Source organism: Ferrimonas balearica (genome assembly GCF_019802085.1).
Lineage (GTDB): Bacteria > Pseudomonadota > Gammaproteobacteria > Enterobacterales > Shewanellaceae > Ferrimonas > Ferrimonas balearica_B.
Genome location: NZ_JAHVHV010000003.1, coordinates 1 through 56,713, shown reverse-complemented (window position 1 = coordinate 56,713; position 56,713 = coordinate 1). Strand labels below are relative to the sequence as shown.

Genomic DNA, 56,713 nt, shown 5'->3' with positions numbered 1-56,713 from the left:
TTTCAGCATCACGCCGCTGTCGAAATCGTCCCGGGGACTGATGGTGGTGAAATCGTTGTCCTCGTAGTTGGTGTTCAGGTGGCGGTGGTAGGCCAACCGAATCGCCCAGCAGCAGGATTCGTACTGGAACCCAGCATAAGATTCCACCGAGCGGTTAAGGTTCATGTCGTAGTAGTAGTTGCCGACGAAAGAGAGCTCGTCGGTCAGCGGCCAGGCGGTCCGGATCCCGGCCTGGCTGATGTCGATGGGGTTGCCGTCCACGTCGGTGCCCAGATCCGGCACGTAGCGGTGGGAGAGCTGGATCAGCTTGTCAGCGTCCACCCGGTAATCCACCAGCAGCTCGCTTTTGTTGGTGTCACCGGATTGGGTATCGAACTGCAAACTGCCGCTCAAGAACCAGCGCTGGGAGGCCTGCAGTTCCACCTCGGCGGCCAGGGCGGAGTTGGAGCGGCGGATCTGACTGTCGTCGTCCCCCAGGCCCACTTCCGAGTCGTCGAAGTAGAGGATCTGGCCCAGGGAGATCTGGGCCCGCTCGGCGTGGCCGTCGTCGAAGAAGCGGGTGGAGACCCCCAGGGTCATCTGGTTGGCGTCGGCGATGCGATCCAATCCGGAGAAGCGGCGATCCCGGAACAGGCCGTAGTAATCCTCCTGCAGCAGTGCCGTGTCGTACAGGCCGATGTCGGACTGATCGGTCTTGGGCACGTAGAGGTACTGGATCTGCGGTTCCAGGGTCTGGGTGTAGCGGTTGCCGAACACCTGGGTGTCCCGCTCGAAGTTGATCTGGCCGTGCACCCGGAACTGGGGCAGGGTCCGGCTGACGAAATCCTCCAGCTGCTCATCCGGGTCCCGCTGCTCGTAGAAGGTCTGCATCAGCTTGAGCTCGGTGGTCAAGCTGCCGGCGGGCACCTGGTAGGGCAGGGTCAGGGTCGGCTCCATGTGCCAGCGGGTGGCGGTGAGGTGGTTGTCCTCTTTGTGGGCGAAGTGGGTCAGCTCGGTGCTGAAGGTGAAATCCACCGGCCCGGCCAGCCCGGGATTGCGGTAATCGAAGCTCAGCGACGGCATCACCTGGAACGGCTTGCTAGCGTCTCCCAGCACCTCGATGTCCTGCACCCGGACGGCGAAATCCCAGTTATCGGTGAAGTAGGCGGCTTCCCCTTCCCGGCTGATCTGGTTGTCGGTGGAGGCGCGCACCGAGGAGTCGAAATCGTTGAAGTAGTTGTCGTCGCTGATGCTGGTGTAGTTACCGTACAGGCGCCAGTTGTTCTCCAGCTTGCCGGCGTGCTCGAAATGCAGCAGGTAGCGGTCCGGCCGATCGCTCAGCAGGCGATCGTCACTGATGTACTCCAGGTTGATCTGGCCGGCACCGTAGGGCTGCAGGTAGCGCCCTTCGCCCTTGAGGAACAGGCCCCGGCTGGTCATGTACTGGGTGGTCAGGGTGGCGTCGAAATTGGGGGCGATGTTCCAGTAGTAGGGGATCGCCACATCCACGCCGTTTTTGGTGCTGGTGGTGATCTCCGGGAACAGGAAGCCGCTCTTGCGCTTGTTGGACACCGGCACCGTCATGTAGGGCACATAGAACACCGGCACGTCGAACAGCTTCACCTTGGCGTGCCAGATCTCCCCCCACTCCTCGTCGGCGTCGATCTTGATCTCCTTGGCCTCCAGCAGCCAGTCCGGATCGTCCTGGGGGCAGGTGCTGAAGGTGGCGCCGTTGAGGATGAGGTTGTTGTCGCCCTGGATCTTGAGCTGTTCCGCCTGGCCGTGGACCTGCTGGCCCCGCAGCCAGTAGTTGGCCTGGTTCAGCTCGGCGTTGTAGTCGTCCATGTCGGCGGACAGGGAGTCGGCGGTGATGGCGACGTTGACGTCCTGGTAGACCAGGCCGCCCTCGGCGCTGAAGCTGCCCTCCTGCTGGCTGACCCGGGCTTTCTCCGCGGTGATCTGGCGCATCCCCTGGCGCAGCTTGACGTTGCCGCTGAATTGGGCGGCGTCGCCGGCCACCGCCTGGCTGCGGTCGGCCTGCACTTCGATGGGCAGTTGGCTGGGATCGATGGGGCTTTGCTCGCCCTGGGGCTCCTCGGGCAGGAGGGCCATCGGCGGCCGGACGATGCAGCGCTCCACCGACAGGGATTCGGCCCAGGCGTTCAGCGGCAGGCTGCAACAGACAATGACAAGGGGAAAGCGCATCGTGTCCCTAAAGCAATGAATTTGGGTGAGGTGGCCGGACGTGATCTGGGCCCGATCTTTTTCTCTTCGACCGAGACTCCGCAGGCTGGTTCCTGCCCAGGGCCAAAACCTTGGTATGATAAAGCAAATTTACCCTCTCGACCATTGGATGACGGATGGAAACCGACAACCGCCAACGGGCCCTGGCTCGCTGGCTTGACACCATCTGGGCTGGAACGGCCTCGGCGCCGGAACTGATCTTCGGCGACGCCAGTTTTCGTCGCTACTTTCGCTACCGGCGCGAGGGCCGCAGCGAGATCGCCATGGACGCCCCCCCGCAACTGGAAGACTGCCGCCCTTTTCTGGCCCTGACTCAAGCATATCAGGCCGTTGGCCTACCGGTACCCCAACTGTTGGCTCAGGATCTGGACCAGGGCTTTCTCTGCCTGACGGATCTGGGGGATCAGCACCTGGCCGGCGCACTCAAGGGCGATCAGGCCGAACACTGGTACCAACAGGCTCTGGGGCTGCTGCCCACCATCGCCCGGGTGCGGGAGAGTGTGCTGGGCCCCTTGCCCCTCTATGACCGTGCCCTGCTGGAGCGGGAGCTGGCGATCTTCCCCGAGTGGCTGCTGGAGGCGCACCTGGGCTTGACCCTCAGCGAATCCGAGTGGGCGCTGTGGCGGCAGACCTGCGAGTGCCTGGTGCACAACGCCCTGAGTCAGCCCCAGGTGGGGATCCACCGGGACTTCCACAGCCGCAACCTGATGGTGGTGGGCGACTCTTTGGCCCTTATCGATTACCAGGGCGCGCTGCTGGGGCCGGTTAGCTACGACCCGGTCTCCCTGCTGCGCGACTGCTACTGGACGCTGCCGGAATCCCAGGTCGAGGCCCATGCCCAAGCCTACCTGGCGACCCTGCAGGCCGAGGGGCTCTTGGCCCCCGAGGTCGACTGGCCCACCTTCCAGCGCTGGATGGACTTGATGGGGATGCAGCGCCACCTCAAGGCCGCTGGGATCTTCGCCCGCCTGCATCGCCGGGACGGCAAGTCCGGCTACTTGGCGGACATCCCCCGGGTGCTGGGATACCTAATCGACATCGGCGAGCGCTACGACGACACCCGCCCTCTGGCCCAGTGGCTGGCCATGCGGGTGCAACCGGCCTGGGAGCAGCAATGAAAGCGATGATCTTGGCGGCCGGCCGCGGCGAGCGGATGCGGCCTTTGACCGACACCACTCCTAAGCCCTTGCTGCCGGTGGCGGGCAAGCCGCTGCTCACCTACCACCTGGAGCGGCTGGCCCGGGCCGGGATCACCGAGGTGGTGATCAACCACGCCTGGCTGGGGGCGCAGATCCCCGCGGCCCTGGGCAACGGCGAACGCTGGGGCCTGAGCCTGCGCTACAGCGACGAAGGAGACCAGGCCCTGGAGACCGGCGGCGGGATCCACAAGGCGCTGCCCCTGCTGGGGGACGCCCCCTTCCTGCTGCTCAACGGCGACATATTCTGCCAACTGGAGTGGCCGACGCTGCCCAGCCTGGCCGACGGGGACCTGGCGCACCTCTACCTGGTGCCGAACCCGGCCCACAACCCCGAGGGTGACTTTGCCCTGGCCGAGGGGCGGGTCGGCGTGGATGGGCCCCAGCGGCTGACCTACGGCGGCATCGCGCTGTTCCATCCGGCGCTGTTCGCCGCCTGCCAGTCCGGCCATTTCTCCCTGGTGCCCCTGCTCAAAGACGCGATGGCCCAGGGGCGGGTCTCCGGCAGTCGTTACGACGGCCTGTGGTGCGACGTGGGCACCCCCCAGCGACTGCAGCAACTGGAGCGGCAACTCGATGGCGTTTAAGGGCAAGCTCATTGGTGCCCTGGTGGGCTTTCTGTTTGGTCGGATCGCCGGCCTGTTGCTGGGCGCTTACCTGGGGCACGTGCTTTGGGATCGACGCAAGACTGGCTATAACCCCTTCTTTCATACTACATTTTCCGTGATGGGCCACATCGCCAAGAGCGGTGGCCGGGTCACCGAAGCGGACATTGCCCTGGCCAGCGCCCTGATGGATCGCATCGGCTTGCGCGGCGCCGCCCGACGGGCAGCCCAGGAGGCCTACCGGGAGGGCAAGGCGGCGGATTTCCCGCTGGCGGCCCGACTCAAGGCCCTGCAGGGGGCGTTCAAGTGGCGACGCGACTTGGCCCGGGTGTTCCTGGAGATCCAGATCCAGGCGGCGCTGGCGGACGGCGAGCTGAGCGGTCAGGAGGAGCGGATCCTGGCTCAGATCGCCGAGGCCCTGGGCTTCAGCCCCCAGGAGCTGGCCCAGTTGGTGGCCATGTGGCAAGGGGAGCGGCGCGGCCAGCATCAGGGCTTCTCCGAGGAGGCGGCCCGGCAGGTGCTGGGGGTGGGCCCTGGGGACGATCAGCGGGCCATCAAGCGGGCCTATCGAAAGCTGATGGCCCAGCACCACCCGGACAAGCTGGCCAGTCAGGGGCTGCCGCCGGAGATGGCGGCCCTGGCCCGGCAGAAGAGCCAAGACATCCAAGCGGCGTGGGAGGTCCTGCGTCAGGCCGGCAACGGCGAACCAAAACGGGAGAGATCATGAAAGCGTTATTGGCCCCCGTGGGCTTAATCCTCAGCCTGGCGGCCAGCCCCGCCCTGGCGGAACGGACCTACTTTGTGGCCCCCCTGTACGGCTACACCGCCGGCGGCACCCTGGACGTCACCGAGAAGGTCACCGACGAGGATGGCAACACCTCCCGGGAGGACGTGGGCAAGCTGAAGTTCGACGACAACGCCCACTATGGCCTGATGATCGGCGTGGAAACCCCGGATCCGGGCAACATCTACCTGTTCTACAGCAAGCAGGAGAGCGAGTTTAAGGAGGGCAGCTTCGCCCCCACCTCCGGCATCAAGGTGGACATGGAGTACTACCACGTCGGTGGTTCGCTTTACTTCCCCCGGGGCGACTTCCGTCCCTACGTCACCGCCAGTCTGGGGGCCACCAACATCAAGCCTCGCAGCACCTACTCCAGCGAGCTGTTCTTCTCTTTGGGCCTGGGAGGCGGGGTCGAGTACCTGCTGATGAACAACCTGGCGATCTTCGCCGATTACCGGGCGATGATCACCGCGGTGGACAACAGCAGCACCCTGGTGTGCACCGGCAGCTGCGTGTTGCGGGTGGAGGCGGACACCATGATCCAGTCCCAGGCCAACATCGGCCTGCGGGTGCGCTTCTAAGCGCAACCTGAGCGACAACCAGGGGCGGCCTAGGGCCGCCCTTTTTGCATCGCCAGCCAGCCCAGGCCCTGGCCCAGGCGGCGCTCCTTGAGCAGCTGCCAGCCTCGCTGGCGCCAGGCATCGATAAACTCGTCCTGGTCGAAACGGTCTTGCTGCGGGTGGGTCAGCACCCGCTTCCACACCGGGTGACAGATGAGGCTGCGGTACACCTCCATGGCGTACAGTCGGGCCCCGGGGCGGGCCACCCGGTCCAACTCGTCCAGGGCCGAGCGCCAGTTGGGCACATGGTGCACCACGCCGAAATCGAACAGGGCATCGACGCTGCCGTCCGCCAGGGGCAGGGCGGTGCAATCCCCCTGCAGGCAGAGAATGTCCTCTAGGCCCGCCAGGCGGCGCCGGGCCCGCTGCACCATGGCCAGATCGAGATCCAGGCTGATCACCCGGGCGGCGCCGAAGCGTTCCCGGATGATCTGGGCCCCTTCGCCCTGACCGCCGCCGATCTCCAGCGCCACGGCATCGGGGCAGGGGCCCCCCAGGGCCATCAATCGCGGGGCTTCGAAATGACGTTGGGCCCAGGCCCGCACCGGATTGTTGACCAGTGCACGTTCCACAATGTTGAGCTTCACCACAGTTTCCTTCTGGTCGTCTGTACTGAGTTTCATCCCTCTCTACAATGCCAAACCCAATTTGGTTCAATTCATTGGGGTTCGCCCCGGTGCCTTTTAAGGGCCACGGCCCTTTGCTGTATTGGAGATCCTATGACACGCCTGCTCGCCCTGCTTCCCCTCTGTGCCCTGCTGTTTGCCCTGCCCGCCCGGGCCGAGGTGGGGGTCGGTTACCAGTTCGGCAGCGAGGAGGCGGTAACCATCGGCGTCAACCGCTGGGACATCGCCGTGGGCACGGAGCGCTTCGTGGTCAATGTCGACCGCCGCTTCCACACCCAGGAGTTCCCCAACCTCTACTTCGGCCTCGGGGGCCAGGTCTCCGACAACAGCAAGGCCCCGGTGGGGCTGCGCACCAAGCTGGGGCTCAGTGCCCGGGCCGGTCTGGTTGAATTGTTTGGGGAAGTGGTGCCCAATGTCACCTTTGGCGAGTCCGGCGATTTCGACGTCGACTACGCCATGGGCCTGCGCGTCTGGTTTTAAGGAGCGACGATGAAACTGGTGGTACTGGATGGGGCGAGCCTGAACCCCGGCGATCTGGACTGGTCCCCCCTGGCGACGCTGGGGCAGTGGCACTGCCATGAGCACACCACGCCCGAACAGGTGGTGGAGAGGGCCCAGGGAGCCGAGGTGCTGTTCACCAACAAGGTGGTGCTGGACAGGGCGACCCTGGCCGCGCTGCCGAGCCTGAAGTACATCGGCGTGCTGGCCACCGGGGTCAACGTGGTGGACCTGGCTGCCGCCGCCGAGCGGGGGATCCTGGTGACCAACGCCCCGGCCTATGGGCCGGAGTCCGTGGCCCAGATGGCCATCGCCCACCTGCTGCACCACAGCAGCGCGGTGGCGGAGCATCACCAGGCGGTGGCCGAGGGCCAGTGGTGCCGCGCCACCCAGTTCTGCTTCTGGAACCGCCCCCTGATGGCCCTGGCGGGCAAGCGCTTCGGCGTGATGGGCTTCGGTGCCATCGGCCAGGCCGCTGCGCGCATGGCCCGGGGGTTCAATATGGAGGTGCTGGTGCACACCCGCACCCCCATCGCCGAGCTGCCCCAAGGGTACCGCTGGGTGGATCAGGCCACCCTGTTCTCCGAGGCCGACGTGGTGAGCCTGCACTGCCCCCAGACCGAGGCCAACACCGGCTTCGTCGACGCCGCCCTGCTGGCCACCATGAAGCCCTCGGCGCTGCTGATCAACACCGCCCGCGGCGGCCTGGTGAATGAAGCCGATCTGGCGGACGCGCTGAATCGTGGGGTGATTGCCGGGGCGGGACTGGACGTGCTCTCCACCGAGCCCCCCAGCCCGGACAACCCGCTTCTGAGTGCCAAGCACTGCGTGATCACCCCCCACAACGCCTGGGCCACCCGGGAGGCGCGACAGAACCTGCTGGACATCGTGGTGGCCAACCTGCACGCCTACCTGGCGGGTGACCCGGTCAACCGGGTCAACTGAGCCCCTTTCGTCGGGGCCGCCCGCCGGCGGCCCCATGGTATCCCCCTTCCTGCCCGACCCCTTTGGCTCCGGTTGCCGCCGGGAGCCGGCAAAGATCAACCGCTTGACGTGATGCCCAGGGTCGACCCCGGGTTCGGGGCCGGCCACACCCGGTTATCGGCGACGGCGACGGCATTGGCCAGGGTCGTCGATTCCCGTACAATTGCCGTTTTTCTGGTCGCGGCCCCTGGGCGGCGGCCGACCTTACTCCAATCAAGAGACTCCGGATGTTTCAAGACAATCCCCTGCTGCAACAGCTCAAGGCGCAGATCCGCGAATCCCTGCCCACGGTGGAGGGCACCGTCAAAGGGACCGACAAGGGCTTTGGCTTTATCGAGACCGAGAAGGGCGAAAGCCACTTCGTGCCGCCGCCGTACATGAAGAAGGTGATGCACGGGGACAAGGTGACCGCCGTGCTGCGCACCGAAGGCGAGAAGACCAGCGCCGAGCCGGAGACCCTGATTGAGCCCTTCCTGACCCGCTTCGTCGGCCGCGTGAAGCGGATCAAGGGCCGGGTCAACGTGGTGCCGGATCACCCGCTGATCAAGGACGCCATCCGCGCCCGGGTGAAGAAAACCGTCGACGAGGAGGCCCTCAAAGACGGCGATTACGTGGTGGCCCACCTCAAGCGCCACCCCCTGCGCCCCGACGACAACACCTTCCTGGCGGAGGTGTCCGAGCTGGTGGCCAAGACCGACGATCCCCATGTCCCCTGGTGGGTGATCCTGGCCAAGCACGACCTGGCCAAGGTGGAGCCGGCGGATCCGGCCCAGTGGCAGCTGGCGGACGCCGCCGAGCGGGAAGATCTCACCGCGCTGCCCTTCGTCACCATCGACGCCGAGTCCACCAAGGACATGGACGATGCCCTCTATGTGGAAGCCAAGGCCGAGGGCGGCTGGCAATTGACCGTCGCCATCGCCGATCCCACCGCCTACGTGGCCATGGGGGACGAGGTGGACCAGGAGGCCAAGAAGCGCGCCTTCACCCAGTACCTGCCGGGCTTCAACGTGCCCATGCTGCCCCGCCAGCTGGCGGACGAGCTCTGCTCCCTGGTGGAGGGCGAGGACCGTCCCGCCGTGGCCGCCCGCATCCAGGTGGCCGCCGACGGCGCCCTGGAAGGGGAAGCGGAGTTCTTCCTCGCCACCATCCGCTCCCAGGGCAAGCTGGCCTACGACAAGGTCTCCGATCTGCTGGAGGGGGTGGAGAACGCCTGGCAGCCCGAGAGCGACGCCATCGCCGAGCAGGTCCAGGGCCTGCACGCCCTGGCCAACGCCCGCACCGCCTGGCGCCATGAGCACGCCCTGGTGTTCCCGGATCGCCCCGACTACCGCTTCGAGGTGGACGACGCCGGTAACGTGCTGGCGATCCACGCCGACTACCGCCGCACCGCCAACCGCATCGTCGAGGAATCGATGATCCTGGCCAACACCGCCTGTGGCGCCCTGTTGGGAGCCAAGCTGGGTCGCGGGATCTTCAACAGCCATGCCGGCCTGGACGCGGAGAAGATCCCGGCGGCCATCGAGCTGCTGTCCGAGCACGGCCTGAGCCACTGCGCCGAGAAGGTCACCACCCTCGAGGGTTACTGCCAGCTGCGCCGCGATCTCGATGCCCAGCCCACCGGCTACCTGGACGCGCGGATCCGCCGCATGCAGGCCTACGCCGAGATGGCGGCCGAGCCCAAGCCGCACTTCGGCATGGGGCTCAGCGGCTACGCCACCTGGACCTCACCGATCCGCAAGTACGGCGACATGATCAACCACCGTCTGCTCAAGGCGATCATCGGCCAGCCCGGCGCCCTGAACGAGCTGGACGAGGCGCTGCTGGAGCATCTGTCCGAGAAGCGTCGACTGCACCGCATGTGTGAGCGGGACGTGGGCGACTGGCTCTACGCCCGTTACCTCAAGGCCGAGGAGGGCAGCGATCGCCCGTTCGAAGCCGAGGTGATCGACATCAACCGCGGCGGTGTGCGGGTGCGCTTCAAGGAGAACGGGGCCGTGGCCTTTGTGCCCGCTCCCTTCCTGAGCCAGGACAAGAAGCGCCTGGAGTGCAGCGGCGACACCGGCATCGCCAAGTTCGACGGCGAACCGGTGCTGAAGGTGGCCGACGACCTGACGGTGCAGATCGCCGAGGTGCGGGTGGATCAGCGCAGCGTGGTGGCCAAACCGGTCAAGCGCTTCGACCAGTAAACGCCTGCGCACCAAGAGGCCGCCCCACGGGGCGGCCTTTTTTTGTGCCCCCTGAACCGGCCCTGAATGGCCATTGGACGATGCCCTAACCCGCTTGTTTTTTCGCCGCCTTTTGCGCAACTTAGGTTGGAAGAGGCAACACGCTGTCAACATGGAGGATGACGATGAACCGATGGACACCCCTGGCCCTGGTGGCCCTGGTGGCCCTGCTGGGCGCCGGCTGCGCCTACAACCAGCAACCCGTGGTGGAGATGAGCGGCGTGGACCCGGCGCAGTACCAGCGGGACCTGGCCTACTGCGAAGGCTACGCCCGCAGTGTCGATAAAGGGGAAGCGGCCCGGGTCGGCGCGGTGAACAGCGCCGCGGTGGGCGGCGCCGGCGGTGCCGTGGTGGGTGCCGTGGATGACGGCTGGGAGGGCGCGGTGGCCGGTGCCCTGGCCGGGGCCCTGGTGGGGGCCACCTTTGGCGCTGCCGAAGGGGGCATATCCGCCACTGACACCCAGGCGCTGGTGCTGCGTCGCTGCTTGCAGAACCAGGGCTACACCCTCTACGACATCGATTAAGCGGATGCATCATCACCATGCGTGGCGAGCATGAAAACGCAGGTAGCGCGTCTGCATCAGCCGTGATCCTTCGGTAAATCCCTGAGGGGCATGGCGTAAAAAGCGCCGCTAATCGTCGGATTTCTGTACGAGATGAACGCCGGGCCTGTTAGGGTGTCGGCGTTTTTTATCCTTGTCTGCCGGAGTGAACGATGCGCCTTCCCATCCTGATGTCCCTGGCCCTGCTCAGCACGGGCTGCGCCTACAACCAGAAACCCGTGGTCGATCTCGACGGGGTGGATCCGGTCCAGTACGAGCAGGACTACGCCGCCTGTGAACGCTATGCCGAGTCGGTGGACAAGGGCGAGGCCGCCCGGGTGGGGGCCACCAATGCCGGGGCCGCCGGCGCTGCCGGGGGCGCCGTGGTCGGGGCCATCGAAGACGGCGCCAGTGGCGCGCTGATTGGCGCTGTGGCCGGCGGGATCGGGGGCGCCGCCATGGGCGCCAGTGCCGGTGCCGGGGAAGCCACCCGCACCCAGGCGCTGGTGCTGCGCCGCTGCCTTAGCGAGCGGGGCTACGTGGTGTACGATCTGGAGCGCTGAGCCGCGTCATCCCGCCGGAGAAAAAGGGTCGCCCAAGGGCGGCCCTTTTTGTTTGCCTACACTCAACAAAACGTCGGCGGGAGAGGTGACATGATCCAATGGCGATGGGCCCTGGTGCTGCTGCTCTGGGGCTGCAGCAGCGACTGGGCCGCCCTGGAAGCGCGGGGGTACAGCCGGGACTACGCCCGGGGCTATGACGAGGGCTGCCCCGTGGCCGATCCGGAGGCGGTGCCCACCCGGGGCACGCCGGATTACCGGCTCGGCTGGGAGGATGGTGCCCGGGCCTGCGAAGCCGAGCAGACTCATGAGCGGCGCGAACGCCAGGGCCCCTGAGCGGGGCTACTCCAGCGGGCTGGGGCCGGTGTAGAACTTGTCCACCTCGGTGGTGAACCAGCCCTGGCCGGTGTGCACCTGGGCGATGCGCAGCCGCCACTGGGGCTGGCTTTGGTGGATCACCCGTGTGTCTCCCTGTTGGGGAGGCCAGGGCCCCAGCTTCGGGCTGTCCGTCGGAGGGGCACAGCGGCGCTGCCGATAATGGAGCTGGAAAGGCTGGGCCGAGTCGAACGGCGCCTCGGATATCGCATCGAGGCCCTCGGCGGCCGAGGCGGCCACCGGGCCCTCGAACTGGGCACAGGGGAGGGCGTCGTTGGCCAGGGCGTTCAGGCCGCTGGCCCACAGCAGCAGGCCGAGAACGGGGGTGAGAGCTTTCATCGTGCGCTCCTTGCTCGATAGGGCCTCCAGCATAAAGCTGCAGGCCCAAAGGGTGAAGGAGGCGGAGCGAAGGGGGTTCATCCGGGGCCGCGCTGCACGGCCCCGGAAGCGGGTCAGACCGCCAGGTCGAGGATCAGGCTGGCGAAGCCCAGGTAGATCAGCACCCCGGTGGCGTCGACGATGGTGGTCACCAGGGGGCCGGAGGCGGTGGCCGGATCCATGTTCACCCGGGAGAGGATAAAGGGCAGGCTGAGGCCAATCAGGGAGCCGGCCAGCACCACGCAGACCATGGCGGCGGCCACCACCACGGCGATCTCCATGCCACCGCGGAACATCCCCAGGCCGAACACCGCGGCGGCCATGGTCAGACCCAGGGCGCCGGCCACGAAGATCTCCCGGCCCAGTACCTTGGCCCAGTCCTTGAGATCCACCTCACCGGTGGCCAGGGCCCGCACCATCAGGGCCGCGGACTGGGAGCCGGCGTTACCGCCACTGCCCACCAGCAGGGGCAGGAAGAACACCAGGGCCACGTTGGACTCGATGATCTCCTCGTAGTAGGCGATGCCGGCACCGGAGAGCAGGGCACCGAACACCAAGAGCACCAGCCAGCCGATCCGCTTGCGGTAGAGCTCCCAGGAGGAGACCTGGTTCATGGGCGCTTCGAGGGCCGCTACCGACGCGATCTTCTGGGCATCCTCGGTGGCTTCCTCCACCACGGCATCCATGGCGTCATCGTAGGTCACGATCCCCACCAGGCGGTCGGAGCCGTCCAGCACCGGCAGAGCCAGCAGGTCGTAGTGGCGGATCTTCTCGGAGACGTCCTCCTGGTCCTCGTCCACCTTCACCGCCACCACTTCGGTGAGCATGATGTCGGCGATCAGCGCCTCGGGGTTAGAGAGGATCAGCTCCCGCAGGGAGATGGTGCCCACCAGGTGACGGTCACCGTCGATGACGTAGGTCTGGTAGATGGTTTCCTTGTCCGGGGCCTCCAGACGCAGCCGCTGCAACGCCTTGCGCACCGTCCAGTGACTGCGCAGGGTGGCGTAATCGGAGCTCATCATCGCCCCGGCGGTCTTCTCCGGGTAGCTGGCCAGCCGGCGTACGTCCTCCCGCTCCGCCTGGGCCAGGCCCGGCAACAGCGCCAGCTGCTGCTCTTCGCTCAGCCGGTTATAGAGGTCAGCCCGTTCGTCGGACTCCATCTGGGAAAACAGGGCCGCCAGCTCGTTGCGGGGCATGCGACAGGCGATGTCCGCCTGCAGCTGGGGATCCAGGTAGCCGAACACATCGGCGTGATCGGGCAGGGACAGCAGGTCCAGCAGCTTGGCCGCCAGTTCGGCGTTGAAGCTGCCGACCGCTTCGGCAAAATCGGCGACGTGCATCTGCTCGAGCTGCGCCCGGACGGCGCGCTTGTCGTGAGCAGCGAGTGCTTCGCTTAGGGTGGCAAAAAGAAGCTCTTTTTGCATACTCCACCTCCGGTACCCGGCGGCGGAGTGGCAGGGATGAGATCCCTATCAGGCGTGGACTCCGCAGACCTAGGTAAGTTGTTGATTCAAGTTCGTCTTATTGTCCCACCTGGGACTGGGAATGGGGTCCATACTGGTTTCACTCTATGGGTTTCGCGCGGCGATTTTAGGCGCTTAGCCCGGGGGAGGCAACCCCGGGGGCAACAAATGATCCCGCATTGGCCGCTTGCCCCCCGTGCCGGGGGGCAAAGCTTGCTTTTTGGTCATTTATCAAGCATATCAGTGATGTGGCATTGATTAGGGACAAATTATGAATACTGGGTGTGTGGCCCTGCTGCTGGCAGGGATCCTGGCGATCGGCGCGATGCCGGTGTGGGCGCAAGAGGAACCCACGGTGAAGCGGGCCGAGTCGGTGCCCGAGCCGGTAGACCCACCGGCGCCAAGCAACGAAGCGATGACCCTGCTGCCGGGCCCGGCCAACTGGCGGGGGGAGCGCATCGCCCTGCCGCCGGAGTTTGCCCCGGAGCTGCCTTTTACCGGGGTGGAGGAGCTGCGTTTCTCCCCCGGCATGTACGACCCCCAGGCCAGCGACTTCTTCAGCTACCTCTTTGCCTTCGCCCTGGAGCAGGACCGGGTGCTGGACAAAGCCAGCATCGAGCGTCTGTTGCTGCACTACTACCGCGGCCTCTGCCAGACCGTGGCCGAGGGCAACGAGTTCGACTGTCCCGCCGAGGCGGTCACCCTGACCCTGACCCCGGTGGTGGGGGGCTACCTGGGAGAGCTGCAATGGATTGAGCCTTTTGTCACCGGCCAGTCCCAGACGCTGTACCTGGAGCTGCTGCCGGGCCACGGCGAGCAGGCCTACCTGTACGGGGCCGCCTCACCCAAGGATCTGCAGGACGACCAGTGGCAGAACCTGAGGCGCTACCTCCACCTGCCGGACGAGCCCTAAAAAAAAGCCCCGCAATCGCGGGGCGCTTTTTTATCAGTTGCCGGATGTGAAGGGGCGCGGCTTCGGCGTGCCCGGGGCGGAGGGCGGCAGGATCGGCAGGGTGATCTGCGGCTGCTCCCCGGTCAGGGTCTTGAGGAAGTCGGTGATCTGCTCCGCCTCGGTGTCGCTCAGCTCCTGGCCCAGCTGCACCCGCTGCATGATGATCACCGCCTCCTTGAGGTCGTAGGTGGAGCCGTCGTGGAAGTAGGGGTAGGTCAGCTCGATGTTGCGCAGGGTCGGTACCTTGAACACCATGCGATCCTGCTCCTTGCCGGTCACCTCGATGCGGCCCTGGGCCGGGTTGTCGGTGACGAACGGCTGCATCAAACCCATCTTCTGGTACATGGTGCCCCCCACGGCCGGACCGTTGTGGCAGGCGGCGCAGCCCTTGTCCTTGAACAGCTGGTAACCGGTCTTCTCGTTGTCGGTCAGGGCGTGCTTGTCGCCGTTGAGGTACTGGTCGAAGCGGCTGTTGGGGGTCACCAGGGTCTCCTCGAAGGTGGCGATCGCCTCGGTGACGGTGTCCAGGGTGATCCCCTTATCCCCAAACACCTCGGCAAACTCCACCTGGTAGCCCGGGATGGAGCGCAACACGTCCAGGGCGATCTCATGCTCCAGCGCCATCTCCTTGGGGTTGGCGATGGGACCGGCGGCCTGCTCCTGCAAGGTGGCGGCACGGCCATCCCAGAACTGGGCCAGCATGTACTTGGCGTTCAGTACCGTGGGGGCGTTGATGGGCCCCTCCTGCCAGTTGTGGCCGATGGAGGTGGGCAGGATGTCGACGCCGCCCAGGCTCAGGTTGTGGCAGCTGTTGCAGGAGAGGAAGCCGGACTTGGACAGGCGCGGTTCGAAGAACAGCTTCTTGCCCAGCTCCACCATCTCCGGGTTGTCGATGACGGCCGGCTCGATGACCTGGATGGGTTCGGCGGCGTGGGCGGTGCCCGCCAACAGGGCGGTGGCGATCAGAGTCTTGCGCATGGGGGTCTCCCTAAAAGGTGTCAGGCAAATTGGAATGCCCACAGGGTAAGTAGGGATAAGCCCGAGGAAAATCAGATTGAGAAGATGGCGTCCATCGTGGCTTTCGATGATAAAACCGTGAGCCATCTCCTTGTTAAGTTGGCACCTTCTGGCAGGGTGGTGGGGCTGTGTCACGGCCCGGCCGCAGGCTGTGCGCCGGGCGGCGAAGGGGATTCAGCGCTTGAGGCTGACCAGCCAGCCGCGCACCAGCTGCACCAGGGCCTGGGGATCCTGGTCCGGAGTCAGGGTCCAGGCGTGGGCCCGGTAGCCGGGGTTGTTGGCCCTCTGGTTGGCCTGCTGACGTCGATCCCGGGTAAGCCGGGCCTGGGGGTGATCACTGCGGCTGTGGATGTCCAGCACCGGGATCCCCAGACGCGCCAGCTGCTCCGGCAGCGCGGCATTGGCGTCGGCGTCCGGGTGATAGGGGCCGATCAACACCAGGGCCTTCGGCAGGGTCAGACGCTGCTCGTTCAAGGTCGTCAGCAGGGGGCCGGCGTGGCCGCCCTGAACCAGCCACACCTGTCGGCCACTGACCGCCGCCAGGGCCTCCGGCAGCGCCTCGGTGGAGGCCGCCAGGGACAGGGTGTCCCAACCGTGCTCCGGCAGACCGCGCAGCAGGGCACGATCCCGAGGACCGGCGTCCACCCCCGCCTCCGGCAGGGCCACCACCACCACGGTGCCCCAGGTGCCCGGGGTGTGGGCGGCGAAGGATTGGCTTTGAACGGCGTGGGCCAGCAGCGGCTGGGCGGTCAGGAGCAGCAAACAGAGTAACCGAATCACAAAGATGGGCCGTGAAAACGCAAGGTGGCCTCATTGTGGCGGATGACGCGCATCAGAACAATCGTCACGGGGGTGTCGGCAGTTTCGACGGGAGCGTTTTGCATTCAGGTGCAGGCTGGGGAATAATTTCGGCCTTTTAAACAAGGAGATAACTCAATGCAACGGAATGCTTTGCGGTTATGGACGGCGCTGTTACTGCTGCCGGCCGCCGCGGCCCAGGCCGACTTTCAACACCAGGCCTCGGTGGCCCTGGGCACCAGCAGCGACGATTTTGGCGATGGGCTGGTGCAGAGTCGCTACGCCTACTACTTCGCCCCGGTTCAGGTGGGCGATGCCCCTTATCGGTTGAACACCTTCCTGTCGCCGCAATCCACACTGCGGGTGAGCTACGGCTTCGACAGCAACGTGGATCTGTACGGCGTGGGCGGCACCTTCCACAGTGAGGGGGGCTGGCTCGCCGGCGCCGACTACGGCCGCTTAGAGGTGTTCGGTTCGACCACCGACAGCCTTTCTTTGGCCCTGGGCTACGATTTTCAGCCCGGGCAGCGGGTGACCGCCCGCTACGCGACCCTGGATCGGGAGTGGGGGTTCGATTCCTCCACCTACAGCATCGATTACCTGGGCTACTTTGACCTGGCCAGCACCGCGGGCATCGCGGTCAACGCCGGCTGGGCCCACACCGAGTACGACGGGGTCGGCCGGGACAACGATAACCTGACCCTGGCGGCCGCCTGGTACCTGACCCAGTCCTGGTACCTGGGGGCGGATTACCTCTATTTCGACGATGGGGGGGACAGCGATGACACCTGGGTGCTGAGCACCGGCTACTGGTGGCAGTTTGCCGACCACTTCGCGCTGACCGCGGATCTGTCTCGATTCCTCGACTCCGGCGCCAGTGGGGTGGCCATCAACCTGGGGTTCCAGGCCCGCTTCTAAACACAACGCCCGGCCATTGGCCGGGCGTTGTCGTTCGGGGCGGGGTTACTGTGGGGTCACCACAATCAGCCGCACCGCATCAAGCTGCACCTGGGCCCGGCCCAGGTGGGCGGTCACCAGGTTCATCTGCTCGCTGATGGCGTCCAGCTCGCTGTCGCGGATATTGGGGTTGACCGACTTAAGGGCCTGCAGACGGGCCAGCTCGCCACCAAGCTGGTCGCGCATCCGCTGCTCGGCCTGGGCCACCAACTGCGCCAGGTGGGCACTGACCTGCTGCTCGGCCTGGGCGATCAGCGGGTGCAGTACCGCCTGGGAGGCGGTGACCAGTTTGGAGCCGGTGTGACGGTTCACCGGCACCAGCTGGCGGTTGAAGGTGTCGAAGTCCACGTTCTGTCCCAGGTCCTTGCCGCTTTTGTCCATCAGCAGGCGGATGGGGGTGGGGGGCAGGAAGCGACCCAGTTGCACCTCCGCCGGGGCGACGGCCTCCACGAGGTAGATGAGCTCCAGGAACAGGGTGCCGGCGGGCAGGGCCTTGTTCTTCATCAACGACACCGCGGCGCAGCCGGTTTCCGAGCTGGTCAGCATGTCGATGCCGCTGCTCACCAGGGGGTGGGCCGGGGTGATGAATTGGAAGTCGTCCCGGGAGAGGGCGGTGTCGCGGTCGAAGGTGACCGACAGGCCATCCTCCGGCAAGCCGGGGTAGCTGGGGTAGAGCATGTGCTCGCTGGGGGCCAGCACCACGGCGTTCTCCCCGCGGTCGTCCTGCTGAACGCCGATGACGTCCCACAGTTTGAGCATAAAGCTGATGAAGTCGGTGTCGTCGTCCGCCTGGGTCAGCTGGGCCACCAGCTGGTCGGCCTGCTTGCCGCCGTGGGAGTGGATCTCCAGCAGTCGGTCGCGGCCCGCTTCCATGGCCGCCTTATGCTCCGCGGCCCGCTCGGCGGTGCGGGCGATCAGCCCCGAGAGGTCACTCTCTTCACCGGAGAGCACCGCCAGCAGCGCGTCGCCGAACTCGCCGTGGATCAGGTGGCCCCCGGGACAAGTCTGCTCGAAGGCGTTGAGGCCCTGGTGGTACCAGTCCATCAGCTGCTGCTGGGCGCTGCCCTCGATGTAGGGCACGTGGATCTGCACATCCTGGTTCTGACCGATGCGGTCGAGGCGGCCGATGCGCTGCTCCAGCAGGTCCGGGTTCTGGGGCAGATCGAACATGATCAGGTGGTGGGCAAACTGGAAGTTGCGCCCCTCGGAGCCGATTTCGGAGCAGATCAGCACCTGGGCCCCGCCCTCCTGCTGGGCAAAGAAGGCCGCCGCCTTGTCCCGCTCCAGGATGGACATCCCTTCGTGGAACACTCCGGCCAGGATCCCTTCACGGGTGCGCAGCGCCTCCTCCAGCTGCAGCGCGGTGGAGGCCTTGGCAGCGATCACCAGCACCTTCTTGGAGCGGTTGGTCTTGAGGAACTCCAGCATCCAGTTGACCCGGGGGTCGAACTGCCACCAGCTGGCGCTGCCACCCTCGCCCTCGAACTCCTGGTAGAGCTTCTCCGGGTAGAGGTTGTTGAGCACCTTGTGCTCCTGACTGCCGCCGTTGCCCAGCATCTTGGCCACCCGCACGGCGGTGGCGTACTGCTCCGGCTGGGCCACCGGATGGGGATTGAGGTGACGCTGGGTGAAACCGCTGACCCCGGAGCGGGTGTTGCGGAACAGCACCCGGCCGGTGCCGTGGCGATCCAGCAGTTGGCGCAGCAGGGACTCCCGTGCCGCGCCGTCGCCGGACTGGATGGCCGCCAGGGTGGCCTGGAGGGCCTGTTCCGGCAGCAGGGCGATGAGGGCGGCGGACTCGGCGTCGGTCAGCGGCCGCTCGGCCAGCAGGGCCTCGGCCGCGGCGGCCACCCCCTGGTACTCGCTCTCCTCTTTCAAGAAGGCGTCGTAGTCGTAGAAGCGGTCCGGGTCCAGCAGGCGCAGCCGGGCGAAGTGGCTCTGGTGGCCCAGCTGATCCGGGGTGGCGGTCAGCAGCAGCACCCCGGGGATCGCCTGGGCCAGGGCCTCCACCACCTGGTAGGGACGGCTGGGGGTTTCCTCGTGCCACTCCAGGTGGTGGGCTTCGTCCACCACCAGCAGGTCCCAGGGGGCGTCCAGGGCCTGCTCGAAGCGCTTCTTCTTGCGCAGCAGATCCAAGGAGCAGATCACCAGTTGCTCGGTCTCGAAGGGGTTGTCGCTGTCCGCCAGGGCCTCGATGCAGCGCTCTTCGTCGAACAGGGCGAAGCGCAGGTTGAAGCGGCGCAGCATCTCCACCAGCCACTGGTGTTGCAAGGACTCGGGCACCAGAATCAGCACCCGCTCGGCGCGGCCGGAGAGCAGCTGCTGGTGCAGGATGTGCCCCGCCTCGATGGTTTTGCCCAGGCCCACCTCGTCCGCCAGCAGCACCCGCGGGGCGTGACGCTGGCCCACCTCGTTGGCGATGTGCAGCTGGTGGGGAATGAGCCCGGCCCGGGGCCCCTGCAGGGCGCGCAGGGGGTTTTGCTGCATGGCGTGGCGCTGGCCCTGGCAGAGGAAGCGGGTAACGTAGTGCTCCATCCGGTCCAGCTGGCCGGCAAAGAGGCGATCCTGGGGCTTGTTGAAGCGGATCTGGTGGTCCAGCAGGGTCTCCCGCAGGCTCTCGGGGGCGTCGGTGTCGCTGCGGGTGCCGTGGTAGGTCACCAGGCCGTTTTTCTCGCTCAGCTCCGAGACCACCAGGGTCCAGCCCTCGTGGCTGGTGATCTCGTCACCCTGGTTGAAGATCACCCGGGTAAGGGGGGCATCCTGGATGGCAAACAGGCGGTTTTCGCCGGTGGCGGGAAACAGCAGGGTCACCATGCGGCCTTCGATGGCCACGACGGTGCCCAGGCCCAGATCCGATTCGGTGTCGCTGATCCAGCGTTGGCCCAGAGCAAAGGACATGGATTGGACTACTCCTGATAAGGCTGAGGGGGCGGAAAAAAGGCGCGTATCTTACATGAAGTTAGGGCGGTTATCACCCCGCGGAACCGGCCCCCCTTTAGGCTGGTCAAAGGGCGATCAATCTGTCATGTTAGGGCTGTGAGGCGCGGAATTCGTCGCTTCCTGACCGGCGAAGATCGCGCCCCGCTAAAAACCTGTAAAGCATAGCGGAGGTGCCATGGTCCAGGCGGAGAAAAAGCTCTTTGTGCTCGATACCAATGTGTTGTTGCACGAACCCCTCGCCATCTATTCATTTAAAGAGCACGACGTGGTGGTCCCCATGACCGTGCTGGAGGAGTTGGACCAGATCAAAGATCGCAAGAAGGACGTTTCTCGCGATGCCCGAATCGCCATCCGAGCGCTGGAAGACTGCGTCGGTGGCGCCACCCCCGAACAGCTGGTGGCCGGTGTGCCCCTGCCCCCCAGAGAGAGCCACCCGGACAGCGCCGGCACCCTGGCCATCTTCCCCGACCACCAGGTCACCTTCGACGAACCCATCGCCCTGCCCGGCGATCACAACGACAACCAGATCATCAACTCCGCCCTCTACCTGCAGAACACCCGTACCGACGTCGAGGTGGTGCTGGTCACCAAGGACATCAATATGCGCCTCAAGGCCAAGGGGGCCGGGCTGCGCAAGGTGGAGGACTACCGCAGCGACCAGCTGGTGGAGGACATCCGCTTCCTGGCCACCGGCTTTGCCCAGATCGAGGGCAAGCTGTGGGACCGGGTAGGGGACGTGCACAGCCACCAGGAGGGGCGCTTCGTCTACCACACCCTGGACCGCGAGGCCCTGGGAACGGACAGCCTCTACCTCAACCAGTTTTTGCTGGACGAGAGTGAGAACTTCTGCGGTCAGGTAAAGGGGCTGGATGAGCGCAACGCCACCTTGAAGGACCTGGGACGGGACCGGCTGATGAGCTACCACGCCTGGGGGATCAGTCCCAAGAACGTCTACCAGGGGATGGCGCTGCAGGCGCTGATGGATCCGGACGTGGATCTGGTGATCCTCACCGGCCCGGCGGGCTCGGGTAAGACCCTGCTGGCCCTGGCCGCAGCCCTGGAGCAGGTGGTGGAGCAGCGACGCTACGACCGGGTGCTGGTGACCCGCAACACCCCGGAGATCGCCGAGTCCATCGGTTTCCTGCCCGGCACCGAGGAGGAGAAGATGATGCCCTGGCTGGCGGCGGTCACCGACACCCTGGAGGTGCTGCACAAGCACGACGAGAGCCCCAGCTCCAGCCTGCAGTACATCATGGACAAGGCCAACATCCAGTTTAAGTCGGTCAACTTCATGCGCGGCCGCTCCATCCAGAACAGCTTCGTGCTGCTGGACGAGTGCCAGAACCTCACCGCCTCCCAAATCAAAACCATCATCACCCGCATGGGGGAGGGCACCAAGCTGGTCTGCTCCGGTAACCTGGCGCAGATCGACTCCAACTACCTGACCGCGGTCACCTCTGGACTGACCTACATCGTCGAACGCTTCAAGGACTTCGAAGGCAGCGCCAACGTCTACCTCAACGGGGTGGTGCGCTCCAAGCTGGCCTCCTTCGCCGAAGAAAACCTCTGAACTGGAGCCCCAGAACAACGCCGGCCCTCGGGCCGGCGTTTTGGGTTACAGGGTCAGGGTGGCGCGGTGGGCCCACACCAGGGTGTCCTCCCACAGCGGCAGGCTCCAGACGCCACTGTGGTCGTCCTGGTAGACCTGGTTGAGGGTCATCCGCGGGGCGGACAACACCGCCTTGTGGATCTGTCGGTAGATGAGCGCGCCCTCCTCGGACAGCTGCTCGGGTCGGCGGAAGGTCTGCTGGTCGACCTCCACCTGGAACTGCCTGACGCGCTGGCCGTCGTGCCAGTACTCCTTGAGGCGGAAAGGCCCGCTGAGTTCGTAACGCATGCTGGTCGTCTCGTTCAGCGCGTCGGTAAAGCAGGCGGCCAGCAGCAGTTGCCCCTCATCGTCCCCCAGAAACAGCAGCGACAGGCGGATGTCCGCCCGCACCAGATTGTCGGAGGGGCCGTAGTAGTAGGCGTCCGCCCGGTAGACGTCTTCGGTCAGTCCCGCTTCGGGGGTGGCGAACCGGTCCAGCAGGATCTTGTTGTAGGTGACCGCCTCCATGCGCATCTTGGTGTCGCGGAACCAGGCCAGATCCAGGCTGGGCTGGGCGCCACTGAGGCGCACCAGGTTCAAAGGCTGGGGATCCGTGCAGCCGGCCTCAAAGGTGCGACACAGGGCCACGGAATCGAAGCGGCCGCTGCGCCCGGCGTAGGCCTTTACCCGGTCGGTGACGCTCAGCAGGGCGTCAGAGCGATGCCAGTTGACCAGGTGTTGCCCCGCCTCGGTGGCCGGTGGGGTGCCCTCAAAGGCCACCGGGTGGAGGGTGAGCGGCTGTTGGCCCAGGGTCTGCTGCTGGGCGGGCAGGGGACTCAGTTGGGGGGCATCGAGCCAGGCCAGCCGCGCCATCAGATCCCCAAACAGGCCCGTCAGGTGCAAGGTGGCCAACAGGGCCAGCACCCCCGCCCCCGCCAGCCATCGGCCAGGGGATCGGTGCCGCCGGGCGGGTCGTGGGCGAGCGGGGCGCGCTGCGGCGGAGGTTGATGTCGGGGCGCTGGCAGGGGCGCCGGCAGAGGCGCCGGCATGAGCAGGACAGAGGCAGTAGCCGTAACGGGGCACCGTTTTGAGCTCGATCTCCGGGTGATCGGACAGCTTGCGCCTCAGGGTGCTGATGCACTGGGTCAGGGAGGATTGCGCCACCACCCGGCCCGGCCAGCCTTTGGCGACCAGGGTGGTTTTGTCTACCACCTCTCCTTTGTGTTCCAGCAGGCACTGCAGGATCGCCAGCTCGGCAAAGGAGAGAGGGTGGCGCTGGTTCTGGCGGTGGTCGATCAGTTCGCGACTGTCCAGATCCAGGGTTGCGTGTCTGGAAAGGTTCAAGGCGGTGCTCTCAATCGCAGTGTGGCCAGGCTCAGTGGTCACGGGTGACGCCGATGATACTGAGTCTCGAAGCCAGGTTGTTTGATGGATCTCTAAATTTGGCGGAGATGTAAAAAAAGGCCCGAGGAACACTCGGGCCAAGGGTTTGCAGGGAAAGGGTTCAGTCGAGCTGGTGGACCGCCTTGAGGTTGTCCAGGTCGTGACACACCGCGCAGGACTCTTCGTTGCGGTATTCGCCAAGGGGCACACCGAACTGGGCGCCGTGCTGCGTCATGTGCGATACCACTTCCCGGCGGACCTGGCGGCGATCTTCACCCGCTTCTGGCGCCCGCTTGCCGTGGCAGCTTAAGCACACCGCCGCGGTGGGGGAGACGTAGGCGTCGGCTTTGGCGTCGATGGCGTAACGCTTGTTGCCGCTGGTGTCTTTGCCGTTGTCCGGATCCAAACCGTCGTAGGTGTCCATGTAATCCAGATCCAGTGCCAGGGGCTTGCGGCCGACGAGGTAGCGGGCGTCAAAGCTGTCCCCCTCGTGGCACTTGATGCAGTTGGCCAGATCGGCGGAGTACTCGACGTTGCGCACCCAGCCTTCACCGCCCTGGTTGGCGCGGTTGTTGGCGTGCATGGCGTGGATCCACACCTTGTGATCCGGGTGGCTCATGGTCAGCTGCTCCACGTAATCGGCGTCCCCCTGCTTGGTGTGGGCGTCGCGGATCACCTGGGTCGGCGGGTTGTTGGCGTTGTGACAGGCCAGGCACTCCTCCGCCGCGTTGGAGGCGGTGGTCCAGTCCCGCTGGCCGCGGGGGGCCAGACTCTTGAGCATGACCTGCTCATCCAGCTGGCCATCGCCATTGTGGTCGACGGCGCCGGAAGCGCAGGTGGTGCCGAAGAAGGCGGGATCGGTCTTGGTCACCGGGTGACAGCTGCGGCAGTTGAGGGTCATCTGCGCCATGCCGTCGCTGTCGCGCTCGGTCAGGCCGTGGCAGGAGCCGCATTTCTCATTGGTGACCACCTGGCGGCGGGGGCGTTCTGGCAGCAGGCCGCTGTCGTCGAAGAAGTGCAGCCAGTTGAAGCCCGCGGCCCCCTGGCCCCAGACGCTGGAGGTCTCCTTGCAGGATTCCAGATTCTCGCCCTGGGCGTCCATGCAGAACCAGATCCGCGGGGTCACCATGCCGTAGCTGTCGCTCAGGTCACCCTCGAAGGTGTCGGTCAGCTCGAAGGGCCCGATCTCGAAGGTGGTTTGCCCATTCTCGAAGCCCAGCACCACGGGGGTGTCCACGTAGCCGGGGTAGAGCTCCTTGTTGGTGAACACCCGCAGGATCTTGCCCCGCTCCATGCCCATGTCCTGACCACCCCAGTTGATGTAGAACTCGGAGTAATAGAAGAAGTCCGCTTTATCCAGTTGCAGGTTCATGGACTGGCCGTCCTGGTCCCGGATGTCCACGGTCAGCTGCACGTAACCGGTCTGGTCGGTGTCCAGGCCGGCGTCGATGTTCGGCTGCGCCTGGGGGGTGGCCACCATCTTGGCGTCGGTCACCGTCAGGTGCACCTTTTCACGCCGCCCGGTCTGGCCCTGGTAGGTGGCCAGGTGGTTCATCTCAATCATCGACTCGCTGTGGCAGACCGCACAGGCGCTGTTGTCCTCCCGAGGCCCACCAACGTGGTTCTCCCCGGTGTCGAAATCGACATCGCTGTGGCAGCTGGTGCACGCCTGACGGGTGGGCATCTGTTTCCAATTGGCGGCGTCCTGGGCGTCCGGGTTGTCGCCGTGGCAGTTGTCGCAGCCGCCGACCGGGGCGGCTATGACGCCGATGTGCACCCGGTGGGCCAGGGGGGTGAACAGCGCCTCGGGCCCCACCTTGTTGTCCGCGTGGCAGCTGACGCAGGTCTCCACTTCGGTGTACTTGCCGCCGCCGTGGAAGCTCAGGTCGTCGTGACACTGGGTGCAGCTGGCGTCGGTGACCACGTCTTTGGTGTAGGCCAACGCGTTGCCATCGGGTCGGAAATCGTGGATGGCGTTGACGTAGGGCACCTCCTGGCTGCCGAGGGTTTCGCCACCGACCCGCACCACCAGGCGCAGCGTGGTGTCGTCTTCGATGGTGAGGGCATCGGCGTCCAGCGGGGTGCTGAATCGGTAGCGGTAACTGCCGTCGCCGTTCCCCTCCAGGGTGCCGCACTGGGCGTAACGGCTTGCCGGGCAGCCGTCGCTGCCAAGCAGTTTCCATTGATGGCTGTCCCCGGCTTGCCCCCGGGCCAGGCCGGAGAGGATAAAGCCGAATTTATCCAGGCCCACCACCGGGATCTCGGCTTCGTTGGTGACGGTAAAGGTGAGCGTGGGGGTCTCCCCCAGGTCGATGGTATCGATCTCGACACTGAGGGTTTTCGCCGTGTCGGTGACGATGGGGCCGGGGGCCCCGTCTTTGCCCGGGGCGCCGTCTTCGCCATCGGAGCAGCCGGTCAGGGCAACCGCGGTGGCGACGGCCAGGCTGGCCAGTCTGAGTTTTAAGGTGGTCATCATCCTATTCCTTGCAATCTTTTGTTTGAGAAGCGTGCCGATTGAAGGCAAGGAAGACGGTAAAAGGCGGGGGAAAAAGGAACCGTGACCGCATCGATTGCAAACCGGGGGATCCGGGGTTTTGTGCTTGGGTTCTCGGTTTGAGTTGTTTTGGTTGCGCCCTGGTGCCGCCTAGGTAAAGAAATGGTGATCAAAAATTAAAGAAGTGTAAATTTTTCCGGGATTTGGGTGATTTGGGCCCGGTTTTGCGGTCTCAAAAGTTCACAAAAGGCCGATTAGTGAGCAGCGTCTGTGAAGAGTTACCAAAAGGGGTCGTTTCGCCGTGGGCTTGCGGGCCATGAGGAGGTGCAGTCGCCTGCATTCTTTCAAGGGGTTCTGATAGACTCCTCCACAGATTGTTCCGGGAACGCCAACACGTGAAAGCACCCATTCTGCGTCGATACAACAAAGCCGTGTTTTACACCTACCTGGGGGTGGTGTTGCTGTCGCTCTTTGTCGCCTGGCTGGTGTACGACCGCGAGCGCACCCAGTTGGTCGACCACAAGGCGCAGGAGATCGAGCAGCACAGTCAGCAGGTGGAGCTGCTGATGGACGCCAGTATCCACGCCCTGGAATCGCTGCGGGACTTTGCCGTCACCCACATCAAGATGGGGGAGCTGGCGCGCATCGACCGCTTCCCCGACATCGGCCGCTTCGACGCCAGCGGCCAGTATTTTGCCCTGGAACCCACCTACAAGGACTCGGACACCGCGTTCGAGGGGATGGGGCGGATCACCGGTTACGGCCGCTTGGCCGGGCGCTCCGATCTGTTCTACCGCGAGCTGGACATGCTCTACCAGATGTCGGTGACCTTCCCGGTGGCCCAGCGTATGGCCCCCAAGGCCTCCCAGATCTACTACGTCTCCAAGAACCGGATGATGTCGGTCTACCCCTGGCCAGAAACCGACGACAACTTCAACCGACGGATCTTGAACTCCCCCCTCTACAAGCAGGCACTGCCGGAGCACAACCCCCAGCGCAAGGTGTTCTTCAGCGGGGTGAGCCGCAACCAGAAGGGGGAGCTGATCACCACCTTGGGGATCCCGGTCTACCTGGATGACGAGTTCCTCGCCGCCATCATGCTGGATCTGCAGCTGGCCACCCTGTCACGCCAGATTGAGCGCTACTTCGACGTGCCCGGCACCGTGTTGCTGCTGGACGAGCACAACAACCTGCTGACCTATCCGGATATGCACATCGATCCGGCGGCCAGCACCTACCAGCTGAGCCAGAAGATCCCGGCGCCCCTGCACAGCCTGCCCCAGGACCGGCTGATGGCTGCCACCGACGGCGAGATCATCAACGATTACTACGTCCGCTCCGTGGTGCTGGAGAACGCCCCCTGGCGTCTGCTCTACCTGCAACCGGAGCACGAGCTGGTGCAGGAGGCCTGGGACAAGCTGGAGATCACCTTCCTGATGGTGATCCTGGCGCTCTCCATCCTGATCACCGCGGTGCACTACCTGACCCGTCGTGCCTTCGTCAGCCCGGCAGCCAAGCTGCTGATGCACCTGGAGAAGAGTGCGCAGGCGCCCAAGCCGTTGCCGAAGCGGATCGCCCCGGGCTGGGAGCCCTGGTTCGAGCTCATCACCCGCATCTTCGAAGAGAACCAGCAGTACACCCACCACCTGGCGGAGCAGAACCGCCGCTTGGACAAGCTGGTGGCCAAGCGCACCGAGCGTTTGCGACTGGCCAACGAGCGCCGGGAGCGGGATTTCTCACTGATGCGCTCGCTGATCGACGCCATCCCCGAGGCCATCGTGTTCAAGGATCCCGAAGGGCGCTACCTGGGCTGCAACAAGGCCGCCGAACGGGTGCTGGGCCAGAGCGAGTCGGAGATCATCGGCCTGCTGGTGACCGAAACGGATCCCTCCGAGCGGGGCCAGCGCCTCAAGGAGGAGGATGAGCGGGTGCTGCGGGACCGGGTGCCCCTGCGCTATCAGGAGCGGGTGGTGATCGAGGGCAAGAGCAAGCTGCTGGACGCTTTGCGCCTGCCCTTCTACACCCGCCGCGGAGAGCTGCTGGGGATGATCGCCGTATGGCGGGACATCACCCGGGAGTCGGAGCAGCAGGAGCAGATCAAGCGCTCCGAGGAGCGCTACCACCTGGCGATGGATGCGGTGGAAGATGGCCTCTGGGACTGGTACCTGGACTCCAATCAGCTGATCTGTAACCCCGCCTACTACACCATGCTGGGGTACCAGCCGGACGAGTTCCCGCTGCTGATTGAGACCTACTACGACCTGATGCACCCGGACGATCGTCAGCGGGTGGAGCGCTACATCGACGACTACCTGGATAAGCCGGACCAGTCCCTCAATATGGAGTTCCGCCTGCGAGGTAAGAGCGGCCACTACCACTGGATCCTCTCCCGGGGCCGGGCGGTGGAGTTTGATGACCTGGGTGAGCCCACCCGTCTGTTGGGCACCCACAAGGACATCACCCGCCAGAAGGAGAACGAGGTGGCCCTGCTGGAGGCCAAGCAGGACGCCGAGCTGGCCAACCGCACCAAGAGCGAGTTCTTGGCCAACATGAGCCACGAGATCCGCACGCCGATGAACGCCGTGCTGGGGATGCTGCACCTGGCCCTGCGCACCCAGGTGGACCCACGTCAGAAGGATTACCTGGACAAGGCTCGCATCAGCGCCGAATCCCTGCTGCGGATCATCAACGACATCCTCGATTTCTCCAAAATCGAGGCGGGCAAACTGGAGCTGGAGCAGACCGAGTTTGCCCTGGATAAGGTGCTGGAGCACGCCCTGTCCATCAACACCATCAAGGCCCAGGAGAAGGGGGTGGAGCTGCTGCTCTACGCCCCGGTCAGCGCCGGCCTCCACCTGGTGGGGGATCCCCTGCGCCTGGGCCAGGTGCTGGTCAACCTGCTCTCCAACGCCGTCAAGTTCACCGAGCAGGGCGAGGTGGAGCTGGGCTGCGAGGATCTCAAGGAGCGGGACGGCCGCATCACCCTGAAGTTCTGGGTGCGGGATACCGGCATCGGGATCAGCCCCCATCAGCAGCGCCACCTGTTCGACGCCTTCAGCCAGGCGGACGGCTCCACCACCCGCCAGTTTGGCGGCACCGGTCTGGGGCTCTCCATCTCCAAGCACCTGGTGGCGATGATGGGCGGGGATATCGAGGTGGAGAGCCGCCCCGGTGAGGGCACCACCTTCAGCTTCACCATCGACGCCCAGCGAGTGGCGGAACCGGATCGCATCGAGCGGGTGATGCCGGAGGCGATCGCCGGTCTCAAGGCGCTGGTGGTGGACGACAACCACACGGCCCTGCAGATCTACTCCACCTACCTGCGGGACTTCCGTTTCAACGTGGAGACCACGGAGAACGGCGCCCACGCCCTCAAGGAGATGGTGCGTCAGCAGCCGGACCTGGTGTTGCTGGACTGGATGATGCCGGGCATGGATGGGGTCGAGGTGCTGGACGGCATCGACGATCTGGTGGCCAGCGGCAAGCTGGAGCGCCGGCCCACGGTGATCATGATGACCGCCTACACCGGCCATCCCCTGCTGGAGCAGGTCAAGGAGGGTCGGCTCCAGGCGCTGCTGCAGAAACCCTTTAAGGCCTCGGTGCTGTACGACGAGGTGGTCAGTGCCTTTGCCGGCCAGGTGGACGTGGTGCCGGTGGAGGACGCCGAGGAGGCGGAGGCCGAGTCCGGTGCCGCCAGCATCCTGCTGGTGGAGGACAACCTCATCAACCAGCAGGTGGCCACCGAGCTGCTCAAGAGCGCCGGCTACCAGGTGACGGTGGCGGGCAACGGCGCCGAAGCGGTGGAGCTGGTCAAGGAGAACGCCTTCGATCTGGTGCTGATGGACATCCAGATGCCGGTGATGGACGGCCTGGAAGCCACCCGCACCCTGCGTCAGACCCACCCGGATCTGCCCATCATCGCCATGACCGCCCACGCCATGGCGGGGGACCGGGAGAAGAGCCTGGCCGCCGGGATGAACGACCACATCACCAAGCCCATCGTGCTGCCGCAGCTGTTTGAGACCGTCAAGCAGTGGCTGGAACACACCCCCTGAACCCAACCGGCGGCCGATGGGCCGCTGCAACAAGGACCCCATGACCCGTACCCCCGTCACCGGCCCCCTCAAGTACCTGCTGATCGCCGTCGGTTGCCTGGCGGTGGGGGCGGCCACCCTGGGCGTCTTTCTGCCCCTGATCCCCACGGTCCCCTTCCTGTTGCTGGCCACCTTTTGCTTCAGCCGCAGCTCCGCCCGGATGCAGGTGTGGCTGTTCAACAACCGGCTGCTGGGCCCCTACCTGCGCAACTACCTGGAGCGTAAGGGGCTGACCAAACGGCAGCTGATCTCCTCGCTGCTGAGCCTGTGGTTCGGCATGGCCATCGCCATCACCCTGGCACCGGTGGTGGCGGTGAAGCTGGGCCTGGTGGTGATCGCGGTGGCGGTCAGCATCCACCTCATCCGCATGAAACGGCTGCTGCCCGGCGAGGAGGAGTGAGGGGCTAGGGCGTTTCCGCCAGGCAGGGGGCCCCCGTCAGCAAACGGATGGTCTCAATGTCCAGTCGTCGGCCGGTCTGGCCGAAGGGGCCATGGGCCCCCGCATCGGAGAGCCTCCCCCGCACCTCCACCGGCGCGTCCGGGGTGAGACAGCCCCAGCGCTCGCCGCCGCACGCCGAGGCGTCGTTGACGATGGCGTGGATCGCCGCCCATTGGGCCGGATCCCCCGCCTGTTCACCGAGCCAGTGGATCGCACCGCTGCGACAATCCCGAAAGGTCATCGACTCGGTGCCGTAACTCAGGTAGCCCCGCAGGGAGGTGCTGCAGCCGCCGAGCAGCACCACAGCGATCAGGCCAAGCATTCCGTTGCGCATTCCCGATTCTCCTTGGGTGGGGTGCCCCTACGTTGGCGGATCCCCGCCGAGGGAGCAAGCCCTCTCTCGTCCCCCCTTGAGCTGTTCTGGGGCCGGGGGTAAGCTGGCAGCTCGCAGATTTATATGGATATTTTATATGCTTGCACGGATTGCCTGGCTGCTGCTGGCCCTCACCTTTGCCCTGCCATCGGGAGCGCAAGAGGCGCCACTGCTGGATCTTTCGCTCAGTGACACGGGGGAGGTACTGCTGGCCAGTCCGCCTCTGGAGCGCCCCTTTTTGCTGGTCAGCAGCCTGCCCCACGGGGCCGGCTCCAACGACATCGGGCTGGACCGGGGCCAGCTGGGCAGCCGTCGCCTGGTGCAGTTTGAGCAGCACGGCCCTCACTGGCTGCTGCGGGAGCTCAACACCGCCTACCGGGCCACCAGCGACAACGCCGCCGAGCGAGCGGCCCTGACCGAGGCCTTCGCCGAGTCGGTGCTCTGGGTGGGCCGCCCGGAAGCGGGCCGGGCCGCCCTGACCGACCTGCTCTACTCGGACTTGCACGGCATCGCCGAACGTCTCCAGGCCACCGGCCAGGGCAGCTTCCAGCTGGACAGGGCCCGCTCACTGGTGCTGGCGGACGGGATCAAGGCCTTCCCCAAAAACGCGGATGTCGATCTGCAGCTGACCTTCACCAGCGCCGACCCGGGGGAGTTTGTCCAGCAGGTGAGCCCGGATCCCAAGCGCCTCAGCCTCAAGGTGCGTCTCTCCTTCGTGGCCCTGCCGGATACGCCGATGCAGCCGCGCCGCTTCCATCCGGAGTCGGGCTTTTTCGACTACCGCTACCAGGACTACGCCGCCCCGTTGGACCAGCCGATGACGGTGCGCTACCTGCCCCGCCATCGGTTGGAGAAGATCACCCCCGGCCCGGCCCCCTCCAAGGTCAAGGCCCCCATCGTCTACTACCTGGATCCGGGCACCCCGGAGCCGATGCGCACCGCGCTGCTGGAGGGGGCGCGCTGGTGGAGCGACGCCTTCGAAGCCGCCGGCTTTATCGATGCCTACCAGGTGGCGCTGCTGCCCGAGGGCGCCGACCCCCAGGACATCCGCTACAACATCATCCAGTGGGTGCACCGGGCGACCCGGGGCTGGTCCTACGGTGATGCCCTGGTGGATCCCCGCAGCGGCGAGATCCTCAAGGGGCACGTCACCCTGGGCTCGCTGCGGGTGCGCCAGGATCACAAGATCTTCCGCGCCATGACCGCCGGCTGGCCCGACCGCGAGGCGGCCCTGGCGGCCTCCGAGGCCGCGGCCCTGGCCCGCTTGCGTCAGCTCTCTGCCCACGAGGTAGGGCACACCCTGGGGGTGGCACACAACTTTGCCGCCTCCGCCGCCGGGGACGCCTCGGTGATGGACTATCCCCACCCGGATCTCTACCTGGCGGACGGTCGGGTGCGCCTGGATAAGGCCTACGCCACCGGCGTCAGCGATTGGGACAAACACGTGATCGCCTTTGGCTACGGCCACTACGACGGCCCGGACGCCACCGCCCAGGCGGCCCTGGCCGCCTCGGCCCGGGAGCGGGGGCTGCGCTTTATCAGCGACCCCGATGCCCGCGGCGCCCACGCCGCTCACCCCCAGGGTCACTTGTGGGACAACGGCACGGATCCCGTGGCCCAGCTGAACCAACTGATGACCCTGCGGGCCCTGGCCCTCAGCGAGCTGGGGCCCCAGGCCCTGCTGCCCGGTGAGCCCGCCAGCGCCCTGGGGGAGATGCTGGTGCCGGTGTACCTGATGCAGCGTTACCAGGTGGAGGCGGCCAGCCGCCTGGTGGGGGGGCTCAGCTACGACTACGCCGGCGACAGCCCCAGCTACCTGGCCCCGGAGTACCAGCAGGCGGCCCTGACGGCGCTGCTGGCGGTGCTGTCGCCCCAGGCCCTGGCGCTGCCGACGGAGCTGGTGGCCCAGTGGCCGCCGCTGGCCTACGGCAGCCAGTGGGACCGGGAGCAGTTCGGCTCCCGCCTGGGGCCGGCGGCGGATCTCTCCGGCCTGGCGGAGGTGGCCAGTCGTCAGGTGCTGACCCAGCTGCTGGCCTCCGAGCGGGTCAACCGCCTGGCCCAGCAGCAGTGGCTGGACCCGGAGCTGCCGGGCCCACTGTGGCTGTTCGAGGCCCTGTCCGAGCGGTTGCTGGCGGCGGATGCCCAGACCGGCCTGGCCGGCGGTGCCCTGGCCCGCAGCCAGGCGGTGCTGGTGGACGCCTACCTGGGGCTCTATCACCATCCCAAGAGCGCCCCGGAGGTGCGGGCCATGGTGCGCAGCCAGGTGCAGGCGGACGCCGAGAAGCTGGATCGCCGGGCCCGCCGCGCCCCGGACCGGGAAGCGGCCCACTACCGCCTGCTGGCGGAGGTGCTGCGGGAGGGGCTTAAGGACCCCGAGGTGCGGGCCATTGTCGACCCCCTGCCGCTGCCGCCCGGCTCCCCCATCTGAGGGGCGGGTAAGACGGGGCCTTCGGGCCCCGTTTTTCTATGATGCGGTCTGGGCCCGGCGGGGATCCTTGGGGTAGTAGTGGGCCGGCTGGCTGGCCTGGTGTTCGAAGTGGCGGGTGTTCTTGTAAGGCAGCTTCATAAAGCCGGCGATCCCCAGGTCCTCGATGGCCCCCAGCTGGGCCAGGATCCGGTCCAGGCAGGCGCGAAACTCGTCCGCCTTGCGGGGATTGAGCAGCCGCAGGTAGGAGTGGATTTTCATGTGATCCGGCAGCACCTCGAAGATGATGCAGCCGGTGTGGTGGATGAGGTTGAGCCGACCCAGCTCCTGCATGATGGCGGGGGGCAGACGCAGGTTTTCGTCCGGATCCTGGCCGTCCTCGAAGTAGGAGTGCAGCCGGGTCTTGTCCTCCAGCTCCGGGGCCTCGCTGATCTCGAAGGGCAGGGCCAGCTGGGGCGGGGCGACGAAGCGCTGATGGGGCCCCTCCCGCTCCAGGTGCAGAGTGTCCCGGGCGTTGAAGAAGCAGGCCTTGAACACCGCCTTGCCCTGATGGTGGGCCTTGGGACGGATCCCCCGGGCCAGGCTGACCAGGTTGTTGACCGCCCGAGTAAAGGGCCCCTTGAGGGTGGGGTCCTGCAGGTTGAGACTGGAGTCGATGTCCACCCCGCCGCTGTGCCAGTGCAGCGCCAGGCCCCCCAGCAGGGGGTAGTGACCAAGTTGACCCACCGCCGCCACAAACCCCTTCTCACTGTCCCCCATGCCCACCATAAAGTCGCGGTAGTAGTGGGCCAGCTGCAGATCCGCCTCCCGCTCCGGCGGCAGGGGATCCAGCTGGTGGGCCCGCAGGAAGGATTTGCGGGAGGAGTAGGCCACGGTGTCTACCTCCTTGCCCTGGCTGTGGGTCCAGACCGGCAGCAGGGGCAGGCGACGGGGTTCGGGCAAAGGCAGCAGCAGCCAGTGGCGGCTGGCGGGCAGGGTGGCGAGGAAGTGATCCCCCCCCTGGCGTCGGGTGTCGGGATCGGTGCTCAGCATGGCGTCGAGGATCTCCGCCAGGGGGCGGGGCAGCCCCAGGCTGGCGGCGGGCAGCACCTTGCTGCCGAAACGGCTCACCTGGCCCGAAGCCAAAGCGTAGAGGGTGGCGGCGGTGCCCTGCTCGTCGAAGCGCGGGGTGCTGGGGGCGCCACCGAGCTGCTCCGGACCGATAAAGAACACGTCCCCCATGCGGGCGTTGGAGTCCCGGTCCCCCTCCACCAGTCCCAGGGCGCTGCCCAGGGGCTGATCCGCGGTGTCCCGCTGGGCCAGCACCGCCGAGCCCCAGTCCACCAGTGACAGGTGCTTGCGCGTGGGGTCGAACACCAGGTTGGAGGGTTTGATGTCGCCGTGCACCACCGGCCGGGGCAGGGTGCGCAGGTAGCCCAGGATCTCCGCCAGCTGGGCGGCGATGGGCACCAGGTAGGTGACCGGCAACGCGCCGCAGCGCTGGGCAAAGTGGGCCAGGTCCACCCCGGGGGCGCGCTCCATCTGCAGGATTGGCTGGCCGGAGGCCTTAACGTAGCGCACCAGGGCGGGGATGTGGGGGTGTGCCAGGGGGGCGAGGATCTCCGCCTCCTCCGCCAGTCGAGCCTGGAGGGCCGCGGAGAGGGTGCGGCGGGAGAACTTGAACACGTGCTCGGTGTTGCCCAGGCGGCCGGCAAAAACGAAGCCGAACACCCCGTTGCCGATGTAGTGCACCTGCTGGTACCCCAGGCGGCGCAACTGCTGCTGACAGAGGGAAACCCATTGCCGATGCTTGCGCGCGTCCTCCTGTTTGAGCAGGTAGACCGATTGCTCCTCGGAGATGTAGAACTGCTGTAGTGGCTTGGCGCTGCCCACCGGTGTCCCTCCCTGTCTGGGGGTTCAGCATACCCACCCCGAGCCCCCCGGCGCAATCGCCATGCCGGCCGGAACCCGCTCTGAACGAGGAGTGACCTTACGCGGCGGAAACGTGACCAGATTCACGAGTGTTTGATCCCAATCAAGAGCGGGCGCACGCTTTGTGCGACTATTTGCTTATGGGTAATGAACTAGGGTAGGGCACCGATATGACGGATCCCATTCTCTCGGTAGACACCGCGACGCTGGCGGACTTGCTGGCCTATCCCCGCCGTAAAATGCGGGACAACATGGACGTGCGTTTCTGTCCTCATGCCGTCTTCTACAACCCGGTGGATGACCGCTGCATCTACTGTCACCAGGACATGGAGTGCAAGTGGCTGAACCACAACGACGAGATGGTGGCCATTGAGCGCAAAGAGCCGGAAGACATCCGCCGCGAGCTGGTCAAGGCGCTGGATTACGTCGAAGCCCAGCTGACCGCCGCCCACCTCAATCGCCGTGCCTGCACCTGCGACAACTGCGTCTGGCTGGAGAAGGTGCGCCGGGTGCTGGGGATCAGCCGCTAACACCGCACCACGCCTTACCCATTTCATTCGGGGGCCTCAGGGCCCCTTTTGCTTGCCCGTCCCTCAGCCAGTATCCTGTGGCCCAACTTTTTCTTCAGCGAGACAGCGACATGGAAGCGGCCTTCTGGCATGACAAGTGGGAGCGGGGCCTGACCGGTTTCCACCTGGACCACATCAACCCCTACCTGGCCCAGCACTGGCCGGCACTGGGCCTCGACCGGGAGCCGGTGTTCGTGCCCCTGTGCGGCAAGTCTTTGGATCTCGCCTACCTGGCCGGCGAGGGTCACTCGGTGCTGGGGGCCGAGCTCAACACCCTGGCAGTGGAGTCACTTTTCGCCGCCTTAGGATCGGTGCCCACGCCGCAAAACGAAGGGGCCCATCGGCGCTACACCCTGGATGAGCTGTCGGTACTGCAGGGGGATTTTTTCCAGCTCAAACCGGCCCAGACCGCCCACTGCCGGGCCTTCTACGACCGCGCTGCGCTTATCGCCCTGCCCGAGCCGATGCGCCAGGCCTACGTCGAGCAGCTGGCCGCCCTGGTGCCGTCCGGCGCCGTGGGGCTGCTGGTGACCCTGGATTACCCCCAGCAGGCGATGTCCGGTCCGCCCTTCGCGGTGGCGGCCGAGGAGGTCAGCCGTTTGCTGACCCCCCACTTCGAACTCACCCCCCTGGCTCAGCACGAGGTGCTGGCGGACAACCCCCGCTTCGTCGCTAAGGGCGTACCCTGGCTCAACGAGGCGGTCTACAAGCTGGTGCGGCGCTGAGGCAAAAAAAAAACGGCAACCCGAGGGTTGCCGTTTTTGCGTTGACGCTGAGTTTAGAAGCGGTAGCGCATACCGACGGTAAAGGTGCTGTCGTCGATGTCGCCGGCCACGTCGTGGCTGCCGTCGTAGTAGGCGTAGTGGCCGTAGAAGTAGGCGGCCTTGGTCAAGTGGTACTCGGCACCGACGGTGTAGTTGAACACCTCAGCCCCTTCGCCACCCTGACCCAGGTCGGCGTAGGCGTTCTGGGCAAACTTACCCAGGCCGGAGTCGTCGTAGCCAAACTGCGCCTTCAGGTTCCAGGCATTCAGACGGTACTGGGCGGATACCAGGTAGCCGGTTCCATCCAGGTCGCCTTTCTCGGAGTCCTGGAACATGGCGCCCAGCTTGATGTCGCCCAGTTTGTAGGTACCGACCACACGGATCGCTTCCACACCGTTCAGGCCATCGGCGTAGGACACGGCCACGTAGTAAGGCACTTTGCCCATACCGCGGTCGCCGAAGGTCGCAGTGACGGCGTAGTTGTTGCCGTCGTAGTCTTTCGCGGCATCGGAGCTGCCGTGGAAATCGTCTTCCAGTACGTAGGTGGCACCAAACTGGAAGCCAGCGATCTTGCCGGACTTGTAGGTCACGCTGTCGCCCAGGCGGTCTTGGCCTACGAACAGACGATCCAGGTCACCGTTGAGGTTACCGAAGGCGTCTACGCTGCCTTCGGACCACTTGAACACGGTGTCGTTACGGCCGAACACGACTTCACCGAAGCCCCCGCCCAGACCGAAGTAAGTGTTACGGCTGCTGAACGGGTCAGCGCCTTTGGACTGGTCTTCACCGTTAACGCCCACTTCCGCCTTGTACACGATGTGCAGGCCGGAGGTGATGTCATGGGTACCCTTGATACCGATGTTGGTGAAGTTGTTTTCCAGACCCAGGCCGTCGTTCATGCCCGGGTTGGTGGTGAACCCCTTATCGGAGTGGGTGACGGCCATGTTCAAATCGCCGTAGAAAGTGGGGCCATCGGCCAGGGCTTGGGTGGAGACACCGGCCAGGAGGGAGGCGACGGCGACGGAGAGCAGGCGTTGCTTCATTACTTCTTATCCTCTTTGGTACTTCTTGCCACCGGCCCACGAGGCCAGGGCAGCTCAAAAATCCTTTTGTAAGCGAAATGTTAAGTCGCTTGCGCCAGAAATCGTGAAGTTGGCCGGAGTTTGTCATGGGGCCCGAGAGAAGTAACTCAGAAAGGGGTAGGAATTTGATCCTGCTCACTTTTATATGAAATAAAAATGTAATGAATCCGATTCGGGATCGTGGCAAGGGTTTCCCCTCTTGTAACATCCCTGGCCGCCGAATAGGGTGGGGGATTGGCCTGCTCGGGCCAGCTGCTATAATCGCGGCCCCAAATTAACCGGAGCCCCGTCCCGCAATGAACGACGCCTACCAGCAACGCTTTGGCGGCATCGGCCGTCTCTATGGCCTGCCGGCCCTGACCACTTTCTCCCAGGCCCACGTCTGCGTGGTGGGGATCGGGGGCGTCGGCACCTGGGCGGCGGAGGCCCTGGCCCGTTCCGGCATCGGTCAGATCACCCTGATCGACCTCGACGACATCTGCACCACCAACACCAACCGTCAGATCCACGCCCTCAGTGGCACCGTGGGGCAATCCAAGGTGGCGGTGATGGCCGAGCGGATCCGCGCCATCAACCCGGACTGCCAGGTCAACGAGGTGGAGGAGTTTGTCGATCTGGACAACCTCGACGAGGTGCTGCCGGCGGGGTTGGACTACCTGGTGGATTGCATCGACGCGGTCAAGCCCAAGGTGGCGCTCATCGCCCACTGCAAGCGGCGCAAGGTGCGCATCGTCACCGTTGGTGGCGCCGGCGGTCAGCTGGATCCCACCCGGGTGCAGGTGGCGGACCTGGCCAAAACCTACCAGGACCCCCTGGCGGCCAAGGTGCGCAACCTGCTGCGGCGGGAGTACGGCTTCAGCAAGAACCCCAAGCGTCGCTTCCAGGTGGAGTGCGTCTTCTCCGACGAGCAGCTGCGCTACCCCGGGGCGGACGGTACCGTCTGTCTGACCAAATCCGCCGCCGAGGGGCCCAAGGCGATGGACTGTGCCAGCGGTTTCGGTGCGGTGACCAACGTCACCGGCACCTTCGGCTTCGTGGCCGCCAGCCGGGTGCTGCTGAAGCTGGCCCAGCGCACCGAGCGGGAGGCCGACGCCCCCCGGTGAGTCTGCCGCGGCAATGGGTTACACTGGGGTTAACCAGAAGTTGATCAGGGTGTTATCCAATGATTGTCGAGGGGCTGCTGGCCCTGGTCCTGGCGTCGGAGATCCATCCGATGCTGGCCAGTGCGTCGTCGGAGCCGGAACCGCCACCGGCCAATGAGGCTCAGGCGGAGCCGGTGGACGAGTTGCCAGATTACCCCATGGACGAGGCGGAGCAGCGCTGGTACGACAAGGCCCACAACCTGCTCTCCACCCGGGCCCAGGGCAGCGCCCTGTGGTTCGACGACTTCTTCGGTCCCAGCGACGAGGCGGACCAGGCCTCCAGCCATTTCCGCCTGCGCCTGCAGCAGCGCCTGTTCGAGCGCGATCCCAACGAGTTCAAGGTGCGGGTGTCCGCCTCCTACTACCTGCCCCGCACCGAGCAGCGGCTCAAGCTGCTGCTGGAGTCCGACGCCGACAGCGAGCTGACGGAGATCCGCGATGAGCAGTCCGAGGACGGCGGGGGCGGCACCCGGGCGGCGCTGCGCTGGACCCCGCTGGATTACCGGGTGTGGGATCTGTCGTTCGATCTGGGGGTGAAACTCAGCTCCGGGCTGGACCCCTTTGCCCGTACCCGGGCCCGTTACTACCACAGCCTCGACGAGCGCACGGTGGTCAAACTCTCCCAGGAGCTGAAGATCGAGGCCCAGGACGGCTGGAGCGAAACCACCCGGGCCACCCTGGAGCGGATCCACAGCGACACCGGGTACCGGTTGCACGGCCGGGCGACCTACGGGGAGGAGACCGAGGGGATGGAGTGGACCACCACCCTGGTGCGGGCCGAGCGCCTCACCGCCCGCTCCGCCCTGGCCACCTTCCTCTCCTTCTCCGGTAAGACCCACGACGAGGAGGAGCAGAGCGAGATCATCCGCCTGGGGGCCAACTACCGGCGCAACTTCCTGCGCAAATGGCTGTTCTACGAGGTGGAGCCCCAGATGACCTGGCCGCGAAAATACGACTACGTTACCAACCTGGAGCTGCGACTGACCCTGGAGGTGCAGTTCGGTGAGCGCCGGAGGCGCAAGAGTTAGGGGGCGTCGGCCAGGGCGCGGATCCGCTGCACCACGGCATTGAGGCCGCTGGCCCGGGAGGGGCTGAGGTGATCCGCCAGGCCCAGCTCGGAGAACCAGGCGTCCAGATCGACCCCGGCCAGCTGGGCGCCGGTTTTGCCGTTGCAGGCGGCCAGCACCAGCACCAGCAGACCGCGAACGATGCGGGCCTCGGAATCCGCCAGGAAGTGGTGCCGCCCCTGGATCTGGCGGTGGTGCAGCCAGGTGACGCTTTCACAGCCGGCCACCGTCGCCTCGCCCTGGCGCAGGTCCGCCGCCAACGCCGGCATCCGAGTGCCCAGTTTCATCAGCAGACGGTAGCGTCCCTGCCAGTGGCCCTGGGCCTTGAGCTCCTCATCCAGGCTGGCCTGGGTGATCGTGTCCCCTAGCGGGCTGGCCAGGAAATCGGCCTCACTGGGCATCGTCATCGAGAAACTCCTTCATCTCCTGCATCGCCGCCACGAAGGCGCCGATCTCCGCCTCGGTATTGTAGGCCGCCACCGACACCCGGCAGGTGCCGCGCACCTGGAGTGCCGCCATCAGCGGCTGGCAGCAGTGGTGGCCGCAGCGCACCGCGATCCCCGCCTGATCCAGCCAGATCCCCACGTCCTGATGGTGCTCCCCGGTCAGGTTGAAGGCCAGGGCCCCGGCATTGTCCTCGAAGGCGCTGTAGAGCGTCACGCCGTCGATGGCCGAAAGGCCGGCCCGGGCCCGGGCCAGCAGGGCCGATTCGTGGGCCGCCAGGGCCTGCCGGTCCTGGGCCATCAGCCAGTCGGCGGCCGCCGCCATCCCCACCGCCTCGGCGATGGCCGGGGTGCCCGCCTCGAAGCGAAACGGCAGGCGGTTGAAGCTGCTCTGCTCGAAACTGACCTGGTCGATCATCTCGCCGCCGAACTGGTAGGGGGGCAGCGACGCCAGCAGCTCGTGACGGCCCCAGAGCACACCGATGCCGGTGGGGCCGTACATCTTGTGGCCGGAGAAGGCGTAGCAATCCGCCCCCAGGGCCTGGACGTCCACCGCCTGATGGCCCACCGCCTGGGCTCCGTCCACCACGGTCAGGGCGCCCACCGCCTTGGCCAGGGGCAGCCAGCGGGCCAGGGGCGTGCGGGCCCCCAGGGCGTTGGCGATCTCGGTCAGCACCACCACCTTGGGACGCTGGGCCAGCAGCGCCTGGTAGGCAGCCTCGTCCAGCCGGCCACTGGCGTCCAGGGGGATGGGGCAGAGTCGTGCGCCGGCCCGGGCCGCCGCCTGCTGCCAGGGCACGATGCTGGCGTGGTGGGCCCAGGTGTCGATGAGCACGGTATCCCCGGGCCCCAGCACCTGGCCTCCTAAACTGCTGGCCAGCAGGTTCATCGCCTCAGTGGTGCCCCGGGTGAAGATCACCGAGTCGCGCTGGGGGGCATTGATAAAGCGGGCCAGGGTGTCCCGGGCCCCCTCGAAGGCTCGGGTGGCGCGGGCGGAGAGCCGGTGGGCACCGCGGTGCACATTGGCGTTGTCCGAGGTGTAGAACTGCGCCATGGCGTCCAGCACCGCCTTGGGCTTTTGGGTGGTGGCGGCGTTGTCCAGGTAGATGAGATCCGGCCGCTGCAGGGCGGGAAACTGGCGGCGCAAGTGCTCCGGGCTCATGGGGCGTGGGCTGTCCTTCGTTTAATGGGGCGCTGAGCATGCGCCAAGCGCCCCGCGGTTTCAAGGCCCTGTCAGGGACAGGGGTAGCGGTGGCGCTCGCCCAGGGCCTGCAGGGCCGCCTCCAGCTCATCGCTCCAGGCCAAATCGACGCTGGCCAGGTTCTCCTCCAGCTGCGTCAGGGTGGTGGCCCCGACCAGGGTGCTGGCGGTGAAGGGGCGGCTGCGCACGAAGGCCAGCGCCAGCTGGGCCGGCGACAGACCGTGATCCCGGGCCAGGGTGAGGAAGTCGTCGATGGCGGCCTCGGCGGCGGGGCCGCTGTAGCGCTTGAACCGTTCGAACAGGCTCAGGCGGGTCCCCGGGGGACGGGCGCCCCCGGCGTACTTGCCGGAGAGGGTGCCAAAGGCCAGGGGGGAGTAGGCCAGCAGCTCCACCCCTTGGCGGTGGGCGATCTCCGCCAGCCCCACCTCGAAGCTGCGGTTGAGCAGGCTGTAGGGGTTCTGGATGGCGACGATGCGGGGCAGGTCGTGCTTGTCCGCCAGGTGCAGGTACTGCATTACCCCCCAGGGGGTCTCGTTGGAGACGCCGATGTGGCGCACCTTGCCCGCCTGGACCAGCTCCGCCAGGGCGCTCAGGGTTTCCAGGATGGGGGTGCGACTCTCCGCCTCGTCGGGCTGGTAGGCCAGGTTGCCAAAGAAGTTGGTGTGCCGGTGGGGCCAGTGCACCTGATAGAGGTCGATGCAGTCGATGCCCAGCCGGGTCAGGGAGGCGTCACAGGCGGCCTGGATGTTGCGCCGATCCAACGCCATCTGGGGGCGCAGGTAGTCGCAGGGGCCGCCGGGAGCGGCGACCTTGGTGGCGATCACCCACTGGTGGCGGTTGCCCCGCTGCTTGAGGTAGTGGCCGATGATCGATTCGGTGTCCCCCTGGGTCTCCGGGCGCGGGGGCACCGGGTACATCTCGGCGGCATCGAGCAGGTTGACCCCGGCGGCGCGGGCCCGATCCATCTGGTCGAACGCCTCCTGGGCGCTGTTCTGTTCACCAAAGGTCATGGTGCCCAGGCCCAGCTCACTGATCTCAAGCTGGCTGTGGGGTAACGGACGGTACTTCATGGTGACTCTCCCTGGTTGCACTACCCGCACCCTAGCACAAAGTGAGCCCTTTCCGAGGGTTAGCCGCTTGGGTAGAGGTGGGGGAAGAGGTAGGGGGCCAGCAGCAGGGTGAGGGTGTCCCGGTAGAAGCCGGCGCGATCCAGCAGGCCGCCGGTGAGCACCCCGATGGCGCCTCCGCGTTGCTTGATGTTGTGCTGGTTGAACAGGGCGTCCATCACCGGGCCCAGCTCGCCCCCGGCCTCCAGCGCCGTTGCCACCTGGGGCGGCAGGGGCAGGGCGCCGCTGCGGCCCACCTGGGTGCGCTCGCCATGGCAGACGGCCACGTAGGCGAAGGTCACCGGCACCCCCTCCAGGCGATCGTAGCCCCCCTCGAAGGCGACGTGAAAATCCGCCTGGGGATCGGCCCGCTTGAGGGCGGCCAGGCGGTTCAGCGCCCCCTGCCGGGTTTCCGCCTCGCTCATCGGCTGCTCCGCCACCCCGGAGGGAACGGCGTGGGGCCGGCTGGTCCAGCGGTGGGCGGGGAAGGCGCGGCCGAGGGCGTCTTCGGCGGCGCGGATCTTGACGGGGTTGTGTGAGGCCACCGCCACGGTGGAAGCGGACATCTGGGCTCCGGGATTGTCACATCAGGCTGTTATTTTGCCACGTCCATTGCGACAATGTCGGCCAATGTCCAGCCAGGTTTGCCCGTAGCTATGTTGTTGACCCTCATCGTTTATCTGTGCCTTGGTGCCCTGGCCGGGGTGCTGTCCGGGTTGTTCGGGATCGGCGGTGGCCTGGTGATCGTGCCGGTGCTGCTGACGGTGCTGCCCTGGATGGGGGTGGAGCCGGACGTGCTGATCCACCTGGCCATCGGCACTTCCTTGGCCACCATTGTCGTGACCTCCAGCAGCAGCATCCGCGCCCACCACAAGCGGGGCAACGTCGATTGGGCCATCGTCAAACGCTTTGTGCCCTGGGTGGTGCTCGGCTCCTTTATGGGGGGCTCGGTGGCGGCCATGCTGCCCGGCGCCTTGCTGGAGCGGCTGTTCGCCATCTTCCTGCTGCTGGTGGCCACCCAGATGTGGTTCAGTCTCAAGCCCAACCCGGATCGCCGCCTGCCGGCCACCCCGGGACTGGTGCTCTCCGGTGGCCTTATCGGCACCATCTCCTCCATGTTTGGCATCGGCGGCGCCACCATGAGCGTGCCCTTCCTGCGCTGGTGCAGCCTGCCCATCGCCAAGGCGGTGGGGGTGTCGGCCACCCTCTCCTTCCCCATCGCCCTGGCCGGGGTGAGCAGCTACCTGATCAACGGCTGGGGTCAGGAGCGCCTGCCGGAGTGGAGTCTGGGCTTCGTCTACCTGCCGGCGTTCTTTGGCATCGTGGTGGCCAGCACCCAGTTTGTCCGGGTGGGGGCCGCCCTGGCGGTGAAACTGCCGGGTCACGTTCTGCAACGGGCGTTCGCCGCCTTCCTCGCCCTCCTGGGCCTGCGTCTGCTGATGTTGTAGAAAAGTTGGCGCGGAGTAATTGCCTGGTTAAATCCGCATTGGCCAGTCGGGTCGGCTGGCCAGTGAGCAAGATCACAGTGAAAAACACTGGCCGTGATGCAAATCACGGTAAATTGGTATTACCAATCCCTGAATGAGCTTCAGTTTGGATCGGATTTGCGATCCGGATCACCCGAGTCGTGCGGCGAGGTGATTTGAATCACGTTTTCGTGGCGAAAAATCCCTATTCTTGCCCCCGCTAACTCGAACACTCATAGGTGATTTCACATGCAGAATCCTAACACTGCAACCGCCACCCCGACTGCCGCAAAGTCCGGTTTTACCAAGCAAGATCTGACCTGGTCCCTGTCCATGTTTGGGACCGCCGTCGGCGCCGGCGTGCTCTTCCTGCCGATCCGCGCCGGCCTTGAAGGCTTCTGGCCGCTGATCATCATCGCCCTGCTGGTGGGCCCGATGACCTACCTGTCCCACCGTGCCCTGGCCCGCTTCGTGCTGTCCTCCAAGCAGAAGAACGCCGACATCACCGAAGTGGTGGAAGAGCACTTCGGCAAGGCCGCCGGCCTGCTGATCACCTTCCTGTACTTCTTCGCCATCTACCCCATCGTGTTGATCTACGGCAACGCCATCACCAACACCGTGGACAGCTTCCTGGTGAACCAGCTGGGCATGGCCTCCATGCCGCGCTGGCTGCTGTCCGGCGTCCTGGTGGCGATGATGATGAGCGTGATGATCCTGGGTCAGAAGCTGATGCTGAAGGTCACCGAGATGCTGGTGTACCCCCTGGTGTTCATCCTGTTCGCCATGTCCGTCTACCTGATCCCCGACTGGTCCATGGCGGCCCTGAGCTTCGACGCCGCGCCTTCCGCGACCGGCTTTATGGCGGCGGTCTACCTGACCATCCCCATGCTGATCTTCTCCTTCAACCACAGCCCGGCCATCTCCTCCATGGCGCTGGCCCAGCGTGAAGCCCACGGCGAAAAGGCCGTTGAGAAATCCGACGCCATCCTGCTGCGCGCCTCCGGCATGCTGCTGGGCTTCGTGATGTTCTTCGTGTTCAGCTGTGTGCTGGCCCTCTCTCCGGAGCAGCTGGCCGAAGCCAAGGCCCAGAACCTGCCGATCCTGAGCTACCTGGCCAACCAGCACGAGTCCCAGCTGATCTCCAACATCGGTCCGCTGGTGGCGTTCCTGGCCATCTTCTCCTCCTTCTTCGGTCACTATCTGGGTGCCAAAGAGGGTCTGGCGGGCATCGCCAAGAAAGCCGCTCCCAAGGCCGTCGAAGGCATGGGTGAAGCCAAGTTCAACAAAGCGCTGGTGGCCTTCTTCTTCTTCAGCGTGTGGGGCGTGGCCATCATCAACCCCTCCGTTCTGGGCATGATTGAATCCCTGGGCGCCCCCTTCATTGCCGCCATCCTGTTCCTGATGCCGATGTACGCCATCAAGAAGGTGCCGGCCATGAAGAAGTACGACGGCAAGCTGTCCAACCTGTTCGTGAGCGTCATGGGCATCGTGGCCATCAGCGCCATCGTCAAGGACCTGCTGTTCTAAGCCCAGTCCGACTCCCAGCCGGGGTCACAGCCCCGGCTTTTTTTCCCCTAGTTTCCTGAGGAATGCTCTGATGTTCAGTGTGTTTGATATCTTCAAAATCGGCGTTGGCCCCTCCAGCTCCCATACCGTAGGCCCCATGAAAGCGGCCAAGCAGTTCATCGATGATCTGCGCGCCAAGGAGCAACTGCGCGAGGTGACCCGCATCGGTGTCGATATCTACGGCTCCCTCTCCCTGACCGGTAAGGGCCACCACACCGACATCGCCATCATCATGGGTCTGGGGGGGAACTGCCCGGAGACCGTCGACATCGACGCCATCCCGGAGTTCATCAGCCGGGTGGAGCAGACCGAGCGCCTGCCGGTGGGGCTGCACTGCCACACCGTCGACTTTCCCCGTGACGCGGTGATCTTCCACGAGGAGACCCTGCCGCTGCACGAGAACGGCATGCGCCTGACCGCCTACGCCGGTGACACCGAGCTGTACAGCAAGACCTACTACTCCATCGGCGGTGGCGCCATCGTCGAGGAGGAGCAGTTCGGCAAACCGGACGCCAACCTCAAGCCGCTGCCCTTTGCCTACACCGATGCGGAGAGCCTGCTGGCCCTGTGCAAGGAGACCGGCATGAGCATCAGCGCGCTGATGATGGAGAACGAGAAGGCCTACCACAGCGAGTCGGAGATCTACGAAGGCTTCGGTCACGTGTGGAACGTGATGCGGGAGTGCATCGAGCGCGGCTGCGCCACCGAGGGGCTGCTGGCCGGTCCCCTGCGGGTGCCGCGCCGGGCCGCCTCCTTGCACCGTCAGCTGATCGCCAACGAGCGGACCAACAACGATCCCATGGCGATCATCGACTGGGTCAACATGTTTGCCCTGGCCGCCTCCGAGGAGAACGCCGCCGGTGGCCGGGTGGTGACCGCCCCCACCAATGGCGCCGCGGGGATCATCCCGGCAGTCCTGGCGTACTACGACAAGTTCATCGAGAAGGTGAGCGTGAAGCAGTACACCAAGTTCTATCTGGCGGCGGGGGCGGTCGGTTCCCTGTACAAGATGAACGCCTCCATCTCCGGCGCCGAAGTGGGCTGCCAGGGGGAGGTGGGCGTGGCCTGTTCCATGGCCGCCGCCGGTCTGGCGGAGCTGATGGGGGCCAGCCCCTCCCAGGTGTGCATCGCGGCGGAGATCGCCATGGAGCACCACCTGGGGCTGACCTGTGATCCGGTGGCCGGTCAGGTGCAGGTGCCCTGCATCGAGCGCAACGCCATCGCTTCGGTCAAGGCGATCAACTCCACCCGGATGGCGATGCGCCGTAACTCCGAGCCCTGCGTCTCCCTGGACAAGGTGATCGCCACCATGTACGAGACCGGCAAGGACATGCACCCCAAGTACCGGGAGACCTCCCGTGGGGGCCTGGCCATCAAGGTGCTGAACGTCTGCTGAGTCCGGACCAATGCGAATAACCCGCCGAACGGCGGGTTTTTTTATGGCCTCAGTAGCGGGTGAACACCAGCAGGGACTGGGAGGGGGTGTGCCACTCGGCCAGCTCGACGTGACGGGGCAACTGCTGGCGCAGGCGCGCCACCTGTTGCAGCCAGCCGGCCTCCTCGGCGAAGTCGTGGCCCACCAGGCAGCGCCGTTCCCGGCACACCAGGTTGTGGCTGAGCGGTTCGGCCAGCTCCCCCAGCCAGGCGGTGGCCAGCCAGCTTTGACCCCAGTCGCCCCAGCGTTCGTCCTGGTAGAAGCGGTCCCACTGCTGGCGGATCTGCTGCTCGGTGGGCACCGGCGGCGCCGGGGCCGGGGCGACGGCAACAAAGCCGGTCAGCACCCGACCGTCGTCGTCCGCCAGCCAGATCTGGCCGCCGTACTGCACCGGGCCGCGATGGCGCTGGTACTCCCGGGCCAGGCGTTCGAACTGGGGATGAGCGTCGCCAATCAGGCCCGGGCGGGAGGCAGGGGCCTTCGGCGCCAGCATCGGCGCGACAGAGGGGGCGGAAACGCCCAGGGTTGGGGTGGGACGGGGAACGCCCGCCAGTAACAGCCACAGTGCCGCCATGCACAGCACCGGGAACAAGCTCCATTTGCTCCAGGACATCGCCGACAAAGGTTAACGAATGGTAACGGAAAGTTTACCAGTACGCTGTCAGTGTGTGTGGCTTTTTCCCGCCAGAAAGTCGCTGACTCGATCTGCCGGAAGGGGGCGGCCCAGCTGATATCCCTGACCAAAATGGCAGCCCATCGCCTTGAGCTGGGTGATCTGCTCCGGTTGGTCGATCCCCTCGGCGTTGACCTTCATCCCCAGGGCCCGGGCCAGGTGCAGGATGGCGGAGATCACCGCCTCGGCACGGGGATCCTGGTTGAGGCGCTTGACGAAGCTGCGGTCCACCTTAACCACGTCCAGGGGCAGACGGTGGAGGTAGCTGAGCGAGGAGTAGCCGGTGCCGAAATCGTCCATCATCAGCTTGATCCCCAGGCGGCGCAGCTGGCCCAGCACGTGGGCAGCCTGGTCCGGCTGGTGCAGCAGTGAGCGCTCGGTGATCTCGATCAGCAGGGAGCTGGCCGCCAACCCGGAGCGCTTGAGGGATTGCATCACCACGTCCAGGCTGTCGGCCCGGTTGAACCACTCGGAGCTTAAGTTAACGCTGACCCCCACCCGGTTGAGCCGCGGGTACTTCTTCTGCCAGTGGGCGAACTGATGGCAGGCCTGGTTCAGCACCCAGCGGTCCAGCGCCAGGATCTGGTGGGTCTCCTCCATCAGCTCGATGAAGTCGGCGGGCATCAGCAGGCCCCGCTCCGGGTGCTGCCAGCGCACCAGGGCCTCGAAGCCCACCAGCTGCTCCCGCTCCAGGTTCCACACCGGCTGGTAGTGCACCACGAACTGTTCCAGCTCCAGCGCTCGCTGCAGTTCGTTTTCCAGCTTCATCCGATGCTGGGCTTCCTCGCGCATGCTGTCGTCGAACACCACCGGGGCGGCACGGTGGGCCTGCTTGGCCCGGTACATGGCGACGTCGGCGTCCCGCAGCAGCTCCACCGGTGTGCGGTAGTGGGGCAGGCCGAAGGCGATGCCGATGCTGCTGCCGCTGTAGATCTCCTCACCGTCGATGTGGAAGGGCTTGCTCAGCACCGCCTGGATCCGATCGGCGCTTTGCAGGGCGTCGTCGTCGTGGCTGAGGTGCTCCAGCAGGATGGCGAACTCGTCGCCGCCCAGGCGGGCCACGGTGTCGCTGCCCCGGACGCAGCTGCTCAGGCGGTTGGCCACCTGGGCCAGCAGGCGATCCCCGGTAAGGTGGCCCAGGGAGTCGTTGATCACCTTGAAGCGGTTCAAGTCCAGGAACAGCAGGGCGTAATGGAACTGGGGCTCCCGCTGCTTGATCGACAGCACCTGGGTCAGCCGCTGCATGATCATCGCCCGGTTGGGCAGGCTGGTAAGCTCGTCGTGCAGGGCGTCGTGGCGCAGCTGAGACTCCACCCGGCGGCGCTCCTTGATCTCGTGCTCCAGCTCCCGGGTGCGGGCCTGCACCGCCTCCTCCAGAGCCTGCTGGTTGTGGGCCAGGCGATCCGCCGCCCGGCGCCAGCCGATGACGCTGGCCACATGGTGGGCCAGGTAGCCAATCAGCTTGAGCTCCTCCTCACCGTAGCCGCTGGGGTTTTGGTAATCCTGCAGCACCAGGGCGCCAAGGGACTGGCCGTCGTGCTCCAGCGGAGCGCCGAGCCAGCACTGGGCCGGGTGACCGAACCGCTCCACCGCTCCCTGCTCGACCAGGGCTTCGATGTCCTCGCCGTCGAGCAGCAGCGGTCGGCCCTGGTTCAACAGGTATTCGGTCAGCCCCTTGCGCAGGGGGCGGTTGCGGGGAGTGTGGGCCAACAGATCCCGGGAGTAGGGAAAGTGCAGGGCCTGGCCATGCTCATCCAGCAGGGCGATAAAGAGGTTGTCGGCCACCAGCAGCTCGGCGATCAGCCGATGGAAGCCGGCGTAGAGCTCCGGCAGCGGCGCCGAGGATTGGCTCAGTTCGGTGATCCGGTAGAGCACCGAGAGCATCTTCTCCGAACGCTCGGGGCCCACCGGCAGACGGGGCCGGTTTTGCAGTTGCTGGGTCAGCCCCTGGGCGATGAAGGGCGCCAGCTGGGTCAGCCAGTCCAGATCCGCCGCCCGGTAGCGGCGTCGGTCGTAGCTTTGCAACACCAAGGCCCCCAGCACTTCGCCATCCTGCTCCAGCAGCACCCCCAGCCAGCTGTCCGGCAGGGCCCCCAGTAAGCGGATCTGGCCCCGGCTGTGCAGGGAGCTGATCTCCACCTGGTGAAGGAACATGGAGCGGCCGCGACGCAGCATCAGATCGGTCAGGCCGTGCTTGAGGCAATCGGGGGGGCTGGCCACCCGGCTGTCCTGGCACCAGAGCAGGCGCGGGCCGGTGTCGCTGGCCAGGGCAACGAAGCCGTTCTGGGCGGGCAGACGCTGGGCCAGCAGGGCAAAAAGCCGTTGGCAGAAGGTGTGGGGAGCGGAAGCCTGGGACGCCAGCTGGGCGATCTGGAATGCCGTGCGTTGGGGCAGGGTATCGTCGTCCATCTCTGACGTGTCCCCGGCGCTGTGGATTGGTTGCATCGCGCTGGTGGTGGAGGTCCTTTCCGGTAATCCAGACAGTGTGCCATCCGGTGTTGACCTTGTCACTGACTACCGGCGCGCCGCAACAAAACGCCACCGGGCGGTGGCGTGGTCTGGGTTAATCGTCGAGGACATCCTCTGGGGTGGCACTCTCCTCCGGTTCGGCCTCGTCGCCGCGGCCCTGGCTGGGTCTCGGGCTGCCGCTGATGGTGATCAGCTTCTTGCCCCGGCTGGCCAGCAAGTACTTGGCCCACAGTCGCTCCATGGGGGTGTGCCCCTCAGTGCGCCCCTGGACGAAATCCACGAAGTGCTGCTCTTCGTCGGTTTGCGGCGGACGGGTGCCGCTGGCCAGGGCCTGGAGGGCCTGGCCGTAACGCTCCAGCAGGTCGGCCTCGTTGATGGTGAAGGCCCCGCTGCGGCGAAAGCCGCGGGGGAAATGCCGGGTGTCGAAAAATTTCTGTGTGCAGCTGAAGCTGAGTACCTGGGCCATGGGGGTTCTGCCTCGTGTTCCGAATTAAGCATCACGCTGGCAAAGCTATATGAGGATCCCATGACAGGGGAGCGAAAAATTTTTGCGCCCCTCTGAAGGAATTTTTCAGTTTTCCTGAACCGCTTGTCGGTTGTCGAACAGCCCCAGGCGGATGCGGATAAAGTGGAAGATAGCCTGGGGGATGTTGATCTCCACCACCTGCTCCAGACCTTCGAACCCCGGCGAGGAGTTGGCTTCGCAGATGGTGAAGTGGTCGGTGTCGAACAGCAGATCGATCCCCGCCACGTCCAGGTCCATGGCCCGGGAGCACTGGGTGGCCAGCCACTCGATCTCCGGGGTCATCTCACAGGGCTTGAGGGAGCCGCCGTTGCTGTAGTTGGCCTTGAAGTCGCCGTCCGGGGCTGCGCGTTCGAAACAGGCCACCGCCCGGCCACCGATGGTGAACACCCGCAGGTCCCGACCGTGGGAGTTTTGGATGAACTCCTGCAGGATGATGTTGGCCTTGGGCGCGGTGGACTCGATCAACTGCATCAGATCGGCAAACTCGCTGGCGTTTTTCGACAGGAAAACGCCACTGCCCTGGCTGCCGGAGAGGGTTTTGACCACCACCGGGAAGCCCAGGGATTTCTCCACCAGCTTCACGTTGACCGGGAACTTGACCAGCATGGTGTTGGGGGTGGGCAGGTTCTGCTGGGCCAGGATCTGCTGGGTGAACAGCTTGTCCTTGACCACCTCGATGCTGTGGGAGGTGTTGACGCAGTACACCCCCAGCCGCTCCAGATGGCGAATGATCGCCAGGGCAAAATAGGTGGTGCCGGCGCCCATGCGAGGCAGCACGAAATCCGGTAAGGGGACCCGCTCGCCGTGCAGCAGAATGCTGCGATCGCCCCCCAGGGTCACCTTGAGGTCAAAATCCTCCGGAGCGTACACCTCCAGCTGGATGTTCTGCTTGGCGGCTTCCTCCATAAAGCGGTCAATTTCGTAGCGCTCGGGCTTGAGCAGATTGGCGCTGTCTTTGTAGATGATCCAGCCACGCATGGGAGGGTCTCCGAATATAAAGCTAAGTTGTTGGGTATCAGAGTCTTATAATGAACAATGACTCGCGAGAAGCCCGCAGGGGCAGAGGGCGGCTAGTATAGGGCGCAGGCCCCAGGGCCAAAGCGAAACCTTTTTGTGCTGGACTGAAGAAAAATTATGGATACCGAGCTGTTAAAAACCTTTCTGGAGGTGCACAAGGCCGGGCGGTTCAGCCGCGCGGCGGAGAACCTCTACCTGACCCAGTCGGCGGTGAGCTTTCGCATTCGCCAGCTGGAGCAGAGTCTGGGGGTGGCCCTGTTTGCCCGTCAGCGCAGCCAACTGACCCTGACCGCCGCCGGTGAGCGGCTACTGCCCCACGCCGAGGCGATCCTCAGCAACCTGGAGCGGGCCCGGCTGGAGGTGGCCCTGGGGGAGGAGCAGCACAACCAGTTGGCCATCGGGGGCACCGCCAACATCTGGGACGGAGTGTTGAGCGAAGCGCTGCAGCGGATCCACAACGCCATCCCCACCCTGGGGATACGCGGCGAGGCCCTGCCTTCGGCCCAACTCACCCGGCAACTGCTGGAACGCACCCTGGATCTGGCGGTGATGTTCGATCCCCCCAAGGCGGAGGGGCTGGCCATCGAGGCGCTGCCCTGCGTGCGCCTGCTGCCGGTCACCAGCTTTGCCGACCAGTCGATGAGCGGCTATGTCCACGTGGACTGGGGCACGGCGTTTGACATCCGCCTGGCCCGGGAGAGCGGCCCCACGCCGCGGCCCATACTGCGGGTCTCCACCAGCCACATCGCGCTGAACTTCATCCTCAACTGCGGTGGCAGCGCCTACCTGCCGGAGGATCGGGTGGCGGAGCATCTTCAGTCCGGCCAGCTGCATCGGGTGGAGGGGGAGCCCACGGTGGAGCGTCCGGTGTACTGTGCCTGGCACGAGCACAACGAAAACCAGGATGTCATCAATCAAGTCAAAGTCTTACTAAAAGAGGGCAGCGATCTGGATCTTCGCTGATCCCTGGGGCAAGCTGACCTTAGACTCACCATCGGAAGGGAGAAACCGATGTTCCTCGACTACTTCGCGCTGGGGTTGCTGGTGTTCGTGGTGCTGGTGCTGTTTTACGGCATCATCGCCATCCACGACATCCCCTATGAGATCGCCAAGCACCGCGACCACCCCCACCAGGACGCCATCCACGTGGCCGGATGGGTCAGCCTCTTCACCCTTCACGCCATCTGGCCCTTCCTCTGGATCTGGGCCACCCTCTACCGCCCGGAGCGGGGCTGGGGCTTCGTGGCGCGCCAGGAGGCGCTGGAGAAAAAGGAGAGTGACCTGGAGGCCGAAGTGGCCCGGTTGCGGGAAGAGCTGGCGGGCCTTAAGGCCCAGATGGACGAGTTCAAAGGAGCGCGCTGATGGACCTGCTGCTGATTCTGACCTACGCCGCGCTGTGCGTAGGGATCTTCAAGGTGTTCAAGATCCCCCTCAATAAGTGGACGGTGCCCACCGCCGTGCTGGGGGGCATCGTCATCGTTGGCGCCATGCTGCTGCTGATGAACTACAACCACCCCTTCACCCCCCTGGCCCGCCAGGTGTACGTGGCCACCCCCATAGTGCCCACGGTGCGGGGCATCGTCACCGAGGTGCCGGTCGCCCCCAACCAGCCGCTCAAGCAGGGGGATGTGCTGTTTCGCATCGACGACGCCCGCTACCAGGACGAGGTGGACCGCTATGCCGCCGAACTGACCGCGGCGGAAGCGGAGCGCGACCGCACCCTGGCGGCCTTTAAGCGCTATGAAGAGGGCTTCAAGCGCGGTGGCGCCTTCACCGAGCTGGAACTGGACAACCGGCGCCAGCTCTACCTGTCCGCCGAGGCCACCATGCAGAAGGTCAAGGCCCAGCTCTCCAAGGCGGAGGTGGACCTGACGGAGACCGTGGTGCGCGCCCCCACCGACGGCTACGTCACCCAGCTGGCGCTGCGCCCGGGGATGATGGCGGTGCCCCTGCCGCTGCGCCCGGTGATGGTGTTCATCAACGAGGACCGGGACCACTTTATCGGCGCCTTCAACCAGAAGTCGCTGCTGCGGCTGCGCGAGGGCTACGAGGCGGAGATCATCTTCGAGGCCCTGCCGGGCCAGGTGTTTAAGGCCGAGGTCTCCCAGGTGCTGCCCAACATCGCCGAGGGGCAGATCCAGGCCTCCGGGGCCCTGCTCAGCTCCGACCTGCTGCTGCGCCGGGGCCGCTCCTTTGTCGAGGTGCGGCTGCTGGAGGACATCAGCGACCACCGGCTGCCGGACGGCGCCCACGCTGAGATCGCCGTCTACTCCGACTCCTTCACCCACGTCTCCATCATTCGCCGGGTGCTGTTGCGGATGAAGAGCTGGCAAAACTACCTCTTCCTCGAACACTGACCCCAAGGCCCGACGAAATCGCCGGGCTTTTTGATCGGGATCAAGCTCGCCGCCGGCCCCTCCGGGGGCCCGACGTATCCTTATAGAAGGACATAGGGAAGGTCGAAACGGAGGTGCCTATGGCAAAACGCTATCCGGTTGGTTTTGGCAACGATCACCCGTTCGGACGCTTGGCGGGTCGTCTGCCCAGCCTGTTTGAGGACTTCGATCGGGACTGGCTGCCGCTGTGGGGCGAAATGCGGCCAGAACCGGGCAAGCTGACCCCGGCCATCGATCTTAAGGAGGAGAAGGATCGGCTGGTGGTGAAAGCGGACTTGCCCGGCCTGAAAGAGGATGAGATCGAGGTGATCTGCACAGGCGATCGGCTGACGTTGAAAGCCCAGCGCCAACAGGACAAGGAGGAGAAAGCGGCGGACTACCACCTGACTGAGCGGCGTTTCGGCACCTATCAGCGCACCGTGGTCCTGCCCTTTGTGATCCAGGATGCGGACGAGGTCCGGGCTCGCTACCGTCAGGGGGTGCTCACCGTAGAGATCCCCAAAACCGAAGCGGTTCGACAGCAAGAGCGGCCGGTGAAGATCCAGTTCGATCACTGACCAGGGACGCCAAGAGGGGCGCACTGCGGTGCGCCCTTTTTTTAGTGGGGTCAATTCGGTATCGTGGCCAGAACCCCCAAGGACAAGGAATGCCCATGCTCAACCCCACCTTCTGTCGCCGTGTGATGCTGCTGCTGGCCATCGAAGAGCTGGACCGTCCCTCGGTGCCGGCGCTGATGAGCCACCTCGGTTGGCCCCGTCGCACCATTCAGGACATCATCAAGGCCCTGCCGGGGTTGGGGGTTGCCGTGCACTTCGTCGAGGATGGGGTACGGCACAACGACGGCTACTACCAGGTGGACCAGTGGGGCGGCCTGGACGCCCAATGGGCCCGGGCCAACCGTGCGGCCATTGTCTCGGCCATCGAACAAGCGTGATCCGGTTAAAAGATCCGCGCCCCCCATTCCGGTTTTTCTTATCCCCCATAAGGGGCATCTATATAATCGTGGCCAGTTGCCGCCCGTCGGCGTGATCCCTTGATGTAAAAGGAAAAGCCATGAGCAAGAAAACCAGCAGAATGGACGGCGTGACCGCCGCCGTATTCGGTAGTATCAGTGTGTTTCTCTACGTGATCGTTCAGGCCTTCTGAGCGGTCAGGTAAGAAAAAGGCGCCCTCGTGGCGCCTTTTTTGCGTTTTCAGGCCAGCAGCGCCCGGGCGGCGTCCACCACCGTCTCGATGGCCAGGGTCTCGGTCTGCTTCATCAGGGCCTCGTCGGGGATCTCCTGCTGATGGCGGTTGACGATCACCCCCGCCACACAGCCGGCCTTCAGGCCCAGCGCCGCACACATGGTCAGCAAGGTGGCGGACTCCATCTCGTAGTTGAGCACCCCCAGGCCCTGCCACTCCTCCATGGAATCCTTGAAGCGCCGGATCACCCGACCGGAGAAGGTGTCGTAACGCTCCTGGCCCGGGTAGAAGGTGTCGGAGCTGGCGGTGATGCCGATGCGCAGGGTGGCGGACTTGGCCTCCGCGGCTGCCACCAGGGCCTGACTGCAGCGAAAATCCGCCACCGCCGGGTACTCGGGCGGGGCAAAGTGGCCGCTGGCGCCGTCCAGGCGCACCGAACCCGTGGTGACGATCAGGCTGCCCACCGCGATGTCCGCCTGGATGGCGCCGGTGGTGCCGATCCGCAGGAAGGTGCGGATCCCCAGTTGCGCCAGCTCCTCGACGGCGATGGAGGTGGAGGGGCCGCCGATCCCGGTGGAGCAGATCACCACCGGGGTGCCGTCCAGGTACCCCAGGTAGCTGGTGAACTCCCGGGTGCTGGCCAGGGGTTTGGGGTTGTCCATCAGCTGGGCAATGCGGGCCACCCGCTCCGGATCCCCGGGCACAATGGCCAAAGTGGCGCCTTCCAGCATGGGCTGGGTCAGGGCCAGATGAAATACCGCGCTCATAATCAATCCTTCTCGGTATGGGATGCAGTGAATCTAGTCCACTGCCGCGACGCTGAACACCCCTTTTGATCACGATCCGAGAATTTGGCGGAATGTTATTCAAGGGTGGTCATTTATTGAATTGCCTGTAACATTTGGGCGCTATGGATAGAGGGATGTCCATGACCACTCACAGGGAGAGAAGAATGAAGTACGCCGTGACCGCCGTATTGCTGGGGCTGATGGCCGCTCCGGCCCAGGCTGACTTTTTGGGGATCTACGCCGGTGCCGGCACCTTTAAGGGGGGCTCCAGCGGCACCCTGGGCCAGGACGGCATCGACGTCGAGCGTGACCTGGGGCTGTCCGACGACGACAGTGGCTTCCAGGGCTACATCGCGTTCGAGCACCCGGTGCCCCTGCTGCCCAATATCAAGGTGGCGGCGTTCAGCTACGACACCGATGGCCGTGGCGAGCTGACCCAGGAGTTCGAGTTCGGTGGCATGTTGATTCCCGCCGGCTCGCAAACCAACACGGTGCTGGATTACCAGCACACCGACATCACCCTCTATTACGAACTGTGGGACACCGGCTTCGATCTGGACCTGGGTCTGACCGCCCGCCAGTTGGACGTCACCTCCGAGGTGGCCTACAACGTCGGCATCATGGACACCAGCTCCGGCGTCGCCACCGAGCGCTTCGACGAGTGGCTGCCCATGATCTACGGCGCCGCCCGGGTCGACCTGCCGCTGACCGGCCTCTACCTGGCCGGTGAGGTGAACGGCACCGGTTACTCCGGTTCCTCCTTTATTGATTACCAGGTCAAACTGGGTTGGACCTTCAGCCTGGTGGCCCTGGAGTTGGGCCTGGAGGCGGGCTACCGTTCACTGATGCTGGATCTCGATGAGGACGATGTGGGGGATCTGACCACCGACATCGACATCGACGGCGCCTTCCTCAACGCCGTGCTCCATTTCTGAGCCCCAAGGGCAAAAATATAGGGCCTGAAACCCCGGTTTCAGGCCCTTTTCTGTGGATAACCCTGGGATAAGGTGTCAGTCTGCTGTGTCTTTATCCGGTCAGTCATTTTTTTGCATTTTATCCCTTGCCGGTTCTGAATCCCGCCCTATAATGCGCTCCCTGTCGACGGGGCACAGCGGGAAACAACGCGCTGCGCTGCCAGAGGGCCCCCAGGGGTGCTGGTTAAAATGTCGACGGTCGGATGGGAAAGTTCAAAACGGCCCTTGACGACGACGGAGGAAAGCGTAGAATGCGCCTCCTGCCTTGAGAGAGGCAACGCTCTTTAACAATTAGTCAGACAATCTGTGTGGGCACTCACGCGGGATTGAGATTTCATCATTTATCTCAATGCTAACTGAGTGACACCAAGTTAATTCAGTATTCATTGAGTAGGTC

General features: G+C 65.4%; 50 protein-coding genes (1 of these 50 cut by a window edge). 29 read left to right on the top strand and 21 right to left on the bottom strand.

The window, feature by feature from the left end; genetic code table 11:
• A protein-coding gene (gene lptD / locus KUV81_RS12975) for an LPS assembly protein LptD (RefSeq protein ID WP_222544308.1) crosses the window boundary here: on the bottom strand, nt 1-2,184 show its 5' portion. It extends 102 nt beyond the left edge of the window; 2,184 of the gene's 2,286 nt are visible here — the first part of the coding sequence; it begins with the start codon at nt 2,182-2,184; the stop codon falls past the left edge of the window.
• Between the two features lie 155 nt (nt 2,185-2,339).
• On the opposite strand from lptD, the gene KUV81_RS12970 reads away from it, so the two are divergent.
• From KUV81_RS12970 to KUV81_RS12955, 4 genes are read left to right on the top strand one after another with little or no spacing between them, the layout of a single operon-like run.
• Entirely contained in the window at nt 2,340-3,341 is a 1,002-nt protein-coding gene (locus KUV81_RS12970) for an aminoglycoside phosphotransferase family protein (RefSeq protein ID WP_315900081.1), read from the top strand.
• The gene (murU, locus tag KUV81_RS12965) at nt 3,338-4,006 is read left to right on the top strand and encodes an N-acetylmuramate alpha-1-phosphate uridylyltransferase MurU (protein WP_222544307.1); all 669 of its coding nucleotides are present in this window, start codon (nt 3,338-3,340) and stop codon (nt 4,004-4,006) included. Before KUV81_RS12970 ends, murU begins: the two co-directional genes overlap by 4 nt.
• Nucleotides 3,996-4,751 carry a co-chaperone DjlA gene (gene djlA / locus KUV81_RS12960; RefSeq protein ID WP_222544306.1) on the top strand — a complete coding sequence of 252 codons (756 nt, stop codon included), beginning with the start codon at nt 3,996-3,998 and terminating at the stop codon, nt 4,749-4,751. Before murU ends, djlA begins: the two co-directional genes overlap by 11 nt.
• Nucleotides 4,748-5,386, top strand: coding sequence for an outer membrane protein (locus KUV81_RS12955; RefSeq protein ID WP_222544305.1), 639 nt, complete (start codon nt 4,748-4,750; stop codon nt 5,384-5,386). The genes djlA and KUV81_RS12955 overlap by 4 nt, the downstream gene beginning before the upstream one ends.
• Before the next feature lie 29 nt (nt 5,387-5,415).
• Here KUV81_RS12955 and KUV81_RS12950 read toward each other — a convergent pair whose 3' ends face one another.
• Nucleotides 5,416-6,012: a class I SAM-dependent methyltransferase gene (locus KUV81_RS12950; RefSeq protein WP_222544304.1), complete on the bottom strand. Its 597-nt coding sequence runs from the start codon at nt 6,010-6,012 to the stop codon at nt 5,416-5,418.
• Between the two features lie 132 nt (nt 6,013-6,144).
• On the opposite strand from KUV81_RS12950, the gene KUV81_RS12945 reads away from it, so the two are divergent.
• The 6 genes from KUV81_RS12945 (at nt 6,145) to KUV81_RS12920 (ending at nt 11,196) form a co-directional block, all read left to right on the top strand.
• Complete coding sequence (locus tag KUV81_RS12945; RefSeq protein ID WP_222544303.1) at nt 6,145-6,531, top strand: hypothetical protein; 387 nt, start codon at nt 6,145-6,147, stop codon at nt 6,529-6,531.
• A gap of 9 nt (nt 6,532-6,540) precedes the next feature.
• Entirely contained in the window at nt 6,541-7,494 is a 954-nt protein-coding gene (locus KUV81_RS12940) for a D-2-hydroxyacid dehydrogenase (protein ID WP_222544302.1), read from the top strand.
• Between the two features lie 266 nt (nt 7,495-7,760).
• Nucleotides 7,761-9,719 carry an exoribonuclease II gene (locus KUV81_RS12935; protein WP_222544301.1) on the top strand — a complete coding sequence of 653 codons (1,959 nt, stop codon included), beginning with the start codon at nt 7,761-7,763 and terminating at the stop codon, nt 9,717-9,719.
• Nucleotides 9,720-9,883: 164 nt separating this feature from the next.
• A complete protein-coding gene (locus tag KUV81_RS12930; RefSeq protein WP_222544300.1) occupies nt 9,884-10,282 on the top strand; it encodes a glycine zipper family protein in 399 nt (132 codons plus the stop codon).
• Between the two features lie 191 nt (nt 10,283-10,473).
• Complete coding sequence (locus KUV81_RS12925; protein WP_222544299.1) at nt 10,474-10,863, top strand: glycine zipper family protein; 390 nt, start codon at nt 10,474-10,476, stop codon at nt 10,861-10,863.
• 90 nt (nt 10,864-10,953) lie between these two features.
• Complete coding sequence (locus KUV81_RS12920; RefSeq protein ID WP_222544298.1) at nt 10,954-11,196, top strand: hypothetical protein; 243 nt, start codon at nt 10,954-10,956, stop codon at nt 11,194-11,196.
• Between the two features lie 6 nt (nt 11,197-11,202).
• Here KUV81_RS12920 and KUV81_RS12915 read toward each other — a convergent pair whose 3' ends face one another.
• Entirely contained in the window at nt 11,203-11,574 is a 372-nt protein-coding gene (locus KUV81_RS12915; RefSeq protein WP_222544297.1) for a hypothetical protein, read from the bottom strand.
• A gap of 113 nt (nt 11,575-11,687) precedes the next feature.
• Nucleotides 11,688-13,037 (bottom strand): magnesium transporter, encoded by a 1,350-nt coding sequence (gene mgtE / locus KUV81_RS12910; protein WP_222544296.1) that lies wholly within the window; start codon nt 13,035-13,037, stop codon nt 11,688-11,690.
• A gap of 310 nt (nt 13,038-13,347) precedes the next feature.
• Between mgtE and KUV81_RS12905 the strand changes: the two genes are divergently transcribed.
• Nucleotides 13,348-13,989, top strand: a complete 642-nt coding sequence (locus KUV81_RS12905) for a hypothetical protein (RefSeq protein WP_222544295.1) — start codon at nt 13,348-13,350, stop codon at nt 13,987-13,989.
• 33 nt (nt 13,990-14,022) lie between these two features.
• On the opposite strand, the gene KUV81_RS12900 is transcribed toward KUV81_RS12905, so the two are convergent.
• Entirely contained in the window at nt 14,023-15,006 is a 984-nt protein-coding gene (locus KUV81_RS12900; protein WP_222544294.1) for a cytochrome-c peroxidase, read from the bottom strand.
• Nucleotides 15,007-15,219: 213 nt separating this feature from the next.
• Entirely contained in the window at nt 15,220-15,807 is a 588-nt protein-coding gene (locus KUV81_RS12895) for a DUF3530 family protein (protein WP_222544293.1), read from the bottom strand.
• A 174-nt stretch (nt 15,808-15,981) separates the two neighbouring features.
• Here KUV81_RS12895 and KUV81_RS12890 point away from each other — a divergent pair, with 174 nt between their 5' ends.
• A complete protein-coding gene (locus KUV81_RS12890) occupies nt 15,982-16,761 on the top strand; it encodes a putative porin (RefSeq protein WP_222544292.1) in 780 nt (259 codons plus the stop codon).
• Nucleotides 16,762-16,806: 45 nt separating this feature from the next.
• On the opposite strand, the gene rapA is transcribed toward KUV81_RS12890, so the two are convergent.
• Complete coding sequence (rapA, locus tag KUV81_RS12885; RefSeq protein ID WP_222544291.1) at nt 16,807-19,698, bottom strand: RNA polymerase-associated protein RapA; 2,892 nt, start codon at nt 19,696-19,698, stop codon at nt 16,807-16,809.
• A 217-nt stretch (nt 19,699-19,915) separates the two neighbouring features.
• Here rapA and KUV81_RS12880 point away from each other — a divergent pair, with 217 nt between their 5' ends.
• A complete protein-coding gene (locus tag KUV81_RS12880) occupies nt 19,916-21,310 on the top strand; it encodes a PhoH family protein (protein ID WP_222544290.1) in 1,395 nt (464 codons plus the stop codon).
• A 45-nt stretch (nt 21,311-21,355) separates the two neighbouring features.
• Here the strand turns inward: KUV81_RS12880 and KUV81_RS12875 are convergent, their stop codons facing one another.
• Nucleotides 21,356-22,672, bottom strand: coding sequence for a transcriptional regulator (locus KUV81_RS12875; RefSeq protein WP_222544289.1), 1,317 nt, complete (start codon nt 22,670-22,672; stop codon nt 21,356-21,358).
• 160 nt (nt 22,673-22,832) lie between these two features.
• Complete coding sequence (locus KUV81_RS12870) at nt 22,833-25,184, bottom strand: OmcA/MtrC family decaheme c-type cytochrome (RefSeq protein WP_222544288.1); 2,352 nt, start codon at nt 25,182-25,184, stop codon at nt 22,833-22,835.
• Between the two features lie 416 nt (nt 25,185-25,600).
• Between KUV81_RS12870 and KUV81_RS12865 the strand changes: the two genes are divergently transcribed.
• Together KUV81_RS12865 and KUV81_RS12860 are read left to right on the top strand one after the other, a co-directional pair.
• A complete protein-coding gene (locus KUV81_RS12865; protein ID WP_315900080.1) occupies nt 25,601-29,260 on the top strand; it encodes a response regulator in 3,660 nt (1,219 codons plus the stop codon).
• Nucleotides 29,261-29,300: 40 nt separating this feature from the next.
• On the top strand, nt 29,301-29,699 hold the full coding sequence (locus KUV81_RS12860; RefSeq protein WP_222544286.1) for a YbaN family protein: 399 nt from the start codon (nt 29,301-29,303) through the stop codon (nt 29,697-29,699).
• A gap of 4 nt (nt 29,700-29,703) precedes the next feature.
• On the opposite strand, the gene KUV81_RS12855 is transcribed toward KUV81_RS12860, so the two are convergent.
• Complete coding sequence (locus KUV81_RS12855; protein ID WP_222544285.1) at nt 29,704-30,072, bottom strand: hypothetical protein; 369 nt, start codon at nt 30,070-30,072, stop codon at nt 29,704-29,706.
• A gap of 136 nt (nt 30,073-30,208) precedes the next feature.
• Here KUV81_RS12855 and KUV81_RS12850 point away from each other — a divergent pair, with 136 nt between their 5' ends.
• Complete coding sequence (locus KUV81_RS12850; RefSeq protein ID WP_222544284.1) at nt 30,209-32,539, top strand: zinc-dependent metalloprotease; 2,331 nt, start codon at nt 30,209-30,211, stop codon at nt 32,537-32,539.
• A 36-nt stretch (nt 32,540-32,575) separates the two neighbouring features.
• On the opposite strand, the gene KUV81_RS12845 is transcribed toward KUV81_RS12850, so the two are convergent.
• On the bottom strand, nt 32,576-34,408 hold the full coding sequence (locus KUV81_RS12845; RefSeq protein WP_222544283.1) for a protein kinase domain-containing protein: 1,833 nt from the start codon (nt 34,406-34,408) through the stop codon (nt 32,576-32,578).
• 209 nt (nt 34,409-34,617) lie between these two features.
• On the opposite strand from KUV81_RS12845, the gene KUV81_RS12840 reads away from it, so the two are divergent.
• Nucleotides 34,618-34,977, top strand: a complete 360-nt coding sequence (locus KUV81_RS12840; RefSeq protein ID WP_222544282.1) for a hypothetical protein — start codon at nt 34,618-34,620, stop codon at nt 34,975-34,977.
• Between the two features lie 110 nt (nt 34,978-35,087).
• Nucleotides 35,088-35,741, top strand: a complete 654-nt coding sequence (locus tag KUV81_RS12835) for a thiopurine S-methyltransferase (protein ID WP_222544695.1) — start codon at nt 35,088-35,090, stop codon at nt 35,739-35,741.
• 53 nt (nt 35,742-35,794) lie between these two features.
• Here KUV81_RS12835 and KUV81_RS12830 read toward each other — a convergent pair whose 3' ends face one another.
• Entirely contained in the window at nt 35,795-36,823 is a 1,029-nt protein-coding gene (locus KUV81_RS12830) for a porin (RefSeq protein ID WP_222544281.1), read from the bottom strand.
• A gap of 335 nt (nt 36,824-37,158) precedes the next feature.
• Between KUV81_RS12830 and tcdA the strand changes: the two genes are divergently transcribed.
• Nucleotides 37,159-37,965 (top strand): tRNA cyclic N6-threonylcarbamoyladenosine(37) synthase TcdA, encoded by an 807-nt coding sequence (gene tcdA / locus KUV81_RS12825; RefSeq protein WP_222544280.1) that lies wholly within the window; start codon nt 37,159-37,161, stop codon nt 37,963-37,965.
• Nucleotides 37,966-38,024: 59 nt separating this feature from the next.
• Nucleotides 38,025-39,032, top strand: coding sequence for a hypothetical protein (locus tag KUV81_RS12820; protein WP_222544279.1), 1,008 nt, complete (start codon nt 38,025-38,027; stop codon nt 39,030-39,032).
• Here the strand turns inward: KUV81_RS12820 and KUV81_RS12815 are convergent.
• The 4 genes from KUV81_RS12815 to yjjX all read right to left on the bottom strand — a co-directional run bounded on the left by KUV81_RS12815 (nt 39,029) and on the right by yjjX (nt 42,387).
• Nucleotides 39,029-39,478 carry a SufE family protein gene (locus KUV81_RS12815; protein ID WP_261389402.1) on the bottom strand — a complete coding sequence of 150 codons (450 nt, stop codon included), beginning with the start codon at nt 39,476-39,478 and terminating at the stop codon, nt 39,029-39,031. The two genes, KUV81_RS12820 and KUV81_RS12815, sit on opposite strands and share 4 nt — an antisense overlap.
• Entirely contained in the window at nt 39,462-40,676 is a 1,215-nt protein-coding gene (locus KUV81_RS12810) for an aminotransferase class V-fold PLP-dependent enzyme (protein WP_222544278.1), read from the bottom strand. Before KUV81_RS12810 ends, KUV81_RS12815 begins: the two co-directional genes overlap by 17 nt.
• A gap of 71 nt (nt 40,677-40,747) precedes the next feature.
• Entirely contained in the window at nt 40,748-41,785 is a 1,038-nt protein-coding gene (locus tag KUV81_RS12805; RefSeq protein WP_222544277.1) for an NADP(H)-dependent aldo-keto reductase, read from the bottom strand.
• 59 nt (nt 41,786-41,844) lie between these two features.
• Nucleotides 41,845-42,387, bottom strand: a complete 543-nt coding sequence (gene yjjX, locus KUV81_RS12800; protein WP_222544276.1) for an inosine/xanthosine triphosphatase — start codon at nt 42,385-42,387, stop codon at nt 41,845-41,847.
• Between the two features lie 90 nt (nt 42,388-42,477).
• On the opposite strand from yjjX, the gene KUV81_RS12795 reads away from it, so the two are divergent.
• The 3 genes from KUV81_RS12795 to KUV81_RS12785 all read left to right on the top strand — a co-directional run bounded on the left by KUV81_RS12795 (nt 42,478) and on the right by KUV81_RS12785 (nt 46,249).
• A complete protein-coding gene (locus tag KUV81_RS12795; RefSeq protein WP_222544275.1) occupies nt 42,478-43,269 on the top strand; it encodes a sulfite exporter TauE/SafE family protein in 792 nt (263 codons plus the stop codon).
• A 267-nt stretch (nt 43,270-43,536) separates the two neighbouring features.
• A complete protein-coding gene (locus tag KUV81_RS12790; protein ID WP_222544274.1) occupies nt 43,537-44,814 on the top strand; it encodes an aromatic amino acid transport family protein in 1,278 nt (425 codons plus the stop codon).
• Nucleotides 44,815-44,884: 70 nt separating this feature from the next.
• Nucleotides 44,885-46,249: an L-serine ammonia-lyase gene (locus KUV81_RS12785; RefSeq protein ID WP_222544273.1), complete on the top strand. Its 1,365-nt coding sequence runs from the start codon at nt 44,885-44,887 to the stop codon at nt 46,247-46,249.
• A gap of 49 nt (nt 46,250-46,298) precedes the next feature.
• Here the strand turns inward: KUV81_RS12785 and KUV81_RS12780 are convergent, their stop codons facing one another.
• From KUV81_RS12780 to KUV81_RS12765, 4 genes are all read right to left on the bottom strand, one after another.
• Nucleotides 46,299-46,862, bottom strand: a complete 564-nt coding sequence (locus KUV81_RS12780; RefSeq protein WP_222544272.1) for a hypothetical protein — start codon at nt 46,860-46,862, stop codon at nt 46,299-46,301.
• A gap of 87 nt (nt 46,863-46,949) precedes the next feature.
• Nucleotides 46,950-49,370 (bottom strand): EAL domain-containing protein, encoded by a 2,421-nt coding sequence (locus tag KUV81_RS12775; RefSeq protein ID WP_222544271.1) that lies wholly within the window; start codon nt 49,368-49,370, stop codon nt 46,950-46,952.
• 154 nt (nt 49,371-49,524) lie between these two features.
• Nucleotides 49,525-49,896, bottom strand: a complete 372-nt coding sequence (maoP, locus tag KUV81_RS12770; protein WP_222544270.1) for a DUF413 domain-containing protein — start codon at nt 49,894-49,896, stop codon at nt 49,525-49,527.
• A 105-nt stretch (nt 49,897-50,001) separates the two neighbouring features.
• Nucleotides 50,002-50,934, bottom strand: coding sequence for a RimK family alpha-L-glutamate ligase (locus KUV81_RS12765; RefSeq protein ID WP_222544269.1), 933 nt, complete (start codon nt 50,932-50,934; stop codon nt 50,002-50,004).
• 156 nt (nt 50,935-51,090) lie between these two features.
• Between KUV81_RS12765 and KUV81_RS12760 the strand changes: the two genes are divergently transcribed.
• The 5 genes from KUV81_RS12760 (at nt 51,091) to KUV81_RS12740 (ending at nt 54,303) form a co-directional block, all read left to right on the top strand.
• The gene (locus tag KUV81_RS12760; protein WP_222544268.1) at nt 51,091-51,936 is read left to right on the top strand and encodes a LysR family transcriptional regulator; all 846 of its coding nucleotides are present in this window, start codon (nt 51,091-51,093) and stop codon (nt 51,934-51,936) included.
• 48 nt (nt 51,937-51,984) lie between these two features.
• Nucleotides 51,985-52,335 carry a DUF3302 domain-containing protein gene (locus tag KUV81_RS12755; RefSeq protein WP_222544267.1) on the top strand — a complete coding sequence of 117 codons (351 nt, stop codon included), beginning with the start codon at nt 51,985-51,987 and terminating at the stop codon, nt 52,333-52,335.
• Nucleotides 52,335-53,330, top strand: a complete 996-nt coding sequence (locus tag KUV81_RS12750; RefSeq protein ID WP_222544266.1) for an HlyD family secretion protein — start codon at nt 52,335-52,337, stop codon at nt 53,328-53,330. The genes KUV81_RS12755 and KUV81_RS12750 overlap by 1 nt, the downstream gene beginning before the upstream one ends.
• 119 nt (nt 53,331-53,449) lie before the next feature.
• Entirely contained in the window at nt 53,450-53,926 is a 477-nt protein-coding gene (locus KUV81_RS12745) for an Hsp20/alpha crystallin family protein (RefSeq protein WP_222544265.1), read from the top strand.
• 95 nt (nt 53,927-54,021) lie between these two features.
• Nucleotides 54,022-54,303 carry a helix-turn-helix domain-containing protein gene (locus KUV81_RS12740; protein WP_222544264.1) on the top strand — a complete coding sequence of 94 codons (282 nt, stop codon included), beginning with the start codon at nt 54,022-54,024 and terminating at the stop codon, nt 54,301-54,303.
• A gap of 259 nt (nt 54,304-54,562) precedes the next feature.
• Here KUV81_RS12740 and udp read toward each other — a convergent pair whose 3' ends face one another.
• Nucleotides 54,563-55,321 (bottom strand): uridine phosphorylase, encoded by a 759-nt coding sequence (udp, locus tag KUV81_RS12735; RefSeq protein WP_222544263.1) that lies wholly within the window; start codon nt 55,319-55,321, stop codon nt 54,563-54,565.
• Nucleotides 55,322-55,506: 185 nt separating this feature from the next.
• On the opposite strand from udp, the gene KUV81_RS12730 reads away from it, so the two are divergent.
• Nucleotides 55,507-56,277 carry a TIGR04219 family outer membrane beta-barrel protein gene (locus KUV81_RS12730; RefSeq protein WP_222544262.1) on the top strand — a complete coding sequence of 257 codons (771 nt, stop codon included), beginning with the start codon at nt 55,507-55,509 and terminating at the stop codon, nt 56,275-56,277.
• Nucleotides 56,278-56,713 lie beyond the last annotated feature (436 nt).

Coding starts and splice junctions, on each gene's coding strand:
- KUV81_RS12970 (WP_315900081.1), top strand. CDS start 2,340: ATGGAAACCGACAACCGCCAACGGGCCCTGGCTCGCTGGCTTGACACC.
- murU (WP_222544307.1), top strand. CDS start 3,338: ATGAAAGCGATGATCTTGGCGGCCGGCCGCGGCGAGCGGATGCGGCCT.
- djlA (WP_222544306.1), top strand. CDS start 3,996: ATGGCGTTTAAGGGCAAGCTCATTGGTGCCCTGGTGGGCTTTCTGTTT.
- KUV81_RS12955 (WP_222544305.1), top strand. CDS start 4,748: ATGAAAGCGTTATTGGCCCCCGTGGGCTTAATCCTCAGCCTGGCGGCC.
- KUV81_RS12945 (WP_222544303.1), top strand. CDS start 6,145: ATGACACGCCTGCTCGCCCTGCTTCCCCTCTGTGCCCTGCTGTTTGCC.
- KUV81_RS12940 (WP_222544302.1), top strand. CDS start 6,541: ATGAAACTGGTGGTACTGGATGGGGCGAGCCTGAACCCCGGCGATCTG.
- KUV81_RS12935 (WP_222544301.1), top strand. CDS start 7,761: ATGTTTCAAGACAATCCCCTGCTGCAACAGCTCAAGGCGCAGATCCGC.
- KUV81_RS12930 (WP_222544300.1), top strand. CDS start 9,884: ATGAACCGATGGACACCCCTGGCCCTGGTGGCCCTGGTGGCCCTGCTG.
- KUV81_RS12925 (WP_222544299.1), top strand. CDS start 10,474: ATGCGCCTTCCCATCCTGATGTCCCTGGCCCTGCTCAGCACGGGCTGC.
- KUV81_RS12920 (WP_222544298.1), top strand. CDS start 10,954: ATGATCCAATGGCGATGGGCCCTGGTGCTGCTGCTCTGGGGCTGCAGC.
- KUV81_RS12915 (WP_222544297.1), bottom strand. CDS start 11,574: ATGAAAGCTCTCACCCCCGTTCTCGGCCTGCTGCTGTGGGCCAGCGGC.
- mgtE (WP_222544296.1), bottom strand. CDS start 13,037: ATGCAAAAAGAGCTTCTTTTTGCCACCCTAAGCGAAGCACTCGCTGCT.
- KUV81_RS12905 (WP_222544295.1), top strand. CDS start 13,348: ATGAATACTGGGTGTGTGGCCCTGCTGCTGGCAGGGATCCTGGCGATC.
- KUV81_RS12900 (WP_222544294.1), bottom strand. CDS start 15,006: ATGCGCAAGACTCTGATCGCCACCGCCCTGTTGGCGGGCACCGCCCAC.
- KUV81_RS12890 (WP_222544292.1), top strand. CDS start 15,982: ATGCAACGGAATGCTTTGCGGTTATGGACGGCGCTGTTACTGCTGCCG.
- rapA (WP_222544291.1), bottom strand. CDS start 19,698: ATGTCCTTTGCTCTGGGCCAACGCTGGATCAGCGACACCGAATCGGAT.
- KUV81_RS12880 (WP_222544290.1), top strand. CDS start 19,916: ATGGTCCAGGCGGAGAAAAAGCTCTTTGTGCTCGATACCAATGTGTTG.
- KUV81_RS12870 (WP_222544288.1), bottom strand. CDS start 25,184: ATGACCACCTTAAAACTCAGACTGGCCAGCCTGGCCGTCGCCACCGCG.
- KUV81_RS12860 (WP_222544286.1), top strand. CDS start 29,301: ATGACCCGTACCCCCGTCACCGGCCCCCTCAAGTACCTGCTGATCGCC.
- KUV81_RS12855 (WP_222544285.1), bottom strand. CDS start 30,072: ATGCGCAACGGAATGCTTGGCCTGATCGCTGTGGTGCTGCTCGGCGGC.
- KUV81_RS12850 (WP_222544284.1), top strand. CDS start 30,209: ATGCTTGCACGGATTGCCTGGCTGCTGCTGGCCCTCACCTTTGCCCTG.
- KUV81_RS12840 (WP_222544282.1), top strand. CDS start 34,618: ATGACGGATCCCATTCTCTCGGTAGACACCGCGACGCTGGCGGACTTG.
- KUV81_RS12835 (WP_222544695.1), top strand. CDS start 35,088: ATGGAAGCGGCCTTCTGGCATGACAAGTGGGAGCGGGGCCTGACCGGT.
- KUV81_RS12830 (WP_222544281.1), bottom strand. CDS start 36,823: ATGAAGCAACGCCTGCTCTCCGTCGCCGTCGCCTCCCTCCTGGCCGGT.
- tcdA (WP_222544280.1), top strand. CDS start 37,159: ATGAACGACGCCTACCAGCAACGCTTTGGCGGCATCGGCCGTCTCTAT.
- KUV81_RS12820 (WP_222544279.1), top strand. CDS start 38,025: ATGATTGTCGAGGGGCTGCTGGCCCTGGTCCTGGCGTCGGAGATCCAT.
- KUV81_RS12815 (WP_261389402.1), bottom strand. CDS start 39,478: ATGACGATGCCCAGTGAGGCCGATTTCCTGGCCAGCCCGCTAGGGGAC.
- KUV81_RS12810 (WP_222544278.1), bottom strand. CDS start 40,676: ATGAGCCCGGAGCACTTGCGCCGCCAGTTTCCCGCCCTGCAGCGGCCG.
- KUV81_RS12805 (WP_222544277.1), bottom strand. CDS start 41,785: ATGAAGTACCGTCCGTTACCCCACAGCCAGCTTGAGATCAGTGAGCTG.
- yjjX (WP_222544276.1), bottom strand. CDS start 42,387: ATGTCCGCTTCCACCGTGGCGGTGGCCTCACACAACCCCGTCAAGATC.
- KUV81_RS12795 (WP_222544275.1), top strand. CDS start 42,478: ATGTTGTTGACCCTCATCGTTTATCTGTGCCTTGGTGCCCTGGCCGGG.
- KUV81_RS12790 (WP_222544274.1), top strand. CDS start 43,537: ATGCAGAATCCTAACACTGCAACCGCCACCCCGACTGCCGCAAAGTCC.
- KUV81_RS12785 (WP_222544273.1), top strand. CDS start 44,885: ATGTTCAGTGTGTTTGATATCTTCAAAATCGGCGTTGGCCCCTCCAGC.
- KUV81_RS12780 (WP_222544272.1), bottom strand. CDS start 46,862: ATGGCGGCACTGTGGCTGTTACTGGCGGGCGTTCCCCGTCCCACCCCA.
- KUV81_RS12775 (WP_222544271.1), bottom strand. CDS start 49,370: ATGGACGACGATACCCTGCCCCAACGCACGGCATTCCAGATCGCCCAG.
- maoP (WP_222544270.1), bottom strand. CDS start 49,896: ATGGCCCAGGTACTCAGCTTCAGCTGCACACAGAAATTTTTCGACACC.
- KUV81_RS12765 (WP_222544269.1), bottom strand. CDS start 50,934: ATGCGTGGCTGGATCATCTACAAAGACAGCGCCAATCTGCTCAAGCCC.
- KUV81_RS12760 (WP_222544268.1), top strand. CDS start 51,091: ATGGATACCGAGCTGTTAAAAACCTTTCTGGAGGTGCACAAGGCCGGG.
- KUV81_RS12755 (WP_222544267.1), top strand. CDS start 51,985: ATGTTCCTCGACTACTTCGCGCTGGGGTTGCTGGTGTTCGTGGTGCTG.
- KUV81_RS12750 (WP_222544266.1), top strand. CDS start 52,335: ATGGACCTGCTGCTGATTCTGACCTACGCCGCGCTGTGCGTAGGGATC.
- KUV81_RS12745 (WP_222544265.1), top strand. CDS start 53,450: ATGGCAAAACGCTATCCGGTTGGTTTTGGCAACGATCACCCGTTCGGA.
- KUV81_RS12740 (WP_222544264.1), top strand. CDS start 54,022: ATGCTCAACCCCACCTTCTGTCGCCGTGTGATGCTGCTGCTGGCCATC.
- udp (WP_222544263.1), bottom strand. CDS start 55,321: ATGAGCGCGGTATTTCATCTGGCCCTGACCCAGCCCATGCTGGAAGGC.
- KUV81_RS12730 (WP_222544262.1), top strand. CDS start 55,507: ATGAAGTACGCCGTGACCGCCGTATTGCTGGGGCTGATGGCCGCTCCG.